At 53.0% G+C, this 57,671-nt stretch carries 45 protein-coding genes and 1 tRNA gene (2 of these 46 only partly in view); 23 read left to right on the top strand and 23 right to left on the bottom strand.

Annotated elements, in window-relative coordinates; translation table 11 throughout:
* The 3 genes from MKZ07_RS01175 to MKZ07_RS01165 form a co-directional block, all read left to right on the top strand.
* Positions 1–61 carry the final stretch of a hypothetical protein gene (locus tag MKZ07_RS01175; protein ID WP_036695947.1) on the top strand. It extends 1,337 nt beyond the left edge of the window, so the window shows 61 of its 1,398 coding nt (coding positions 1,338–1,398); its start codon lies off the left edge, out of view; it ends in the stop codon at positions 59–61.
* A 459-nt stretch (positions 62–520) separates the two neighbouring features.
* Complete coding sequence (locus tag MKZ07_RS01170; protein WP_036695944.1) at positions 521–1,087, top strand: stalk domain-containing protein; 567 nt, start codon at positions 521–523, stop codon at positions 1,085–1,087.
* A 182-nt stretch (positions 1,088–1,269) separates the two neighbouring features.
* Complete coding sequence (locus MKZ07_RS01165; RefSeq protein ID WP_036695943.1) at positions 1,270–1,455, top strand: hypothetical protein; 186 nt, start codon at positions 1,270–1,272, stop codon at positions 1,453–1,455.
* Between the two features lie 339 nt (positions 1,456–1,794).
* On the opposite strand, the gene MKZ07_RS01160 is transcribed toward MKZ07_RS01165, so the two are convergent.
* Positions 1,795–3,636, bottom strand: coding sequence for a UbiD family decarboxylase (locus MKZ07_RS01160; RefSeq protein WP_341024044.1), 1,842 nt, complete (start codon positions 3,634–3,636; stop codon positions 1,795–1,797).
* Between the two features lie 192 nt (positions 3,637–3,828).
* Between MKZ07_RS01160 and MKZ07_RS01155 the strand changes: the two genes are divergently transcribed.
* Complete coding sequence (locus MKZ07_RS01155; RefSeq protein WP_341024042.1) at positions 3,829–4,917, top strand: low temperature requirement protein A; 1,089 nt, start codon at positions 3,829–3,831, stop codon at positions 4,915–4,917.
* Positions 4,918–5,024: 107 nt separating this feature from the next.
* Here the strand turns inward: MKZ07_RS01155 and MKZ07_RS01150 are convergent, their stop codons facing one another.
* Positions 5,025–6,428 (bottom strand): NAD(P)-binding domain-containing protein, encoded by a 1,404-nt coding sequence (locus MKZ07_RS01150; RefSeq protein ID WP_036695983.1) that lies wholly within the window; start codon positions 6,426–6,428, stop codon positions 5,025–5,027.
* Positions 6,429–6,868: 440 nt separating this feature from the next.
* Entirely contained in the window at positions 6,869–7,231 is a 363-nt protein-coding gene (locus tag MKZ07_RS01145; protein ID WP_051493645.1) for a hypothetical protein, read from the bottom strand.
* A gap of 165 nt (positions 7,232–7,396) precedes the next feature.
* On the opposite strand from MKZ07_RS01145, the gene MKZ07_RS01140 reads away from it, so the two are divergent.
* Entirely contained in the window at positions 7,397–8,686 is a 1,290-nt protein-coding gene (locus MKZ07_RS01140) for a S8 family peptidase (RefSeq protein ID WP_076154833.1), read from the top strand.
* Positions 8,687–8,741: 55 nt separating this feature from the next.
* Here the strand turns inward: MKZ07_RS01140 and MKZ07_RS01135 are convergent, their stop codons facing one another.
* From MKZ07_RS01135 to MKZ07_RS01120, 4 genes are all read right to left on the bottom strand, one after another.
* Positions 8,742–10,049 carry an amidase gene (locus MKZ07_RS01135; protein ID WP_076154835.1) on the bottom strand — a complete coding sequence of 436 codons (1,308 nt, stop codon included), beginning with the start codon at positions 10,047–10,049 and terminating at the stop codon, positions 8,742–8,744.
* A gap of 157 nt (positions 10,050–10,206) precedes the next feature.
* Positions 10,207–10,662 (bottom strand): DUF3021 family protein, encoded by a 456-nt coding sequence (locus MKZ07_RS01130; RefSeq protein ID WP_036695932.1) that lies wholly within the window; start codon positions 10,660–10,662, stop codon positions 10,207–10,209.
* Positions 10,663–10,696: 34 nt separating this feature from the next.
* On the bottom strand, positions 10,697–11,134 hold the full coding sequence (locus tag MKZ07_RS01125) for a LytTR family DNA-binding domain-containing protein (protein WP_036695977.1): 438 nt from the start codon (positions 11,132–11,134) through the stop codon (positions 10,697–10,699).
* Between the two features lie 208 nt (positions 11,135–11,342).
* Positions 11,343–11,618, bottom strand: a complete 276-nt coding sequence (locus MKZ07_RS01120; RefSeq protein WP_036695930.1) for a CD3324 family protein — start codon at positions 11,616–11,618, stop codon at positions 11,343–11,345.
* 380 nt (positions 11,619–11,998) lie between these two features.
* Here MKZ07_RS01120 and MKZ07_RS01115 point away from each other — a divergent pair, with 380 nt between their 5' ends.
* Positions 11,999–13,690, top strand: coding sequence for a M3 family oligoendopeptidase (locus MKZ07_RS01115; RefSeq protein WP_036695929.1), 1,692 nt, complete (start codon positions 11,999–12,001; stop codon positions 13,688–13,690).
* A gap of 143 nt (positions 13,691–13,833) precedes the next feature.
* On the opposite strand, the gene MKZ07_RS01110 is transcribed toward MKZ07_RS01115, so the two are convergent.
* Genes MKZ07_RS01110 through MKZ07_RS01100 form a run of 3 tightly spaced genes read right to left on the bottom strand, consistent with a single transcriptional unit; the run spans position 13,834 to position 16,198 of the window.
* Positions 13,834–14,220: an iron chaperone gene (locus tag MKZ07_RS01110; protein ID WP_036695975.1), complete on the bottom strand. Its 387-nt coding sequence runs from the start codon at positions 14,218–14,220 to the stop codon at positions 13,834–13,836.
* A gap of 26 nt (positions 14,221–14,246) precedes the next feature.
* Entirely contained in the window at positions 14,247–15,269 is a 1,023-nt protein-coding gene (locus MKZ07_RS01105; RefSeq protein ID WP_036695926.1) for an aminoglycoside phosphotransferase family protein, read from the bottom strand.
* Positions 15,266–16,198, bottom strand: a complete 933-nt coding sequence (locus tag MKZ07_RS01100) for an alpha/beta hydrolase (protein WP_341024037.1) — start codon at positions 16,196–16,198, stop codon at positions 15,266–15,268. Before MKZ07_RS01100 ends, MKZ07_RS01105 begins: the two co-directional genes overlap by 4 nt.
* 268 nt (positions 16,199–16,466) lie before the next feature.
* Between MKZ07_RS01100 and MKZ07_RS01095 the strand changes: the two genes are divergently transcribed.
* Both MKZ07_RS01095 and MKZ07_RS01090 read left to right on the top strand, forming a co-directional pair.
* Positions 16,467–16,958 (top strand): sigma-70 family RNA polymerase sigma factor, encoded by a 492-nt coding sequence (locus MKZ07_RS01095; RefSeq protein WP_051493639.1) that lies wholly within the window; start codon positions 16,467–16,469, stop codon positions 16,956–16,958.
* A 20-nt stretch (positions 16,959–16,978) separates the two neighbouring features.
* Positions 16,979–18,499 carry a DUF4179 domain-containing protein gene (locus MKZ07_RS01090; protein WP_341024034.1) on the top strand — a complete coding sequence of 507 codons (1,521 nt, stop codon included), beginning with the start codon at positions 16,979–16,981 and terminating at the stop codon, positions 18,497–18,499.
* A gap of 80 nt (positions 18,500–18,579) precedes the next feature.
* Here the strand turns inward: MKZ07_RS01090 and MKZ07_RS01085 are convergent, their stop codons facing one another.
* Positions 18,580–19,818 carry an RICIN domain-containing protein gene (locus MKZ07_RS01085; RefSeq protein WP_341024033.1) on the bottom strand — a complete coding sequence of 413 codons (1,239 nt, stop codon included), beginning with the start codon at positions 19,816–19,818 and terminating at the stop codon, positions 18,580–18,582.
* A gap of 299 nt (positions 19,819–20,117) precedes the next feature.
* The gene (locus MKZ07_RS01080; RefSeq protein WP_036695922.1) at positions 20,118–20,765 is read right to left on the bottom strand and encodes a hypothetical protein; all 648 of its coding nucleotides are present in this window, start codon (positions 20,763–20,765) and stop codon (positions 20,118–20,120) included.
* 175 nt (positions 20,766–20,940) lie between these two features.
* On the opposite strand from MKZ07_RS01080, the gene MKZ07_RS01075 reads away from it, so the two are divergent.
* Complete coding sequence (locus MKZ07_RS01075; protein ID WP_076154862.1) at positions 20,941–21,828, top strand: fructose bisphosphate aldolase; 888 nt, start codon at positions 20,941–20,943, stop codon at positions 21,826–21,828.
* A gap of 372 nt (positions 21,829–22,200) precedes the next feature.
* On the opposite strand, the gene MKZ07_RS01070 is transcribed toward MKZ07_RS01075, so the two are convergent.
* From MKZ07_RS01070 to MKZ07_RS01055, 4 genes are all read right to left on the bottom strand, one after another.
* Positions 22,201–23,250, bottom strand: coding sequence for an Atu2307/SP_0267 family LLM class monooxygenase (locus tag MKZ07_RS01070; RefSeq protein ID WP_036695918.1), 1,050 nt, complete (start codon positions 23,248–23,250; stop codon positions 22,201–22,203).
* 166 nt (positions 23,251–23,416) lie between these two features.
* On the bottom strand, positions 23,417–30,319 hold the full coding sequence (locus MKZ07_RS01065) for a choice-of-anchor I family protein (RefSeq protein WP_341024031.1): 6,903 nt from the start codon (positions 30,317–30,319) through the stop codon (positions 23,417–23,419).
* A 123-nt stretch (positions 30,320–30,442) separates the two neighbouring features.
* Positions 30,443–33,373 carry an insulinase family protein gene (locus MKZ07_RS01060; protein ID WP_341024030.1) on the bottom strand — a complete coding sequence of 977 codons (2,931 nt, stop codon included), beginning with the start codon at positions 33,371–33,373 and terminating at the stop codon, positions 30,443–30,445.
* A gap of 132 nt (positions 33,374–33,505) precedes the next feature.
* Complete coding sequence (locus MKZ07_RS01055; protein WP_036695915.1) at positions 33,506–33,871, bottom strand: DUF4180 domain-containing protein; 366 nt, start codon at positions 33,869–33,871, stop codon at positions 33,506–33,508.
* Positions 33,872–33,970: 99 nt separating this feature from the next.
* On the opposite strand from MKZ07_RS01055, the gene MKZ07_RS01050 reads away from it, so the two are divergent.
* Complete coding sequence (locus tag MKZ07_RS01050; protein ID WP_235218455.1) at positions 33,971–34,324, top strand: VOC family protein; 354 nt, start codon at positions 33,971–33,973, stop codon at positions 34,322–34,324.
* Between the two features lie 169 nt (positions 34,325–34,493).
* Here MKZ07_RS01050 and MKZ07_RS01045 read toward each other — a convergent pair.
* Positions 34,494–34,566: transfer RNA gene (locus MKZ07_RS01045), tRNA-Lys, on the bottom strand.
* A gap of 145 nt (positions 34,567–34,711) precedes the next feature.
* The gene (locus MKZ07_RS01040) at positions 34,712–36,019 is read right to left on the bottom strand and encodes an APC family permease (protein WP_036695911.1); all 1,308 of its coding nucleotides are present in this window, start codon (positions 36,017–36,019) and stop codon (positions 34,712–34,714) included.
* Positions 36,020–36,221: 202 nt separating this feature from the next.
* Here MKZ07_RS01040 and MKZ07_RS01035 point away from each other — a divergent pair, with 202 nt between their 5' ends.
* The 4 genes from MKZ07_RS01035 to MKZ07_RS01020 are packed head-to-tail and all read left to right on the top strand — an operon-like array spanning position 36,222 to position 40,061.
* A complete protein-coding gene (locus MKZ07_RS01035; RefSeq protein ID WP_036695909.1) occupies positions 36,222–37,415 on the top strand; it encodes a serine hydrolase domain-containing protein in 1,194 nt (397 codons plus the stop codon).
* Positions 37,415–38,233, top strand: a complete 819-nt coding sequence (locus tag MKZ07_RS01030) for an ABC transporter permease (protein WP_051493635.1) — start codon at positions 37,415–37,417, stop codon at positions 38,231–38,233. Before MKZ07_RS01035 ends, MKZ07_RS01030 begins: the two co-directional genes overlap by 1 nt.
* A 29-nt stretch (positions 38,234–38,262) precedes the next feature.
* On the top strand, positions 38,263–39,045 hold the full coding sequence (locus MKZ07_RS01025) for an ABC transporter permease (protein ID WP_341024027.1): 783 nt from the start codon (positions 38,263–38,265) through the stop codon (positions 39,043–39,045).
* Entirely contained in the window at positions 39,045–40,061 is a 1,017-nt protein-coding gene (locus tag MKZ07_RS01020) for an ABC transporter ATP-binding protein (protein ID WP_341024024.1), read from the top strand. The genes MKZ07_RS01025 and MKZ07_RS01020 overlap by 1 nt, the downstream gene beginning before the upstream one ends.
* Positions 40,062–40,103: 42 nt before the next feature.
* Here MKZ07_RS01020 and MKZ07_RS01015 read toward each other — a convergent pair whose 3' ends face one another.
* Positions 40,104–41,171, bottom strand: a complete 1,068-nt coding sequence (locus tag MKZ07_RS01015; RefSeq protein ID WP_076154876.1) for an ABC transporter substrate-binding protein — start codon at positions 41,169–41,171, stop codon at positions 40,104–40,106.
* Positions 41,172–41,419: 248 nt separating this feature from the next.
* Here MKZ07_RS01015 and MKZ07_RS01010 point away from each other — a divergent pair, with 248 nt between their 5' ends.
* The 4 genes from MKZ07_RS01010 to MKZ07_RS00995 all read left to right on the top strand — a co-directional run bounded on the left by MKZ07_RS01010 (position 41,420) and on the right by MKZ07_RS00995 (position 44,799).
* Positions 41,420–42,526 (top strand): FecCD family ABC transporter permease, encoded by a 1,107-nt coding sequence (locus tag MKZ07_RS01010; protein WP_341024022.1) that lies wholly within the window; start codon positions 41,420–41,422, stop codon positions 42,524–42,526.
* The gene (locus MKZ07_RS01005; RefSeq protein WP_076154880.1) at positions 42,526–43,293 is read left to right on the top strand and encodes an ABC transporter ATP-binding protein; all 768 of its coding nucleotides are present in this window, start codon (positions 42,526–42,528) and stop codon (positions 43,291–43,293) included. Before MKZ07_RS01010 ends, MKZ07_RS01005 begins: the two co-directional genes overlap by 1 nt.
* A gap of 139 nt (positions 43,294–43,432) precedes the next feature.
* Positions 43,433–43,951: a sigma-70 family RNA polymerase sigma factor gene (locus MKZ07_RS01000; protein ID WP_076155143.1), complete on the top strand. Its 519-nt coding sequence runs from the start codon at positions 43,433–43,435 to the stop codon at positions 43,949–43,951.
* Positions 43,948–44,799, top strand: a complete 852-nt coding sequence (locus tag MKZ07_RS00995) for a hypothetical protein (RefSeq protein ID WP_036695896.1) — start codon at positions 43,948–43,950, stop codon at positions 44,797–44,799. The genes MKZ07_RS01000 and MKZ07_RS00995 overlap by 4 nt, the downstream gene beginning before the upstream one ends.
* Before the next feature lie 300 nt (positions 44,800–45,099).
* Here MKZ07_RS00995 and MKZ07_RS00990 read toward each other — a convergent pair whose 3' ends face one another.
* Genes MKZ07_RS00990 through MKZ07_RS00980 form a run of 3 tightly spaced genes read right to left on the bottom strand, consistent with a single transcriptional unit; the run spans position 45,100 to position 47,503 of the window.
* The gene (locus MKZ07_RS00990; protein ID WP_036695894.1) at positions 45,100–45,825 is read right to left on the bottom strand and encodes an ABC transporter permease; all 726 of its coding nucleotides are present in this window, start codon (positions 45,823–45,825) and stop codon (positions 45,100–45,102) included.
* A gap of 11 nt (positions 45,826–45,836) precedes the next feature.
* Positions 45,837–46,589, bottom strand: coding sequence for an ABC transporter permease (locus MKZ07_RS00985; protein ID WP_036695893.1), 753 nt, complete (start codon positions 46,587–46,589; stop codon positions 45,837–45,839).
* The gene (locus MKZ07_RS00980; RefSeq protein WP_036695962.1) at positions 46,586–47,503 is read right to left on the bottom strand and encodes an ABC transporter ATP-binding protein; all 918 of its coding nucleotides are present in this window, start codon (positions 47,501–47,503) and stop codon (positions 46,586–46,588) included. The genes MKZ07_RS00985 and MKZ07_RS00980 overlap by 4 nt, the downstream gene beginning before the upstream one ends.
* A gap of 172 nt (positions 47,504–47,675) precedes the next feature.
* Here MKZ07_RS00980 and MKZ07_RS00975 point away from each other — a divergent pair, with 172 nt between their 5' ends.
* From MKZ07_RS00975 to MKZ07_RS00960, 4 genes are all read left to right on the top strand, one after another.
* Positions 47,676–48,380 (top strand): response regulator transcription factor, encoded by a 705-nt coding sequence (locus tag MKZ07_RS00975; protein WP_036695960.1) that lies wholly within the window; start codon positions 47,676–47,678, stop codon positions 48,378–48,380.
* A complete protein-coding gene (locus MKZ07_RS00970; RefSeq protein ID WP_036695891.1) occupies positions 48,380–49,771 on the top strand; it encodes a sensor histidine kinase in 1,392 nt (463 codons plus the stop codon). The genes MKZ07_RS00975 and MKZ07_RS00970 overlap by 1 nt, the downstream gene beginning before the upstream one ends.
* Before the next feature lie 139 nt (positions 49,772–49,910).
* Positions 49,911–50,474 (top strand): hypothetical protein, encoded by a 564-nt coding sequence (locus MKZ07_RS00965; protein WP_036695889.1) that lies wholly within the window; start codon positions 49,911–49,913, stop codon positions 50,472–50,474.
* Between the two features lie 54 nt (positions 50,475–50,528).
* Positions 50,529–51,833 (top strand): TerD family protein, encoded by a 1,305-nt coding sequence (locus MKZ07_RS00960; RefSeq protein ID WP_036695886.1) that lies wholly within the window; start codon positions 50,529–50,531, stop codon positions 51,831–51,833.
* 160 nt (positions 51,834–51,993) lie between these two features.
* Here MKZ07_RS00960 and MKZ07_RS00955 read toward each other — a convergent pair whose 3' ends face one another.
* Complete coding sequence (locus tag MKZ07_RS00955; protein WP_341024019.1) at positions 51,994–56,766, bottom strand: Ig-like domain-containing protein; 4,773 nt, start codon at positions 56,764–56,766, stop codon at positions 51,994–51,996.
* Between the two features lie 536 nt (positions 56,767–57,302).
* Between MKZ07_RS00955 and MKZ07_RS00950 the strand changes: the two genes are divergently transcribed.
* Positions 57,303–57,671 carry the beginning of an FAD-dependent oxidoreductase gene (locus tag MKZ07_RS00950; protein WP_051493628.1) on the top strand. 1,671 nt of this gene lie beyond the right edge of the window, so 369 of the gene's 2,040 nt are visible here — the first part of the coding sequence; it begins with the start codon at positions 57,303–57,305; its stop codon lies beyond the right edge, outside the window.

The following is a 57,671-nucleotide window of genomic DNA, read 5'->3' as shown; positions in this document are numbered from 1 at the left end:
GATTGGAGAGGTGCAAGAATCCAATGATAAGAAAAATGATTATGCTTCTAGTTTCGTGTAGCTTGGCAGTTATAGTTTTTCACCCCTTGGGGGGTTATGAATCTGTAACAGAAGCTACTTTACAATCCGTGGTTCAGCCTATGGGTCACGGGACGGGGGACGGCTGATCCAGCAGTGGCCACACCCGAAGAAAGGATGAGAAACATGAAGATCAACCGGAGGATGTTAGTCCTCGCCGCACTCGCACTGGCTCTGGCCGGCTTCGGCCAAGCCTGCCCCGGGCGTGCAGCTCCAATTAACCTACAGTAACGGAAGCGGGTTATCAGGCATGGCCGGAGGCACTGCACAGATCAAGAACGGGGTCTCTTATATGCCGGCTAACCTGGTCACAATCATGGGACTTGAGGGCAAGTGCAATCATGCCAAGTAGAAACGGCTTTGCCGTCCTTTTAAAGGATGGTATCGTTTCAGCGAGAAATAGAAGGATAAGTTATCGTGTGCAACCTATACATTCTTAGATTTGGACAAAACTGCTGCCTTCAGCGGGTGGAACAAAAGCTTCAGTGTGAAGCTTGGTCAATCCACCGGCGTACTGGACGGGAAGAAGGTCTCCCTTGGAGGCACACCTTATATGGCTGATAAGCAGCTGTATGTGCCTGTCAAATTTGTAGTAGCGGCCCTTGAAGCCGGACCCGTAAGATGGGATGCCGCCATGAATACGATACGGGCCAATGGTCTGCATATGTACCGCGGTTATTCAGAAGTGTTCGACGGCGGAGTGTACTCCCAGTCGCTGGACAGCGGCGAGCTGTATCTGACAACGGTGCAGAACATTAAGCATAAGCTTGCTGTTCTCGGTAGAGGACTGGATGTAGTGGACTTTACTTTCGAGCGCACACCTGCCGGTCTGACACTGCTTCAAGTTGTCAACTCCTATGGCGAACCACATGTGCATGCGGAGTATTATACCTACCTGGTGAAGAACAACAATGTAATCCGCCAGGGCATACGAATATCCACACCTCCTTCGGCACAGCCCCGGTCTGGGCCGGCGATAAGCTGGTACTCAATGATGGCCGCACGCTAAGGCTCATTGAGGATGGAACCGGAGCAGTCCGCGAGACGGTAGATATACCGAAACTGCTGGGTGCCACTGTAGCCAAAGATGTCTATTATAATGTCGAAGCCGTCTACCCGGATGTTCTGCTGGTCCGCCCTACAGACACCGCATTCCTGACCCTTGTTGATCGTACTACCGGTAAGCAGACTGTGTTATACAAGCAACTGCTCAGTGCGGAGCGCCAGCGCGAGGTAGAGCAGCCCGACTCCATGTTCCCGGGGGACTATATCTACTTCACCGGACGCACAGACAATGTCTTCACCTTCAACCTTCATAGAATAGACGGCAGCCCAGACATCATCAAGACCTACACATGGCCAGGCAGCCAGAACTGAGCCGCTACACTTTACATTCGAATGAGCTCGGTTTTTCGCATACATTTTTTCGGCCACGACAAAAAACATATAAACGTCATCACAACAAACAATGACGTTTATACGCCTAACCTTTAACAACCACCAAATGAAAGACAGGGCGTCTACAAACGCCCCTGCTTTTTCATTCTCCGCTCTATTCTTCTCTGTCTTCTTCGTTCTCTTCTCCGTTTACGGTCCTTTCGGTAGAGCAGGAGATCCAGCATAACTTCGAAAAGCACCCCGAATAGCTCAGCCATACAACCCCTCTTTTCAGCGGTTTCAGCGGTTTCAGCAGTTATAGAAGTGCTGCTTCACTCCCTACGGCCGCCGCAGTCCACCCAAGCTTGCTCCTTCACTAAATACCCGCTCAATCCTCCGCTGCACCTCGGGGTCAGGAATTAACGGCGGCGCCTGATGCGGCTTCACCCGGGCGTCGATAATCACATTATCACAGGCCCAGTGCTTATGCTCTACCGTGCTGTTCACCCCATGGATGTCATGGGAAGGATTGCTGCGCGTGAAGGTCGCCCACAGGAAGTTGTTCAGCGATTCCGACATGAAGCTGCTGTCATCGCACAGAATAATCATCGGGCAGGAATCAAGCGCCCCCTGCGCTGCAATGGCAGCACTCAGAGCGGAGATTTCCTCTGCCGCCGAGGAGTAATCCCGGAACGGCTTCCCCTGCATGGCAACGATGCCCGGCATAATCATGGCCGCCGGACCCCAGCCCCGGTCTACCCGCTGAAGAACCTCAGGCACCTCCGTACACAAGCTCCGCTTCTTTTCCCCTACGGCTGCGAAGACCACCTTGCTTCCGCTGTTGATCCCGGTGCCGGAATAATCCAGCGTATCGATCGTTGTGTTCGTCTGGAAGTGAATATCGCGGCGCAGATTGATCCGCTCCAGGATGTAAGTCAGGAACCCGGCGATATCATGCGTGCTGACCGGCTTGTCCTCTTCTGCCGTGATGAACAGATATTTCGCCAGACTGAGCTGGCCGGTTCCGAGAATCCGGTTGCTGATCGTCAGCAGCTCTGCAGGCTGCTTAAGCTGCTGATACGGGGTATACCGTTCACTGCCGATCGCGAACAGCAGCGGGTGCACGCCCGCAGCATCTATCGCATGTACCTCCTTCACGCCGGGAATCTCCGAGCGGATCGCCCCGCCGGTCAGCTCATGGATGAGCTCTCCAAAGGCAGTGTCCTCCTGCGGTGGACGGCCGACCACCGTGAAGGGGAAGATGGCCCTTTTTTTGGCATAAACCTTGTGTACTCTCATCACCGGAAACGGGTGAGTCAGGCTATAATAGCCCAGATGATCGCCGAACGGCCCCTCCGGCTTCGTCTCCCCGGGATGAATCTCTCCGGTAATCACGAAGTCGGCATCGCTGCTGACGCAGAAGCCGTCTACATAGCTGTAGCGGAAATGACGCCCCGAGAGCAGCCCGGCAAAGGTCATTTCACTTAAGCCCTCCGGCAGCGGCATCACCGCCGAGAGCGTATGCGCAGGGGGACCGCCGATGAAGCAGCTGACCTTAAGCGGCTCGCCGCGTCTGTTCGCGTGGGCCTGATGAATGCCGATGCCGCGGTGAATCTGGTAATGGACGCCCACTTCCTTATTCAGCTCATATTCATTGCCGCTAAGCTGGATACGGTACATCCCCAGATTGGAGTTCATAATGCCCGGCTTATCGGGATCTTCGGAGTACACCTGCGGAAGCGTGACGAACGCCCCTCCGTCGCCCTGCCAGTGCTTAATCTGCGGAAGATCGGAGATTTGAATCTCCTCGAACCCGGCAGGCACGCCGCTGCCCTTCTTGATCGGCAGCGCTTTGCGGGCGGCAAGGCCTGTACCGATATACCTTAAAGGCTGTTTGAGCGCCTTCATGGGATTGCTGCGCAGGGCGATGACCGCCTGCGACGATTCCCACGTGTCGCGGAAGATGAACTTGCTGCGCTCGATCGTTCCGAACAGATTCGAGACCGCCCGGTACTTCGAGCCCCGGACCTTCTCGAACAGCAGAGCGGGACCGCCCGCCTCATAGACCTTCATATGTATCGCCGCCATCTCCAGATGCGGGTCCACCTCTTCATGTATGCGAATTAAATGCCCGTGCTTCTCCAGGTCAATAATACATTCTTCCATATTGCGATATGACATGCTTCTACTCCCATTCTCTCAAGAATATGAACCTCTTTATTATCAATGAGTGTGTCCGTCAGGTCAATTGCCGCCAGGGCAACCTCTCCAGTTGTCACAGATATTCTTGCCTTCTTCTGTGGAGAGCCATTATTATACTTGTAAACCGGACGGCTCCGGGCAAACATTAGGCAAGCAAAGGAGACTAACGCAATGATCATCAAAAAGGTAACCTGGCTGGAGCTCTTCTACGATCTGCTGTTTGTCGCTGCGGTCTCCAAAGCCAGCCATGTGCTGCTGCATGTAGAACACGAGACCCTGTCCCTTGAGACACTGGGCAAATTCGTACTGATCTTCATCCCGATCTGGTGGGCCTGGGTCGGCCAGACGCTCTTCGTTAACCGCTATGGTCAGGATACGGTGATGCACCGGATTTTTCTGATTATCCAGTTGTTCTTCGTATTGATTATGACAGCCAGCCTGTCCGTAGATTTCGATGCCAACTATCTGCCGTTTCTGATTGGCTACCTCGGACTCCGGATCATGACCGCGGTTCAGTATCATTACAGCCATTCCAGAGAAAGCGGGCATCTGCGGAGCACCGCCCGCTATCTGGGATCACGCTTCTGGATTGGACTTACGATTTCGGCCTGCTCCCTGTTCTTCGATTCTTGGCTCCGTTATGCGGTGCTGTATGCCGGGATTGTGCTGGATGTGCTTCTCCCGTTGACCGGACGGCGGATTCTTGTGAAGACCCCTGCCAATACCCATCATCTGCTGGAGCGCTTCTCCCTGTTCGCGTTGATCCTGCTCGGCGAATCCGTGGTCAGCATTCTCGCCGTGCTGCAATCCAGCAGCTGGACCGGAACATCTGTCGGCTTCGCTGCGCTCACCTTTGTGCTAATCATCGCTATATGGTGGCAGTATTATGACAACCTGGAGAAGAAGGTCGATATGCATATCCAGACTGCCGGGCAGACGATTATCTACGGGCATCTGTTCATTTATCTGTCGCTGTGTATGCTTGCTGCGTCAATCCAGCTATTGTTCCTGGATCAGCTTCATTATGGGCAGATGCTGAACCTGTTGTTCGGCTCCGTGCTGCTCTATTTCGCTTCCACGGCACTGGTCTTTCAGGTCTACAGGCATAAGCAGCACCAGCTGGGAATGAAGCCGCTGGCACTACTGACCCTCATTCTGGCCTGCTTCTATGTGCTTGATCTTCTAGTCCATGTACCGAATGTACTGATCATGGGCGAGCTGGCGCTGTTCTTCGCACTGTACGCCAGGATTACTGCCTGACCCGTCAGCCAGTCAGCTCTCAGGCAAGGCCAATCTATTCGCTCTGCACGCCAAGAGGCTGCACCAGAGGTCATTGCCCGCCTCAGGTACAGCCTCTTCCGGCCGTCTTACTGGCCTGTAAATTCAATCTCATCGTAATCATAATAAGCCTGGAGGATCTGCTGCCGGTCATCCTGGAAGAGCTGGTCGGCCACACCGCTGACCAGTCTCGGAATCGCATTTCGTAGGCCCGAGATGGCCGATGCCGATAACCCGCAGCTGGCCAGAGCGGAATAGTTGAACACGAATACGCCATGCAGCAGCTTGCGGCCTGCTTCATCCCGGCTCTGAAGTTCAAAGCCGGGGCTAAGATACGGGTGCGCATCCAGCAGCGGATTCGCCGATCCCACAGGCGCTGTGTACCGGTCGCTCCAGCGGGCAATATGAGTCTCCACCTGCCGCAGCTCCGGCCGCAGGGCAGGATCGCTGAGCAGGCCCGTGCTGACGATCAGATAGTCGAAGCTGAACTCTCCGGCGGGCGTAGTCACCACCGCCTGCTCCCCTGAAGCCTCCACCTTCAGCCACGGCGAGCCGAGGTGCAGCTGGAAGCCGGGCCATGCCGCTGCGCGGCGGAAGGTATCGCTCGTCGGCGGCTGATTATACTGGAAGAAATGCGAGATGACCGCATATTTGTCCGCATCCGCCAGGGTATGGAACCGCTCAATCATGCCCGAGCCCTCCATCTGGCGGATCGGGTTCACCCCCGGAAGCTGCGTCCGGCGGACGAAGACCTGGGCCTCAGCCGCTCCCTCCTGAAGCGCGTAATTGGCATTGTCGAAGGCGGACGCCCCGCCGCCGAGAATCCCCACCCGCTTGCCGCGAAGGGCAGCGAAGTCAATCTGCCGGGAGGTATGGGCGTACAGGTGCTCCGGCAGATGATCTGCAATCATCGGCGGAACATGCCACTGCCCTCCGCCTTGAATGCCGGTAGCCAGCACCACCTTACGGGCCAGCAGTGTTTCGGCCTGCGCACCCGCTCTTGTAACCTGAAGGCGGTAGATTCCATCGTCACCAGGCTCGACCAGCATTAGCCGCACCTCGTTACGTACCGGCAGCTTCAGAATCTGCCGGTACCAGCGCAGATACTCCATCCACTGCCCGCGCGGGATTTTATCCACCTCACTCCAGGCCTCCGCCCCATGCTGAGCCACCCACCAGGAACGGAAGGTCAGCGACGGGATGCCGAGATCAATCGAGGTCAGAGCTTTGGGCGTACGCAGCGTCACCATCCGGGCATAGGTCTCCCAAGGCCCCTCCAGCCCGTCACGATTCTCGTCGATAATCAGCAGATTCGAGATCCGTTCACGCAGTAATCCAAAAGCCGCACCAAGCCCGCTCTGGCCCCCGCCCACAATCACGACATCATAGACATGGCCTTCATCATGCTCCACAGGGCGAACCCAGTCCGCGCCGCCATAGGCGAGGTAAGAGAGATCCGTGTTCACACGTTCATTCAAGGCTTCCAGGCTCATCATTCCTCAGACCTTTCCGGGGCATCTTCAGCTCATAGCTGCTGCTCACTTTGCATTCTATTCCATAATCCCTGATATACATCTATGGCGATATTATATAGGGTATGCCCCCGCTTTTGAATATCGATGGAAGGTTTATTGTCATAAGAGCTGAATTCAGTGGACGGGATTGTACATTAAGCCAACATTTCAACGTCAGCTCCCCTTAACGCTTGACAAATGGAATATTATCTTACGCGTATCAGCAAAAAAGAGCCGTCCCCATCAGCTCAAGCTCCGTGCTCTCAATGATAAGCTGCGTCAGCAAACTGCTCGATTTCCTGCTCTATATCCAGCCCGCCAACTTCCTGATCATTCCGGTGATCCTCTATAGTATCTATTATTTCAGACACACTAAGACAACAGCGCGCCCTCAATGAATCCGGGCGCGCTGTTGTTAGTTAGAAGCGTGCTACAAAAAACTCGCGGTTCGACGGGACGAACTTCTGTGTGCGCTGCACATTATCCGCATCGATAATCCGGAGCGTGTAGCTGACCGTTGTCAGCGTACTGATCGTATTGAACTGGGCGACGCCGAATTCATCGAATTGAGCCGTGATCACAGTGCCGGAGCTCCGGGTCAGTGTAGCCTTCCAGTCCTGCGTTTCATATGGGACATTGTTATTGTTCACGGCAAGCACGATGAAATTATTAAGCACCTGTCTGATCCGCCGTCTCTTGGGTCTTACTACCGCCGCTGCTCTTGCTTTTTTAGCCATCAGTTGACGTTTTGCCAGCAATGCCTTCTTCTCTGATTCTTTCATTTGCTTCACCACTTTCTATTGGAATACAGTAGTAAATGCAAGAGAAGAATCAGCCGAAACGCGTTATTGCCTGTTATTTGCATAAATGTATCGCTGTACTCATTCCTGGTTTCGTACCCACGAGGCAGCTGGCCGCATACACTGCTTCATAGAGGTGATTACATTATGAAGAGTAAACCATCATGGGCCAGGCGTCACGCCGCCAAGCTCAATCGGCCCCTAAAGCATAAGATCCGCAGAGCTTATTCCACTGTTGCTACAAAAGCAGCTATACCGGTGATCATACAGTTCAGACAACCGCTTACTCCGGCGCGGCTCCGCGAACTAAGGAAGCATCTGGGACGGCATGTCCTCCCGGTCAAGCATCATCTGCGGCTTCATCAGGCCGTGGCTTCACAGGTATCCCTGAAATGTCTGGAGTATGTATGCCGCTGGAACGGAGTCCATAAAGTCTATCTGGACGGCATTAAGAAAGCTACGCTCAACATTGCAACTCCATCCATAGGCGCTACAGCAGTTAGACGTTCAAGAGGGCTTACCGGCAAAGGCATCAACATCGCTGTGCTCGATACCGGAGTCTATCCGCATCCCGACCTGACCCGGCCGGTGAACCGCATTCTGGCGTTCAAGGATTATATCAATCACCGGAAATGCCCGTATGATGACAACGGACACGGCACGCATATCACCGGGGATGCCGCCGGTAACGGCTGGTCCAGCCGGGGCAAGTACCGGGGACCCGCGCCGGAAGCGGGAATTGTCGGAATCAAGGTGCTCGATAAGTATGGGGACGGCTATGACTCCACCATTATCAAGGCCATTGAATACTGCATTACCCACCGCAAAAAGCTGAGGCTGCGCATCCTCTCCATGTCCTTCGGCGGACCGGTGGCTCCGCATATCAAGGATGACCTTCTCGTTCAGGCCGTTGAAAAAGCCGTCAAAGCCGGCCTCACCGTAGTCATCGCCGCCGGCAATGCCGGCCCTAGGCGCCGGACCATTGAGTCCCCAGGGATCAGCCCCTCCGCGATCACCGTCGGTGCTGTCAATGACCGCCGGACGCTGACGCAGAAGGATGACCGGATCGCTGTCTATTCCAGCCGCGGGCCCGCCCCCGGCGGCAGAGTGAAGCCGGATCTGGTCGCCCCCGGCGATTCAGTGATCTCGCTGCGCGCCCCCGGCTCCCAGCTGGTCCGTGAATTGCCGCGCAATAAGGTCGGCAAGCGGTATTTCAAGCTGTCCGGCACCAGCATCTCCACGCCCATCGTGTCCGGTGCCGCCGCACAGCTGCTCCAGCTTGCGCCTTGTCTTACGCCGCGCCAGGTGAAGCTCTTGCTGAAGCGTAACGCCTTCCCTCTCCGCCTGAAGCCTAATACCGGCGGAAGCGGGGAGATCGACGTACGATTCCTGAAACGGCGCTGCTCCCCCAAGAAACCCCACAAAGTGAGACTTTAGCTCCCCAAAACAAAATAACCGGTACAGTAACCGCTCCTTATTCTTCGGGGAGCGGTTACTCCTCAGACAGCTGCGGCCATAGCTGGCGCGCCCAGGCTAACAGTATCTCGTCTTCTCCATATCTCCCTATACACTGGAAGCCGAGCGGCATCCCTTCAAGCGTTGCCGCAGGCAGAGTGACCGTGGGCACTCCCGCGAAGCCCCAGACCGCAGGCATCCCTGCCCAGCCCGTATTCCGCTCCTCGATCTTCGGTGCAGTCCCCCCTTGGGCCGGAGAGACCCACAGGTCGATTCCCTCTTGGTCCATAAGCTCCATCAAGTCGCGCCGCAGCTCCCGTTGCCGGGTGCGGTACTGCTCCAGCTCCTCCTCCGGAATCTGCTGTCCTCTAAGGATCGCTTCCTGCACGGGGACACCGTATTCTACTCTATGCTCCGCGAATCTATCTTCATGCTCCCGTGCCAGCTCACCCTCAATGAAGCGCAGCATGGCATTGCCGTAGATGAGTTCATCCTCCCACGGCATTTGGACATAACGGACTTCATATCCAAGCTGTTCAAGCCCTGTAATCTGAGCCTGGAACACCCCTTTGACTTCCGCACTCATCAGCTCCATATAGACTCCCTTAGGGATACCCAGAACCGGCTTACGGGAGATTGGGGCAGCAGGAGCTTCCCAGTCCGGGACAAGCAAGGCTGCCGCAGCCTCCATATCAGGCAAATCTTGCGTGAAGAACCCTACCGTGTCAAAAGACGGCGAGAACAGCAGCACACCATCCAGCGGAACCCGGCCATAGCTGGGCTTGAACCCGACCACTCCGCAAAAGGACGCCGGGGCGATCACCGAACGCAGCGTCTGTGTGCCCACTGCCAGCGGACAGAGCCCCGCAGCCACCGCTGCGGCGGAGCCTGCACTGGACCCGCCGGGAGTATGCGCGGTGTTATGCGGATTACGCGTAGCAATGGGTCCGTTGTAGGCAAATTCCTCGGTCACCGTCTTGCCTGCAATCACGGCCCCGAGAGCACGCAGCTTAGTGACCAGAGACCCCTGGGCACCGGCTAACAGCTCAGCGGATAGCTGCGATCCCGCCCGGGTCGGCAGACCGTCCACATGGAGCAGGTCCTTAATGGCTACAGGAATGCCGAATAAGGCCGGGTTACGCTCATCTCCGCTGTACATACTTTGCAGCAGAGCTTGTTCCGAATCCAGCCGCACTTCAACCTCATCCTCAGGGACAAACGCATGGATATGCGGCTCAAGCTGTCTGTAACGCTCCAAGTACTGGTTAAGTACAGTTCCGGGTGAATATCCGGGTTCATCCATCCGGCTCATCATTTCTGTCAGGGATACCTTGTGAAGCAACATTAGATCATCTCCATGGAATATTATGTATAGCATTTGGCTTATTACGTTTCAGACTGCATAAGGTAACAGAAATTCCCAAGCTTTCTCAGCGCCAAAAAAGCCACCCGGGCCGCCTCCCCTCCAAGATGGCTTTCATGTTCCCTATCACAAGAGCTTCCTAAAGCTCTTTGTCTCCTTGATCTCCGCTCTGCTTATACTCATTCAGCTTCTGATTAAGCTGCTTGGCTTCCCGTTTCCCGTCGATGTGCATCATTGCGTACACCATAGTTTTGACCACCAGAATGACAATGACGAACGGTACCAGCACTCCCTTATCCATTAGCGGGCCGTCCGCGAACTGCCACAGCCAGAGAATTACCAGCACATCCGCAAGGATGAAGCAGAGATAGAAGCTGATGGTCTGCACTTTGGGATCTACCTCATACGTATTCACCAGCGCATACCGGAAGCAGGTAAAAGCAGCCGCCCCCAGGAACAGCTGCACCAGCAGCGAGCCCCGGATCATCTCCGTAGCATTCAGAGCCAGCACAACCGCCGCAAGCACCATCAGCCCCCCGCAAGCCACCAGCAGATCCTTCACGAACAAAGATACATACTTTCTGGTTGTAATCATGAGTTTCCCTCCTATTCAAGTCTTGACAGCACAGCTATAACCCTAACTTCCGTTTGAGCACCGGGACATATTGTCTGGAGATGTGGACTTTCTCACCGTTGTGCAGCAGCGCCTCGTATCTTCCGTAGAGCACCGGGCGGAGCGACTCGATCTTGGCCACATTCAGGATGCTGGATTTGGAGGCCCTGAAAAAATCACCAGACTCATACTCCGTCTCCAGCTCATACAGCTTCAGCCTCGACTCATACACCTTCTCCTGGCAGTAGATGAACACCTTATGGTCCACCGCCTCGAAGTAATAGACATCACACGGATGGATGATGTGCATCTGTAGCCCGGTCATACCAATCAGCTTCCTGGGGCCTGTGTTCACCGAGTGGATCAGCGCCAGCAAGTCTTCATCCGGGTCATTGCACCTCAGAATAATTTCAGGCTCACCGCCCTCCGGAACCTGCTCAATCGTGATTTTCACCGCCACCGCCTCCTGCATTCTCTCCCTACAACTACAGTATATTTTTGTCAAAAGACTTATACAATGGCCTTTGCGCAAGCTGCACTCTGGCGGGTTCAAGCTGCAGGTTTGGTTGGTTCAATTCCTTGGTTGGCTCTCTAACTGGTCCGCCTAATTGCAGGCTTCAGCCGACGACGCCGTGTTATATAAGCAGCAAAAAACCCGCAGATCAGCTCTGCGGGTTCTTGGAATATACAATTTTACGGATGCTATCGATAGATAAGCCGTATTGCTCACACAATTGGTCCAACTCTGCACCTTTTTGGAAGCGGCTACGGATCTCAGCATTGCGGACTTTATAGTAATCGGCTGCCCCTGAGCTTTCGCCCCATTTTCTGCGTTTACTCTTGCAGGTTGGGATATACAGGGCTTCCCCTTGAATATATTGCTGAATCTCCTTCAGCAGGTGGTCTGGCAACAGCTTTGCTGCATTTACACATTGCATATCTGGCTCGCTCCTTAAAATTTATTAATCTTTTAAGGGCAAAGCCTGTGTAAATAACTGTATTACTTAAAACATACTTCAGGCGAATAAATCCGCTCCATGCCAAGCTTTCGCCTTAGTTATTTCACAGGCTTTGCATGGAGCGTGCCGTTCACATACTGACTCATCCGAAACATGGCCATCACCTCCCGGGATTCTGGAATTGGTGCAGATTAACTCTATTCTAGAATAATTTCCATATTGGTTCAACAACGGATGTGCACTGTGCCAGAAGTATAGCATTTAGCTATAATCAAATATTACCGGAAGAACATTAGTTTTTTGCGGGCGCCGATTATATAATAGAAACTATATGGTAAAGAAAGGATGCGATACAGCAAATGAAATTCTCAGAATATGTATACGAACGGCCGGATGTGGAGCAATTCAAGCAGGAGTTCACCACTCTGCTAAAGGACCTGGAGACAGGCAATCTGGAGGAGCAAAAGGCTGCCGTGGCAGCAATCAATAAGCTGCGCAGCCGCTTCGATACGATGGAGACCCTCGTGAGTGTCCGCCACTCCATCGATACGGAGGATGCATTCTACAAGGCAGAGCAGGATTATATGGACGAGACCGGACCGGTGATCCAGGAATACATCACGGATTACTACAGAGCCCTTGTCAATTCCAAGTACAGAGCCGAGTTCGAGCAGGTATGGGGAACACAGCTCCTAAGCTTGGCCGAGATCTCACTACGCACCTTCAGTCCTGAAGTAATTGAAGATCTGCAACTGGAGAATAAGCTGTCCTCCGAATACTCCCAATTGATCGCGTCCGCCAAAATCATGTTCCAGGGCGAAGAACGCACGCTGGCACAGCTGATTCCGTTCGATTCTTCCACGGACCGTGAAGTTCGCAAAGGCGTATTCGAGGCCCGTAATGCCTTCATGGCAGAGCATGAACCCGAATTCGACCGGATCTATGACGAGCTGGTGAAGGTCCGGGCAGGAATCGCTGCCAAGCTGGGATACAAGAGCTTCGTGGAGCTCGGGTATGACCGGATGGGACGTACCGATTATAATGCTGAGATGGTGGCGGGCTTCCGCAAGCAGGTGCATGAGCATATCGTGCCGGTTGCGGGGAAGCTGAAGCAGCGCCAGCGCGAACGCCTTCAGCTGGACGGACTGAAATTTTACGATGAGGGTATTAAGTTCAATTCCGGCAACGCTACCCCTAAGGGCGACCCGGACTGGATCGTGGCGAATGGTGCGAAGATGTACCAGGAGATGTCCCCGCAGACCGGTGAATTCTTCAGCTTCATGCAGGAGAACGGGCTGATGGATCTGGTCAGCAAAAAAGGCAAGGAATTCGGCGGCTACTGCACCTTCTTCAGCGACTACCGTGCTCCGTTTATTTTCTCCAACTTCAATGGTACCTCCGGGGATATCGATGTGCTGACCCATGAGGTCGGGCATGCGTTCCAGGCGTATTCCAGCCGGAATATGGAGGTTCCTGAATATACGTTCCCGACCTCCGAAGCCGCTGAGATTCATTCGATGAGTATGGAGTTCTTCGCCTGGCCATGGATGGACCTGTTCTTCAAGGAGGAGGCGGACAAGTACCGTTTCAACCACCTGGCGGACAGTCTGGAGTTCATTCCTTACGGCGTATCTGTGGATGAATTCCAGCATTTTGTGTACGAGCATCCCGAAGCTACACCGCAGGAACGCAAACAGGCTTGGCGGGACATTGAGCGAAAATATCTGCCCCACCGTGATTATGACGGCAATGCTTATCTGGAGCAAGGCGGCTTCTGGCACAAGCAGGCCCATATCTTCCGTCTTCCGTTCTACTATATTGACTATACCCTGGCCCAGCTCTGCGCCTTCCAGTTCTGGAAACGCTCGAATGAGGACTTCACCTCGGCCTGGCCGGATTATCTGAAGCTCTGCCAGGCCGGAGGCAGCCGCTCCTTCACGGAGCTGGTGAAGCTTGCCGGTTTAACCTCCCCGTTCGAGGATGGCTGTATCGGCTCTGTCATCGGTGAGATTGAGGGCTGGCTGAACAGCATAGACGATAAGGCGCTGTAGGGGCGAGGATTCATACACCGAATACAATTAAGTTACATTCACCATCAAGCACAGCGTCAACTATTAGGGGCTGTCCCAAGTAGCCGGTTCATGGCTTCGGGACAGCCCCTAATTTTAAGTTGGATCGATATGAGCACGCTCTCTTATTTCTTCTTCCCCTTCTCTGCGGCCTGCTGCTGATTCTCCTCTACTCTGAATTTGACGATTCTGGCAATGAGATCATAGGGGAGCGGCTCCTTGAGGGGGAACTGTACCGAACCCTTGGCTCCTTTGTACTGCGCTAGCTCCTCCTTGAAGGCTTCAATTCCCCGGGGTGCAGGATAGAACCCAATATGATTCTTGAAGGCGGCAAAATGCACCAGATTCTTATGCAGGAACCAGGTCGGCATCTGGTAGCTGATCTTCTCCACTGCCTCCGGTGCAGCTTCCGAAATGACCTTACGCAAGGTCTGCAGAAGCTCCTGGACCTCCGGCGCAAAGTCCGCAATATACTGGTCAACCGATTCATAGGTAACTTTATTCTTGTCCACTTCGGCTTCATCTCCCTTGGGTTGGTTCATAGATCTTCAAGCCATTGCAGGCATACCGGAATGAAACCGGCATAGTCATTCAGCGCTTGCAGGGTAGGCAGTACCTGGCTCGTTCCAAGCTCCCGCTCGGAAATATCCGGCCCTTCCAGTCCCAGAGACCGCCGAATGCTATACTCCAGCCAGCCTATTTTACCGTGGAAGCCGCTGCTCAGCACTTCTGGCCAGGGATCAGTAATCTCTCCCCCTTGATTACGGTAAGCATGAATCACTGCACAGAAATCTGCCATACGGATGTGACCACTCTCAAAGTCTGACCAATAGAGCGCTACTTCCATCAGCTCCTGCGCCGGGTTAACCCAGCCTGCGGCCTCCCAGTCAATGATCACGGGCTGACCTTCAGAGCTCCACAATACATTCTTCGGGTCCAGATCCCGGTGGCTGATGACTCTGTTCCCGCCAAGGACCGTCATAGCGGCGTTGACCTGCTTGCCATAACAGCTTAGCTTGTCCAGATTAGCCTTAAGGGGTACAGCCCACGAGAGGCCCATTGCTTCACCCTGCAAGGCATACCCCAGCCAATCTGTCCGCAATTCCTCCGCTGTGCTGTCCCTTTGGAGCTCGTTATGGAGGGGGGTGAAATCCGCCGCATGGATGTCAGCCAGAGCTTGTCCGATCAGAATGCAGTGCTCCAGCCCCGCTTCAGCCGCAGAGACGGAACGGCCTTCTATCCAAGGGAACAGCAGATAATATTGCCCGTCCGCTTCATGTATACAGCTTCCCTCATGGAGAAGTGCAGGAAGTGCGCTCACTCCCTGCCTGCGGGCCTGCACGGCTACCTTCTCGGCTGCTATCATGTTGTTCATCACAGCTTCCTTCCGCATGAGCTGCGGGTTGAGCGCCTTCACTGCATACTCTGCCTGATTCGTGGTCACACGATACATCCGGTGGAGGAAACCGCCGGAGATTTGCTCCGGCACCCCACTCAGTAAGCCCAACTTATATGTAGCACACAGCTTTTCAAAATTCAAATTGTAATTCGTTAGCGTCATGATCCCTTCGTCCTCCCGGCATAGAACTTCAAATATTCGTCCATATGGCTCTTCCAATAGTCCCCGTCATGCTGGCCTGCTCTGAGGTGATATTCCACCGGCACGCCCTTTCCTTTAAGCAGGGTATACAGCTGCTCTGTGCCTTCATAGAACCGGTAGCTGTCCTCCGCCCCGCAGTCCAGGTAGATACTCAACTTCGATAAGTCCCTGTTCTGCGCCAAAAGAAGCGGATCACGCTCCTGCCGCAGCGCTTCCGTCGGATAGAGAAGCTGGACCAGGCCGTTCTCGCCTCCGGCAAGAGACCAGTCATCCAGGAACAGCGCCGGGCTATGCCCGCCAACCTTACTATAGATATCGCTATGCAAAAACGCCGAATGCAGGCTGATAAAACCGCCCATCGATATGCCGCCAATATAGCGGGAACCGCTCTCAGGCAGAGTATTGAAATGCGTATCCGTATACTCCACAACATCCTTGACCAAATAATCCTCATAGCGTTCACCGCCCAGCGCTGCGGGATTACCTGGATTAGCTACAGCATTCAGCCCATAGCTGTTGTCCATCTGTGGAGCGACGATTATGAGCGGCTCGATTTGACCGGCCTCTATCAGTCGGTCTGCATTCTGCTGAAGCTCCAGCCCACCCCACATATCCGTCTCCCGGCTGCCGTAGCCATGGATGAAATAGAGGACCGGATAACGCTGAGAGGCATTATAACCTGTAGGAAGATAGACACTGAGCCGCATCTCCCGGTCCAGGGCCTCACTTTGAAAAACCAGATTCTGAACGCCAGGGCTTTGCAAGGGTGCCATCTCAACCTTGTCTGCCGCCTCTTCAGACGCTTCGCCTGAGTTCCGTGAACAACCTCCCAGCATTATACACAGTATGATCAGAAACAGATACAGCCTGAAGCCTCGAGAACCTTTCATATCGGCCGCCTCCCGTTCTCCGCTACAATCGTAGCGCTTACATTAAACAATATCATGGATTTGGATATTAATGGTAGACAATTATGTTGTCTATGTATTATCAGGTCAGCCAGAAACTACTGGTTGGCCTATCTTCTATGTGTTTTAATAAAAATCAATCGTTTTTCCGGTCAGCTCCGTCTTACTTATAAAAACATATTTCGAGGACGACTTCTTCCATAGACCAACACAATAAGGAAGAGGGGATGGTGAATGGGGGGGGAAGACAATGAACAAAACCAATACAGCAGATCTGTCGCTGATGGATGAAGAGGTGTTCTATGAGCGGCTAGCAAGTGAGCACCGTAAACTGTATGCGCTCGCTTACAGCTATCTGCGCTCAGAAGCAGATGCCCTGGAAGCGGTGCAAGAAGCCTCATGCCGGGCCTGGATGAAGCGCAAACAGCTTAAGAACGAGCAGGCCTTCACACCTTGGCTACTCCGTATTACCATCAACTGCTGCATGGATGAGCTAAGGCGTAAAAAACGCGTTGTGCTGACGGAAAGGCCGGAGGAGGAGACCCAGGAGATGAAGAGCAGCGATCGTCTCGATCTGGAGCGCGCCATGAGCCGGCTAAAGCCGAAATACCGGCATGCCGTGATGCTTAAATATTACCAGGATATGACAACCACCGAAATTGCCAAGGTACTGAATAAGCCCGAAGGCACGATCAAAACCTGGATGCGTCAAGGACTCATGCAGCTGCGGAAATATCTATGAGTAAATAGGAGGTGAAGGAAATGTTAGCAAAAGAAGAGCGTGTCCTAAAACAGGATGCACAAGAGGTCCATCTTCATGCAAAGGAGATTAAGGAATTGAAAATATATAATGCAATGCGCAGTGGAATGGCACAAGGGAAAAAACGCAGCAAACGGCGTTTCTATTCCTATGGGGCCGGCGCTGTATTAGCCGCGGCCGCAGCCATTTTTGTGATTGTCTCATCCATCGGCTTACCGGCCGGAGGTACAGACGATTCCGTCCTCGGCGGTTCAGTGCAGGCGGTCAGCACCACAAGCTGGAATGATTTTGCAGACTATCGCAGACAGCCATTAACGAACCGGCTGGTTGGCGGCATCCTGGAACGAAATCTGGTAAAGCCGGTCCGTCAAAGCGCATCAAACAAAGGATACCGTATGGATGTGGATGGCGCCGTCACGGATGGCCGTAAAGTGTATATCCTATTCAATGTGCACAACGGTACGGATCAAGAAGTTATTCCTGCGGATACGAAAATTCAATTCGGTGATTTCGAGGTTCCATATCCACATCGGGGCGCAGCCCTGGAATTAGCGAACAGTGGCGAATCCAGAATTCAGCCTGGCGAAAACAAGAATTTTATTTATTCCACCAACTATCCTGCTTCCATCACTGATTCCAAGGATCTGAAGTTCACTCTAATTATCACCGGAACGTCCGAACAGGCGCTCGCTTCCAGCAGCAGCAAGTATCGGACCAGCCTGGAGGTATCGTTTCAGCTTGATCCAGACGATTTCAAAGACCAGGTGCGCACGCTGCCTGTGAATCGCACGCTTACAGTGGACGGTCAACAGATTATAGTGCACCAAGTACAGTATACTCCGTTCAATACTTATGTCGATCTGGAGTATGACAAGGCGAACACCAAACAGATTTTCAGCCTGCTGAATCCTGTTCTGATCGCAACAACCGGGAGCCAAACCGAGAAATTGGTGTATCCGGGTAGAATCACGTCCAATAATTCCGAGGTGTACAAAGACTCCTCGCAGGCAACACTGGTGTTCAGGTATACCGGGCTCAACCAGCCGGACTCCATCGCGCTGAAAATTGCCGGTATCTCGGCGCTGGAGCCGGAGCATATGAAATTTGTGGTCGATCTGAACAAGCAGCAAGTGATTGAAGCACCGGCAAACGGTTTTGAAATAGTCACATCCAAGAAAGAACATTCTGCAACAGCGGCAGAGATTCTGCTCCGGCGCAAGGTGACCGGCCTGTCTTATTATACCGATTCGCAAGGGGCAGTACAGGCAGAGTACATCGGTGCAGGGCTGGACGACAAATTCACCGATGCGAACGGCCAGGTGCATGATAGAGCCAATCGGGAAACGCCACTAATCAACTTCGGCGGCACCATGATCTCTGGAAACGGTACGGGAATTGATGAGATGAGTTTATCTTTTGACAGTCAAGCTGCAGATTACCCGCAGCCGCTTACCCTATCGGTATCGAGCATTTGGAATCCAATTATGGAGACGCAGAGCATCGAGCTGTTCTCAAAGAAATAGACTACAGCAAGAAGTCCCGCCCAGCCGACAGGCTTGCGGGGCTTCTTGCTTATTTATCTGGACTTTGGAACTTCCACTCCCTAATTAATTTTGGTAAGCTGCCACTTCTGAGCGTCGGTTCCGTTGTCCGTCCATTGCTGCACGGCCGCTCCGTCTGCGGTAGAGGAGTTCGAGACATCCATGGCCAGCCCGCTGGCTTTGGAGATCAGCTTGTAATATCCGCCGCCCACATCGACGATGCTCCACCGCTGGGCGTTACTGCCGTTGTCATTCGCCTGCTGGAGCTGGACTCCGCTTGCCGTGGAAGCGTTCGGCACATCGAGCAATTTTCCGCTATGCATCGCTGTAAGCTTGTAGAAGCCGTCTCCCGTGCTCTCCACTCTGAATTGCTGATTGGCGGCGGTGTAATTAGTCCACTGATGCATTTTGGCTCCGTCTGCTGTAGAGACATCCGTCACATCCAGCACCTTACCGCTGGCTTTGTTCATCAAGGTGTAGACTCCGCCGCTGACAATACCGCTCGAAGGAGCGCCCGCCTGATACACCCGCACATAATCCACCAGCATCTGCGCCGGGAAGCTGGTTGCTCCATTCGGAGCGCCAGGCCAGTTGCCGCCTACCGCAAGATTCAGCAGCAGGAAGAACTGTTTCTGGAATTCCTCTGTATTGCCGGTTCCATTCTCAATATAGAATTCATTGAACTGGTTGCCGTCCACGAACCATCTGATGTACTTGGAATCCCATTCCACGCTGTACACATGATATTGAGAGAAGTCCAGATTACCGGACACCCTGCCGAATTCGGCATGGCCTCCTGCATCCCAGTGCACCGTGCCGTTAACGGCTGCGTTATTATTTACCCGCTCCATAATATCGATCTCACCGCAGGCCGGCCAATAGGCCGTATTAATATTGGAGCCGAGCATCCAGAACGCAGGCCATAAGCCTTGGCCGGACGGCAGCTTGATTCTGGCTTCGATCTTGCCGTATGTGAAATTCTTAAGCTCCTGCGTCTTGATCCGCGCCGAGGTATAGTTCATGCCTTCATAGGATTCTTTCTGCGCAGTGATGACCAGATTGCCGCCTGTCACCTTCAGATTCTGTGAACGGTTAGTATAGTATTGCAATTCATTATTGCCCCAGCCCCCGGTGCCTGTGCCAATCTCGGCTGTCCAGTTCCCGGTATTGAGTGAAGAACCGTCGAACTCGTCGCTCCAGGCCAGATTCCAGGTTGCTGCGCTTGCGCTCCCTGCAGGCACCAGTGCGATTAATAACGCGAACAGCATGAACAAGCTTAAGACTTTACCTCTTCTAAACATCTTCGTCCTCCTCTTTTGGCGTTTCAAAGTTGCCAGCCTTATTTCAATGCACGCGTACGTTCGCGCAGTTGAAACCTTTCCCAACCGGTTTCGGACATGAATATGGTAGCGCCTTCTTCTGCTACATCCCATATATATCGCTTTTGGTTCCCGGAAGAACCAGAAATTTGACAATTTAACGAACCCGGCGGAACGGAGCAGCTGGCCTTCGGACGACACTGCCTCATCAGCCCCAAACACAGCAAAAAACCGCTCCCGAGCGGAGGCGGTTCCTGCTTTTGCAAAGAGCTGTTGCCGTACTACTCGAGTCCGTGCTCTTCGCGGATCTTATACATCCCTTGTACGAGCAGCTCCGAAGGATCACGGTTAAGCTGCATATGCGTCAGTAACAGATGGAGCGGGATAGCGCATACGTTATTCCCGTCCGTGATTGCAGGGAAGCCTGCTTCAAAGACCGGTCCATGCTCCTCGTTCCAGGCCAGTCCGGCATGCACCTGCTCCGGTGCGAACTCCTCCGTTACAGCGGCGATACACATCGGAACCAGCACATTGTCGACAGCGGCCTTGGCTTCCTCTTCACTGGCGAGCGGCTTAGGCATGGAGTTGCCTCCCTTGGTCTTCATCAGCTCGTGGAAGAAGGACGCCATCCAGATCTCCGGACTGTTGCCGGACTGGAACCGGCCAGCCAGCTCACGAAGGAAGAAGCCGCAGTAATAATCAGCGTTATCGTTATCCTTTACACGGAATACAAATACCGGGCCGTAGTTGTCCAGGTTCAGCACCTGTCCTTCCACATCGCTGAAGCTCATTTTGAGCGCTACAATGCCGTTATGAAAAACAGCCTTGAGCAGCTCATTCCAGTTCTCTTCGGTCATGGCCTTCTCGGCAGCTTCCGCTTCACCGTTCACCGGCTCATTCGTGGTGTCATTGGTTGTTTCGTTTGTCATTGTTAAATTCACCCCACTTTCTATCATACCATCCTATTGAACAAGGTAACATACCCTATCTCTCAGGCACAAATGGAAAGCTCTGCCGGACCCGGATGTATGTCCTTATGCGCAAGTGCTATACTAGACAGGGTACAGTAACCATCTCATCTTGTAGAAGGGAATGACCCTAACCATGAATACCGAACAATTAGACCGAATTCACACTGGCCAAGGCTTTATAGCTGCTCTGGACCAGAGCGGAGGAAGCACCCCCAAAGCGCTGCTGCAATACGGTATTAAGGAAGACCGTTATTCAGGGGACGAAGAGATGTACACCATGGTTCATAGCATGAGAACACGCATTATTCAGAGTCCCGCCTTTACAAGCGAGCATATTCTCGGTGCAATTCTGTTCGAGAACACGATGGACCGCCTTATAGACGGGCAATATACCGCCGATTATCTGTGGGAGCAGAAGGGCGTCGTGCCTTTTCTCAAAATTGACCAGGGACTGGCCGCTCCTCAGCATGGAGTCCAGCTCATGAAGCCTATTCCCGCCCTCGATGCCCTGCTGAAGCGGGCAGTCAGCAAGCATATCTTCGGCACCAAGATGCGCTCCGTGATCCATGAGGCGAACCCGGAGGGTATCCGGCAGGCCGTTCAGCAGCAGTTCGGGCTGGCCCGGCAGATCGCCGCCTTCGGACTGGTTCCGATTATTGAACCGGAAGTAGATATCCTCAGCAAGGACAAGCAGGAATCAGAGCAATTGCTGAAGCGGGAACTGGCCGCACGCTTGTCTGAGCTGCCAGATGACGTGAAGGTCATGCTTAAGCTGTCGATCCCGACAGAGGATAATTTATACAGCGAGCTCGCCGCAGATCCCCATGTGGTTCGGATCGTAGCCCTCTCAGGAGGGTATACCCAGGCTGAAGCCAACGAGAAGCTGGCCCGCCAGCATGGAGTGATTGCCAGCTTCTCCCGCGCCTTATCCCAGGGTCTCAGCGATCAGCAGACAGAGGACGAATTTGGCCGCACCCTCGCTGCGTCGATCCAGGCCATCTATGAGGCTTCGATTACTTGATCAGATCCATGCTCATTTAAGCTCATAGCTTCATATACAGAAGAGGACCCCAGGCCTAGTGCCGCAGGGTCCTCTTCTGTATATTCCGAATAGAAGTTCAGAACTCAAAACTACTCCTGATAATCACCGGCTGATCGCTACTGTCACCGCAACAAATCTAAAGTGTTGCAGAATCTGCAACTTTCAGCTCTGTATACCTGGGTATGCAGGAGAGATGTTGCATGATATACAGGATTTCTCGAGCTAATCCGCACAAAAGAGAGGGAAATGCTGCCTTTCCTGCAACAATCTTGGATCAAGTCCTGGTTAGTGGAGAGAATGTTGTATTTCAGGCAGAATTTCATAGCAGTAATGCTCTTGCCCTAGCAGGAGCTATGCTTGCGTAAGCCGTTTAATGCCCTCCCGCACCCTAGGCGCTACCTCTGTCCCGAAGAGACGGATGGCCTGCATCACCTGGGCATGCGGCATGGAGCCGTGCGGGACATGCAGCAAGAAGCGGGTGATCCCTACATGCTCGTAGAGGTGAATGATTTTGCGGGCAACTGTGTCCGGGTCCCCCACATATAGAGCACCGTCAAAGCTGCGGGCGTCATCGTAATCCGTACGTTGATAAGAAGGGAGTCCCTTCTCCACCGCCCGGACATTCGTCCGTGCATGTGTAGACGGGAAGAAGCCCTCTACCGCAAGCTCGTCCGTCTCCGCAACATAACCATGAGAGTGTGAGGCAATCGGAAGCTTGGACACATCATGACCAGCCTTGGCTGCTGCCTCCTTGTAGAGCCGTACATGCATGGCATAATCGGAAGGGTTCACATTGCCGATAATCGCCAGGGCAAAGGGCAGACCCAGAGTACCCGCACGGACCGCAGACTCCGGAGTTCCCGCACTCGCAATCCATACGGGCAGCGGATTCTGCTCCGGACGCGGATAGATCTCCAGATTCGTTATGGCTGGACGGTGCTTGCCGCTCCAGCTCACCTTGCCGGGCTCCCGCAGCTTGAGCAGCAGGTCCAGCTTCTCGTCAAACAGCTCTTCGTAGTCCTTCAGATCATAGCCGAACAGAGGAAACGACTCGGTGAACGAGCCCCGGCCCACCATAATCTCGGCACGGCCACCCGATATTCCGTCCAGTGTAGCGAAATCCTGAAATACCCGCACCGGATCGGCTGAGGACAGAATCATGACCGCACTGGTCAGGCGGATTCGGGTCGTCAGCGGTACAGCCGCCGCCATCAGCACAGCAGGCGATGAAGCTGCAAAATCAGGCCGGTGATGCTCACCCACGCCGTATACATCCAGTCCTACCTGATCCGCAAGCACGATCTCCTCCACCACTTCACGCAGCCGCTCCGCATGGCTTAGAGTCACTCCGGTATTCACGTCAGGCGTTGTCTCGACAAAGGTGCTTATTCCAAGTTCCACGTATTGTTCCTCCTAGAAGTCAGTAATCTTTATATTCTAAAACTAAATAGTCAAATATTCAAAGAAAACTTTAACCTGCAGCAGGGCAGGGTGCCCCGGCTGTGTCAACAGCCCGTGAGGCACCCTGCCCTGGCAAAACCGTTACATTCTTATAGCAGCAAGTGAATTAATCAGCAAAGCTGCTGTCATTGAGCCTTTTCAGTACTGCAGTAACCTCTGCTCTTGTCGCTGTTCCTTTAGGATCGAACTGGTTACCCGGTTTACCGCTAATGAATCCGAACGACTGGATATCAGTAACCGCAGAAGCTGCCCAAGAGGAAATGCTCTTGTCATCTGTGAACTTGACAGCTCCAGCGGTCTGTTCCGGCTTCAGCTTCATATAATTCAGATAATTACGGATCAATACCGCCAGTTCTTCTCTGGACACCGCCTGATCCGGCGCAAACCTCTTATTGCCTGTGCCCTGTACGATACCATTGGCTGCTGCCCAGGCGATATAAGGCGAGTAATATTTATTTCCCGCCACATCGGTGAAGGAAGCTGCTCCAGAGGGTTCAGCACCTGCCATTTTGCCCAGAACCGTTGCGATCATTCCGCGTGTCAAGGTCTGATCCGGTGCGAACTTATGATTGCTAAGACCTGTGAACCAGCCTCTGGCCGCTGCAAAATCAATACTGTCTTTGGCCCAGTGGTTCACGATATCGCTAAAGCCGGCGCTATAATAGCCTACGGCAAATTTAGAGAAATGACTTGTCTTGAATTCTACCGTTTTCGCCGCTGTGTTGTAGCGGCTGGTTACTGGAATGGCAACACCGTTGTTGTCAATATAGTATGCAGCAAGCCCGTTCGCATTCTCTCCAGCAGCCTGAGTATATGGAATTTGCACATGGACCCTCTCACCGCCGAAGCTGGTAATCGCCGAGGTACCATCCCCAATTGTGAAATCGTACACGGGTCTGCCGCCCACCCGTGCTTGAACACTGCTGCCTGCTATATTAACCGAGGACAGCTCTACACTAATACGGAGCGTTTCCCCCTTGGCAGCCTTACTGATGGCATCCAGCACAGAATGGCTTAGTGTAATAATAGCGAATCCGGTATTAATCTTCAGCTCCGCTTGAGTGCCGGAAGATAATCTGCTGACAAATTCGCTCCCAAGCTCTACTGTCAGCTTCCTGGCTTCCTTGACTGCCTCCCCGCGGAGTTCAACGACCGTCCGCTTGCCGGCCTTATCACTCATTGCTGCGTTGTCCAGCAGCTTCGCGGCAGCCTCAGCCGTAAGCTTAAAGCTTGCTTCTTGAGTCTGGGCATTCTGAGACGGTGCTAATACAGCAACGGTATCAGTGATGATTGTCTGCACAGCTAACGGTGTAGCCGTTGGAGCAGAAGTTGGAGTAATTGTTTTGACGGGCACAAACACCTGATCCGGTGTTTGTGTAGCTGCCGGGGTTGCTGTTGGGGTCTCCGGCTTAATCGTTGGCGTCACTGCCGGTATATCCGGTTTTGTCGTCGGTGTTGGTGTTGGCTTCGTAGTTGGCGTCGCTGTCGGTGTCGGTTCAACAACCGGCGGTGTATAATAGCCTCTAGGAATTTCTATCACGGATACCGTACCAGACACCTCATTAGCCACAAGCAGCAGCGGATAGCGTGTCGGACTCTGATCGGCTGCGATGAACGTCTGTCCTTCCGGAGATACATCTCCGGCCACCCGGTAAGCCGGCTTGGAACCCGACTGATCCACTGAATGTTCAAAGTCTCTTGTATTCAGATAGTCATAGAACACCGGGGCGTTCACATCCGAAATATCGTACATCATATTGCCGCTGACCCGCTCCAGGCCGATAAAAGCATACGGCTTACCGTCCACGATGCCGACTTTAACGTCCTCAGGTTCGGGACCTTTTTTTGCGCTTCTTTTCTCGAATACGAAATCATCATTGGACCAGTTGAAATATTGCGGCAGCAGTCTGGCGGTAATCTGCTCAAAGTCTGCTCCGCTGTCATACAATAGGGACATGTTGTCTGCATCCCAGATGGAGAAGGAACGCGCACCGAACAGATAGGTTTTGCCGCTGACAAATCCGGTTCCGCCCGCACCCACTTCATAATCTGAAGGATCGAAGGTTGTCAGTTTGATGTCCTTATCAGCATTTCCGTCCTGCCCTTTGCCCAGCTTGATATCCTTCTCGTTAGTGTATCCGTTCCAGTCCCTGGAATCCCCTTCATTGGCAGTAAGGATATATGTCTTTCCCCCGGCAGTGTAGGTGGTAATCCCGTCCGGATTATACATTCCATATACATTCGGCTCCGGCTGAATCTGAATTTTGCCGTCTCTGCGCATGTCCAGCCCATTCCCGGACACACTGTGGTCTTTGAAGCCCAGTCCCTTGATGCTGGTGAATACACCCTGCTCAATATCAAGTGCAGCAATGGCATTAGCCTCCTGCAAGGAGATGAAGGCACGTTTGCTATCCGCCGATACCGCTGCATATTCAGGCTCCAAATCTACGGACGGTGCAGTTTGTTTTTTGAGAATAACATTGTCCGCCAGCAGTGCATTTCTAGCCTCCGTGCTATCGAAGCTGGTGAAATCAACAATCTTGACGGTATGCTCCTGCAGATGAATCACAGTAACCGAACCCTTGGGATCAACCGCAGGCTCTTTGTAGCCTTGTCTTGGCTCACCTTCATCAGCCGTCAATAAATACTTGTTATCCGGCGTGAAGGTCACCATATCCGGCTGAACCCCTGTCATATAGTGGGTCTGGTATTTCCCGTTATAATCCAGCAGCAGCACAGCACCTGGCTTGCTGTAATCCGCCTCCTGTACTGCTATAGCAACAGTATCCAGTGTTGTGCTGATATCTACACTCGTAATATCCCCGAAGCTGAAGCCGTCAATCATCTTGCTTACGTCAATCCGTTTCTCCAGTGTAAGCAGATTATCCTGGCCCGGGACCAGCGTCTTCAAGCTGACAATATCAATGCTCTTCTCCTTGCCGTTCACCAGATAGAACTTCTGATTGTCACTGTTGTATTTCACAATTTCTGCAACTCCGCCTTCCAGATCCGAGAAGCCCGTGGAATAGCTGCCGATTTTGTGCATCACCGATCCGCTAAGCCGTTTGATCTCATTTCTGTCCCGCACACGGATTCGCTTACCGACCGTATCCACTGAAGACAGGCCGATGGCAGAGATTCGCTCTCCCGGCTGAATCGTTTCAAGCTGTACGTCAGGGGTAATGTATCCGTCTATAAATACTCTTACGTCCCCGGAGCCGTCATTCACGATGATTGCCCCTACTTTTCCACTGTCGAGATTTACAGCCTTCACAGTACCCTCTACCTGTACAAGACTGCCCCGGGTAGAATCCGCTATTGCTGCCGCTGTAGAGACCCGGGCCGGGACAAGCTCATGAATGCTGCTGTCAATGATCTGTATTTCTGTTACTGTAAGCTGCTTCTCTCCCTGATATCCGCCTACGGTTCCGGTAACCTCCACCTTCTGTCCTGCGCGGAAATTACCCGAGACCGGGAACAGGTTAATACCGGCTGTAGCATCCTGTACATAGATCGAATCAAAGAATGCCGTGCTCTGATCATATCCGCTTGCGCTCGAAGTCACCGTGCCTTGAATGGTGAACTTCGTCCCTGTGGCTGCCGCCTGGACTTCAGCAATAGGTGTTACTGTTCGGGGTGCGATCTCCTTCAGAATATTCTGAGAGATATTGTAGTTGCTATAGCCAAGATCCGCAGCATTATCCAGCGTTGCCTGCACTTCGAAATTGGACATGAACACGGAACCAGCCACAAATAGCTTGGCTCCCTTGTCCAGTGTTTCTACCGTCAGAGCCGGAATATTGCCCTTAACCACCGGATTCCCTTCACCGCCCAGACCGTCCTGATCTGAATCCAGGCTCTCTGAAGTGGCATGAGAAATCACGATAGGACTCACCGCCGCCTTATCCGCTTCAGGTACAAAGATCGAGGAACCGCTGTAGAAGCTATATTCCTGCGCCGGATTAACGCCATACGTATATGGGCTGTCCATGTTGTAATTCTTGAACCGGAGCCGGAAATTCTGGCTAGGCACGAAATTCGTATTGTCGATCAATTCATCATCTACAAGCCGGGCCTTCCCGCCGAGTGCCTCCAGAATCAGATTCTGCTGGTACGCCGCGTGATGAGCCGGATCACCTTTGGCGTCGTTATAATCAGCCAGTCCAGTGACAATAACAGTATGACCGTTATCTGCAAAAGCCTTTACCGCCGCAATTTCATCCTGCGTATATTCACCAAGCGCACCCACGGAAGCTCTGCGGTTCGGCGGAGTCAGAATCAACGCCTTCAGATCATTCAGGTTCTCCGGCTTAAGGCCGCCCTTAATGTCTACTAGACGGATATCATAGGTCTCTGCCAGCTTGGCGAAATTAGTCATGCTGTTCGCATAGTTCCCGGCCACATAATCATTAAGATGCGATGCGTCCACTCCAATATTGACGAGCTTCGCAGCATCTCTGACATTCAATTCCAGGGAGCCGGTAAACGTCCGGCTAATTCCATTCACGACTGCATTTGCCGTAACTACCACAACCGCGCTGCCCGGTAATGATGGCGTGTACGTGATACTGTCTTTTAATGTACCCAGTGATGCGATTGGCGCATTAAGGGTTTTGGCCGCAATACTAACACCATCCATGCTGTAATCAATCGATTGAATGGTTGCCGCAGAAGCCTCATTGTTAAACAGCTCGGTGGATAGCTCCAGCGATTCACCGGTTACCGGCATGCTGACCGAAGAGGTCACCGCAGTAATTCCGGCCTTCTCTACCTCGCCGACCCATACAGGTGCTGTTACAGCGATGTTGCCATCTGCTTGTACCACACGAATATAATAGTAGCCGCTAGACGGATTATCGATTGTCACAGCGTAATTTGCCTGGTTAGCCGTGATATTCTGGATATTCGATTCTTCACCGCCCCTGCTGATCACCGATACCTGACCAATCTGATCAGTGACATCCGGGTCCAGCAGATCTACATTGATATCCAGCTTAGAGATACCTGCCGGCAGACTTGATCCCAGCGGTTCCCCGTTAGCCGTGTATTTAATCTCCAGATTCTCATCTTCAGTGGCATACACACGCAGCTCACGGAGAGCGGAATATACGCCTTCCTTGCTGAGATCATCGGTCACAATAGCCGTTCTGGCAGTATTGGAGTTACCCCAGCGCCCCTTGTGATTATCCTGATTGTTGGTCGGTGCGAGATGCCAGCCTTTATCCAGCGCATTATTGTAATATTCGTAGGAGCGGAAATATCCGCCGGAGTTCACAGCCCCTTCGCCATTACCTACTTCTATTAGCGTCATATGCCGGTTCAGTTCAGGATCGTAATTGGAGAAGGTATTGAAATCTCCAAAGGTTGGTCCCGGGTGGTTGAACTGTCCAATGGAGCCGGGAATATTCTTAAGCAGTTTGTAGTAGTTGGTCATGCCTGAGACACCAGAAGCGTAGGTTTTATTATTTCTGCTGACGAAGCCCTCTGTATTAAAAGTATTGATATGCCCGGGGCCGCCGGCCCAGGTCATCTCATACCCGTAAAACGGAACAAAATCCGGCGTTGCCGCCGCAGCCGCTGCTGATTGTCCCTGCTGCCATTTAGTATTGGCAACACTTGCCTCATACTCAACAGGACTACTTGAGGTATCGAAATAATTGGAGTGGTCAGTGAGCGCAAAGAAATCCAGCTTGGCCACATCTCTAGCATAAGCATAAGCCTCTTCCATCGTGCCAGAGCCGTCTGACTGCACGGTATGTCCATGGAGCTGTCCAAAATACACCTTGGCCGCCGTACCGCCATCCTTAAGTGTATAGTTGTACGTTGCTGGAACACTATCCTTATATCCTTCCATTACTGCCGAGGCTTCAATCTTGGCTGGAAGCATGTCCGCTGTTAACGTAACTGGAGCGCTGTAAGCTGCCTTTGCATCTATAATCTCTTCCGGCATGCCTGCTTTCCGGGTCAAAATATAGCTGATGGCCGCTCCTTCCGTTGGTGTGGTCAGTTCAATAGTACTGCCGGAGGGAATGGCTCCCGTTCTGCTGGCAGACACCGGTCTGGTCTGTGCCTGAGTGTAGGTGAACGTTCTTTCAACACTGCTATTCGTATTCTTCAAGGCTCTAGCCTTCAGGACTGCCGTATTGCCCGGCTGGTTAAAAGCATCGATCACCACTGAACCGGTTGAAGCGTCTATTGTCTGCAAGGCTCCGCCGTTCAGGCTGTATTCCAGACTTGCCCCTGCAGTAAGAGTGGATAACTCCACCTTGCTTCCCGCGGGAACCTCTGAATCTTGACCCGGAGCAGCCGTAACTGCCGCTACAATATCGGAATCGGCTTTTTGCTCCCCTGTGATGAAGATGTTGAACAAGCGGGAAGTTCCTCCAGCTGCCACTTCCTCGGCAGCGGAATAACTTGCCGTGCCAGCACGGATCGACAGATTGCTTGTCTGCAGAAAGCGCAAGGTTACTGCCGCGTTGTCGTCAATAGCTGCAGGCAGCGGCAGATTGGACTTGGTCGGGGTTGCCGAATAGGAGGAAGCATTGGAATAAGCCCCCTCCTGAATATCTGTGAAATGAATGTTGTCCATGCTGTATTGCAGCTTGAAATCTCTCGGGCCGGTGCCCGAGCCGTAAGAATTGAAGGATAGCTTTAGATTCTCATATCCGGCAGCAGAAAAAGCCAGCGTCCAATACTTAGTATCGGCGCCAGCATTCCAGCCGGTTATTGAAATGGATCTGTTGGAATTAGTATAACTTGATATTTCCCCGCCAATTCCATTCTCGCCCATATAAGTCGAGAGCGTCACTGTGGAGGCAGCAGCCAGTCCGCCAGTCGCCGGGAAGCGGGTCAAGGTCTTCGTCGCATCCGGATGATCAGCGAAATCCCATTCCGCAACAGATACAGGAGTTGCCGCAGCATTCACAAATGTAGATACAGGCAACGTCATTAGCAGCATGATTGCTGCCATAATTGCACTAAGTATCCGCTTTGAACTATTAATATTCATATATGCCTCCCTAGTCTTTGATACCTTAACTTTAAGAGGCATATGTAAATTCTCTGCTGCTATATTGTTAAAATTATAAGTTATTCACGTTGATCTTCCGGTTCCGCTCCATGAAGCTCCCGCTTATTTCACCAGCTCCTCCAGACTGCCAAAGGCACCCGCGGCCGATTTCAGCTTGGATTCGCCTCCGACCACACAGAAGTAATTCTGCTGCGTTACCGACTCAAGCAGACTGGCATAGCTCCTGATATCCCCGGCAGTGGCCGACAGAATTTCATTACGCTCCTGCTGAAGATCCTCCGCAGTAATCTGCTCGAAATAATGCCGGTCCGCCTGACGGCCTGTAGCGCCGGGACTCAGCGGCTGGTCCAGCATGGCCAGGGTCCCGATAATCGCCCTCTCCATCTCCGCTTCATCTGCTGTATGTTCACCTGCAAACTGAGAAGCCCGGTCATAGATCTCCAGCGTCTCCAGCAGGTTCGGATCGCGGTAGGAAGTGAACAGAATCACACCGTCGCGGCGCAGGAGCAGATTGCCGCCATACGCACCGCCCTTGACCCGGACCGTATTCCACAGGTAGGTCAGGCTGAGGATCTTCTTGAGCACCTGCAGCTTGCCGGAATAGGCGAAGCCCAGCTTCTTGTAGTCATAGCCTTTGACTACATACTGTACCTGGCTCGCGGACATGAAGCCTTCGTTGACCGCCTGCCCCTGTGCGGACAAGAGCGGCTGGGAATGCACCGCCCGGCTGCTTAGGTCCAGCTCCTGCACATGTGCGGCGAATTCCGCATACGAATCCGCCGTACCGGTGACGGAGAGCGTCAGATTCTCCGTATTGAATAACAACCCGCAGATTTCCTTCAAGGTATCTGCAAGTCCTTCAGCCTGCTGGTCAATGCTGCGGGCAAGCTCCTTGATGAAGCGGTAATACGCCACGCCGCCAAGCTGCTCCTCATACATCCCCCGATCCGAGAAATAGGACAGCACCCGGCTGGCTGCAATCTCATTGCCTTTCTGGATCAGCATCGCCTCCATCCCGGAGGCTTCGCGGCGGACAATCTCCTGCAGCTTGGACAGGTTATCCAGATTGCTGCCGTAGAGCAGCTCATGCAGCAGCTTCAGGGAACCGCCGATGTTACCCTGCATGACCTTGATGCGAGCGCTGAATTTGGCCTGATAACTTCCTTCCGCAGATTTCCCGGCTCCGAACACCTCATTCTGAAAACGGATGCCCCCGGTCGAAATCCCGATCTCACTGGTCAGTTCCTCAATACTGTAGGCTTCCGTCTCCAGCTGTCCAAGCACTCTCGCCAGCAGCTCCAGATAAGGAATCTGCTGCGCTGTAAGCACGCTGGTGTCCCAGTACAGCTTGATATAGGCAATTGCACCGGCAGCCACTTCATGATGCAGCACCTTCATCCCATCCAGCGCGTACTCCACTGTGGGTACCCCGGCCGGGGCGATAGGGTTAATATCCTGGAGAGTCAGCTTCGGCAGCTTCTCTAGCTCCTCTGCGGGGTCAGGTGTGTTCTGACGGGCCAGCAGCTTATGCGTGCTAAGCACCAGCTCATCCAGCTGGGCCGGGGCCAAAGACGCTTTGTATGACGCCAGACGGCTGCGGACCGCCGCATCCTTTTCCCCCGCAAGAGTCTGAGAGGGCTGGAGGACAACGACACTACAGTGGTTACTGTTCAGCAGGTAGGTCTCAATCAGCCGCTCGAAATAGCGGCCCGAACTTTGTTCACGGATCGCCGTAATCGCCGCTTCATACTCCAGATATGTGGACGGCAAGCCGTCATACAGCCAGGCCTTCATCACTTCCATGTTGTAGGTGAGACCCTTCGGATATTGGGTGAAATCGGCTTCACGCAGTTCAAATTCCTTACTGTTCACCGCAGCGAGCACCAGCTTCTCATCCAGTCCGTCTGCTGCAAGACGGCTTAAGGTGGTTCTGACGAGATTCACGAATTCTTCTTTGGCCTCAGGGTTCGAATGCGTCAAGGCAATGCCCAGCATAGGCTGAACCATGCTATCTGAATAAAAAGCAACCACATCCTTGCCAAGGCCGCTCTCCAGCAGGGCTTGCTTCAGCGGGGCTGCGTTGCTGTCCATCAGCATGCTTTTCAGAATGGCAAAGGCCAGATTCAGCTCCCGGTCCAAAGAGGTCCCTATTACATAATTCAAGCTCAAGTATGTCTTGTCGGCTGCGGTTTCCGTCTCCAGAATGGGATACTCCGCGGTAAGCTGGGTAACGCCGGCCGGTGCCTGTAGAGCAATCGAAGTATCCATAGCCTTGCGGGTATAGCGGCTGAGGTATTCCTCATGGATAAACTGCAGCCGTGCTTCGATATTCAAATCGCCATAGAGATAGAAATAACTGTTCGACGGATGATAATAATTCCGGTGCGCCTCCAGAAACTGTTCATACGTCAAGGAAGGGATATTCTGCGGATCACCGCCGGAGGAGTGACGGTAGATCGTACCCGGGTAGAGCGATTTTTTGATCCGGTCAATCAGCACCGTCACCGGCGAGGAATACGAGCCCTTCATCTCATTGTAGACAACACCCTTGTAGATTAGCTCATCCCCGGAATCCGGCAGCTCATAATGCCAGCCCTCCTGCTCGAAGATCTCCGGCTGACTGTAAATATTCGGCTGAAAGACGCTGTCCAGATAAACCTCCATCAGATTGGCAAAATCCTGGTCATTCTGGCTGGCTACCGGATACATTGTTTTATCGCCAAAGGTAAAGGCGTTCAGGAACGTCTTCATCGAGCCCTTCAGCAGCTCCACGAACGGTTCCTTCACCGGGAATTTGTCCGAGCCGCACAGAACCGAGTGCTCCAGAATGTGAAACACGCCCGTGCTGTCCGCAGGCGGAGTCCGGAACGTAACACTGAACACCTTATTGTCATCCTGATTCTGTACATAGAGCAGCCGTGCGCCGCTCTGCTGATGCTCAAGCGTGTATACGGAGGATTCGATTTCCCGTATGTACTCCTTGCGTATCACTTGAAACCCGGAATAGACCTCACCTGCTTTTAAGCTGCTCATAACTTTTCCCTCCTTAGTTCAGGGCTGCCCTGATTCCATGAGCTTATCATATCCGGGGTTTCCGGTTCCAGTATGAGCTGCATAGAGGCTTGGACTACGGGATGCAGCACCCTGCTCTGACGCTGCGAGAATCTAGACCCGGCTCAACCGCTCAACTGCCTGCTGCTCATCCGCTACGAAAAATATATCCTTCCCCTGGTTGCATTCATAGATGAAATCACGCAGACTGCGGCTGGTATAGCTGCTGAAATCACCAACCACGGCTGCCTTTACCTGATAGTTAATGAACTTCTGCAGAATCTCACCGGCCAGCCTTGTCTTGAGGTCGAAGAACTCCTCGCTCAGCAGCGCCTTATGGATCACTATCCGGTCGCAATCCGTCTCATAGCGTACCGTTGCCATCAGATCCAGCGCACTCCGGACATCACACACCACGGCTTCGTTGCCGCTCACTACAGCAATGATTGTACCGCCAGCTTCTATAGTTGTTATGTTCATTACTATAACCTCCTTATCGAATATGTTAAAATATGCGGATAGCTAATATTAGCAACGATTGAATTGTACAGTAAAGGATGGATCATGATGGAGCTCACGATGAATTGGATTACACTCAGGGTACGCAATCTGGAGGCTTCCCTTGATTTCTATCACAGAATTCTAGGGCTTCCGGTGGAGCGCAGATTCGAGAGCAGAGGGAAGCAGATCGTCATGTTGGGGGTAGAGGGGCAGCCGAAGCTTGAGTTGATAGAGGGTAGTGACCCGCCGTTGAAGCCGGAATGCGGAGTGTCTGTAGGCTTCGAGGTCGGATCGCTGGACAAGGCTATGGCGGAGCTTAGTAAGGAAGGAATTCCGGTAGCCCGCGGTCCCATCGCGCCGAATCCCAGCCTGCGCTTCTTCTATATCCTGGACCCCGACGGCTTCGAGGTGCAGCTTGCCGAGCATATATAGAGGTAAGCCTACTTGCGGAATTAGCGCCACGCGCCTACACACGGCTCAATGTAATCGGTTTTTCGATTACATTGGCGCCTCGCGCCTACACACGACCCAGTGTATTCGGTTTACCGCACATCTCTCTCAAAACAGCAAAAAAACGGCATTTCTGCCGTTTCTTAAGGGATGGACTCTCAGGGGCTCGAACCCTGGACAAATAGATTAAGAGTCTACTGCTCTACCAACTGAGCTAAGAGTCCGTATGGTGTCTATGTATGATTCTCTAGACGATAATCTCTAAGCTGACTGCGTCCGCTCAAAAGTACTTTCATAGTATACTTTTTTGAACGGGCGCTTGTCAACTGTTTTATTAAAACTTTCTCACACTCAGCTATGAACTGCTGTTTACACGCGATTCTTCCGCATCATCACCACATACACCGGGAGTCCGGCAAGCGTGATGCCAATCCCTATAAGCGAGCGCATCGGATCACTGATGATCGTGCTTGCCAGAATATAGAGGCCTCCTGCTACGCCAAGAATCGGGGTAAACGGATAGAGCGGCACGCGATAGCGGCCTTGTACGGGCGGCAGCTTCCTGCGCAGGAGGAACAGACCGAACACGCCCATGGTGAAGAAGATCCAGAGCACGAACACCAGCAGATCCGTCAGCGTATTGAAGGTTCCCGAGAAGATGTAGACCACCGCCAGCACACTCTGAAAAACAAGCGCATTCGCCGGTGTACGAAACTTCGGATGAATGCTGCTCAGCACCCGGGAGAACGGAAGCTGTCCCCGCTCCCCCATCGCCTGCGGAACCCGCGCTGCGGTCATGAGGTAACCATTCAGCGCCCCCAGCACGGAGACGATAATGCCTGCCGTAATAAAGGCTCCTCCTCCGCTCCCGAACAAAGCCTCAGCCGCATCGGCTCCCGGAGTCTGGGATGACACAATCTGGTCATAGGGCAGCGCCTGAAACACCGCAATATTGAACAACACATACACGGCGATGACAAAAACAACACCGATCGAAATGACTTTGGGCAGCGTCCTGGCCGGGTCCTTGATCTCACCCGCCATATTGGTCACGCTGATCCAGCCGTCATAAGCCCAGAGTGTACCGAGCACCGCAGCCCCGAAGCCTGCACCCGCAGCCGCTGTACCGATGCCGCCGAAGCCGGGAGCCAGATCCGAGAACAGCCCGACGCCCACAATACCCGCTACCGGAATCAGCTTCCCGACCGTGGCCACCGTCTGAATGATCCCGCCGAACTTCGTCGCGATGACATTCATCAGCAGAATGAAGGCCAGAATCCCCACCGCAAGCAGCTTCTGCTGCCATGCATTCAGCGGCAGGAAGTAACCGGAATAGGTTGCAAAAGCAATAGCCAGCGCCGCCACAGAAGCCGGATAGGAGATTACCGCCTGCACCCAGCCGAGCAGATACCCGAACACTCCGCCGTACAATTCACTTAAATAAGTATATAGACCTCCCGACTTCGGAATGGCGGCCGCAATCTCCGCCACACTCAGCGCCGACGCCAGGGTAATGATCCCGCCAACACCCCAAGCCAGAATACTCATCCACGGGCTACCCGCATTATTCAATACAATTCCGGGCTTCAAAAAAATCCCCGAACCGATAATCATCCCGACCACCAGGGCCAGGGCTTGCAGGAAAGTAATACTTTTGGTTACCGTTTTCGTTGTCATCGCTTCATTCCTTGTCCTTCCATTCTATGAGTATGTATATGCTTGTATTTCTTCTCTACAGCGCCTCTACTCCCCTGCTTTTGGCCGGATAAATTGACTATAAAATAAACTTCCCATTGAACGATCCACTATATGGAATATATACTAATAAGTGAGGACGCTTTCAATTAGCTACTAACCTTAAAGGAGGAATCATCTACTTATGCTGCACACTCCTGGCATTACCGACTGCTCACCGGCAGAGGTTCATTATGACGCTTCAAGAATCGGAGTACTCCATACCCTTTTTCAGAAATTGATCGACGAGAACAAAATCCAGGCAGCCGCTTACAGCGTCTCCCGGTACGGCAAGACGTTCATGAATGGTGCCATCGGCCCCCTCTCCTACCGCAAAGACAAGACGGACCCGCTGTTGCCGACAACCGTTCATCGCATCGCATCCATCACCAAGGCGGTTACCTCTGTGGCGATAGCCAAGCTTGTAGAGGATGGTATTCTCCGGTTTGACCTTCCCGTGGGTGCCTTTCTGGAACCGTTTAACATAGAGCCGTTCAATAAAATCGACATCTACAGCCTGCTGACCCATACCTCCGGCCTGTTCCCTGACTGTGCGGGCAGCATGATTCCTTATCATAAGTCTTACTGGGAGCTGATTGGCGAATATTTCGACAAGTATAAGCCGGAGGACGGCGAGCTGGACTGGATCACAGCTGCACTGAGCTGCGGGATTGACAAGCCGGTCGGTAAAGAATGGCAATACTGCTCCTTCGGCTTCTGTATTCTTGGTGAGATTATTAAGAAGGTCACAGGTATTTCCGCTGAACAGTACATAGAGGAGCAGATCCTGCAGCCGCTCGGCATGAAGGACACGATGTGGGAGCCGACTCCCGAATTAGCGGGGCGCTTCATTATAAGAAATGAACACAAAGAAAAGCAGCTCCAAGACCTGATCCATGGCGTGCAGCCGGAAGAACCTCCAGCAGAGAAGCTGTGGAAGAACGTATCCAGCACAGGCGGGGGACTGGTCTCTACTACTGCGGACCTCACCCGCTTCGCCAATATGCTCCTGGGCATGGGCACCTTGGGGGATACGCGGATTATCGGCCGCAAAGCCGTAGAGAAGCTCACCACCCGCACGCTCTATGACACGCCTGATTACTGCTGGGGCAACAATGTCAAAGACCGGAGCTATGGCATTGGACTGGATATGCGGAGAGGCCCAGCATTCCTCTATTCCGAGGGCAGTTATTTTCATGAAGGAGCCGGCGCCTGCTGTATGGTAATCGATCCGGTGGAACAGCTCACAGCGGTATGGTTCGTGCCCTTCACGGACGATAGCTGGCATGCGGAAGCCCTGTTCAATGTAACCAATGTAATCTGGTCAGGACTGATGTAATGAACCGTCTTAAGCATAACTGGCTCATCTGCCGGGCCGTTGCAGAGGTTACCTACAAGGAATGGAGTGCCTACCGCACCCATTCCTTGGTCTCTGTTATTGTCGGCCCGGTCTATTTCATGGTGCAATATTTCATCTGGACCGCAGTCTATGGCGGGCAGACTACGCTCGGCGGGCTTGATCTCCAGCAAATGATCCGCTATTTCGGGGCAACGGCGCTAATCGGGTATCTGATTATGGATTTTGCCGACTGGAATCTGTCGATGCTGGTGCGCACCGGCAAATTCCTCACCTTCCATCTGCGCCCGGTGCATCACCGTTCCTTCGCCTTGTTCCAGAAGCTGGGGCACCGGATGCTCGGCTTCTTATTTGAGTTCCTGCCCTGCCTGCTGATCTTCATCTATATTTTCGGGATCGACATGCGGCCGGCAAGCCTCCCATGGACACTGGTATCTGTGCTGCTTGCCTTTCTTATGAACTTCTATGTCAATTATACGATTGGCCTGACCTCCTTCTGGCTGGTGCAATCCGGCGGGATTCGCAGCGCCTTCATGCTGGTGTCGGGTATTTTCTCTGGAGCGCTGATTCCGCTTGATTTCTTCCCGCACTGGCTTCAGGTCACCCAGCTGTTCCTGCCTTTCCAGTACATTGCTTATATGCCTGCCATGGTCTTCACCGGGCATTATTCACTGGGCGGTCTTGAGTTATCCCTTCCCGAAGCTGTAGGCATGCAGGCGGCCGCTGTGCTGGTGATGTTCGGCTGTAATGAGCTGGTCCGCCGCCGGGCAATGAAGCAGTTCACGGCGGTTGGCGCATGAATACGCGGAGGGAAAGGAACGTTCCTGTTATGAAAAAATATGTAGATGTATACAAGCAGTGTATGTACTCTGCTATCCAGACCGCTTCGGCCTACCGGATGAACTTCATCGTCAGCAGTCTGATTACACTCGTCGGCAACATTCTGTTTCCGCTGGTGACGCTGTTAATCTACCGGGCGGGCACCAGCTTTCCCGGCTGGAGCTTATATGAGGTGTTGTTGATTCAGTCTATATTCACTATGTCCAGCGGTCTCTCCAGTCTGGTCTTCGGAGGATTGCTGTGGACAACGATGTCGCATGTGAGGGAGGGCAGCTTCGAGGTCATTCTGCTCAAGCCGCTGAATCCGCTCTTCTACATTGTAGCAACTACCTTCTCTGTAGAGAGTGTCGGATTATTCCTGGGCGGGGCTGCCTTATTCATCTTCTCCGCTATGCATATCGGCGCTATCTCCGCCCTCGCCTGGCTGCAATTCACCGGAATGTTCCTGGCCGGGACGGCTGTATTGGCCGGATTATCGCTGATGATGGCGGCGATGTCCTTCAAGTGGGTCGGCAATTCGCGGATTTCCGAGCTGGCGGACAGTGTGCTGCATGTCGGCAAATATCCGCTGCCGATCTTCCCGAAGGCGGTGCAGGCAGCAGCTACGCTGATCATTCCCGTGGGGATGGTTGGCTACCTCCCGGCCTCCGCACTGCTTGGCCGGGTACAGGCCGGTGATTTTATCGCGATTCTGCCTTGCTTTGTCTTTCTCTGGGCAGGCATTTGGGTATACCGGCACATGATCAGATTATATGAGGGGGTTGGCGGCTGATGCCGGTGATTGATGTCAAGCATTTAACGAAGTCCTACACCACCTATAAGCGGGGCGCAGGCATGAAGCAGACCTTTACGAGCTTTTTCCGGCGTGAAGCGGTCTCTGTCCAGGCCGTGAACGATATCAGCTTCGCCATTAAGCAGGGCGAAATCTGCGGGATGCTGGGTCCGAACGGGGCAGGCAAATCCACTGCGATCAAAATGCTCTGCGGCGCACTCTACCCGACCAGCGGGGAGATCGAAGTACTCGGTTACTCCCCGGCCCGGGACCGGAAGCATTATGTCCGCACCATCGGGGCCGTCTTCGGCCAGAAATCCCAGCTCATCTGGGATATTCCGCCCATCGACAGCTTCAAGATGAACAAAGCGATCTATGGCATCTCGGCTACGGATTTCAGCAACCGGCTGGAAGAGCTGGCAACGCTCCTGGATATCGCCGGAGTGATGGAGAAACCCACCCGCGTGCTGTCGCTTGGCGAACGCATGAAATGCGAGTTCGTCATGGCGATGCTGCACCAGCCGGATATCCTGTTCCTGGATGAGCCGACCATCGGGCTGGATGTGATCGCTAAGCTCAAAATCCGCGAATTCATCCGCCAGATGAACAAGCAGCAGAACATGACCTGCATTCTCACCACCCATGATCTGGAGGATGTGGAGGAGTTAGCCCACCGGGTGATTGTCATTAATCACGGCGAGAAGGTGTTTGATGACTCGCTGCAGCGGCTGAAGTTGTTCCTCGGGGAGAAGAAGCGCGTGAGCTTTACCTTTAACGAGTCTGTGCGGGACACCCTTTTCGACAATGACTGGACCAAGGTCATGGAACGCCCCTCCGACCTCCAGATTACGCTTGAGGTAGACACCGCCCGGATCTCAATCAGCGATTTTCTGGAGAGCATCTCCCGCAAGCATGTCTTCTCGGATATATCCGTCAAGGAACTCCCGATCCAGCAAGTCGTAATGAATATCTATGAGAATACCAAAAGCAGCCTGAACCGTCACCCGTTAGAGTGACAGCTCAGGCTGTTTTTTTATCAGACTAATATTAGCTTCGGCTTACTTCGCAGCAGCCAGCTCAGACGCAAGCTTCTCCGCCCCGTCAAAGATGGAATAGCTGTAGCCCCAGAATTGGTTGAAGTCAATCTTATAGATCGCTTTGTTCTGGATAGCCTTCAGACTCTGTAGTGACGGATCGGCATAGAACGCCTTTATCGACTGGTCAGCATCAATACCGCCTGTATACACAGAGATCAGCATGACATCGGGGTTGGTGGCGATCAATTGCTCCTTGCTGATCTCACCGGTCACATCGGCGTAACTGTTGGTCAGTCCTAGCAATCCCAGCACATCTCCCGCAAAAGTATCCACGTTCCCGCTATAGACAGCGATTGCGCCGTTGCCTCCGTCAGATACATAGGCGAAGGTCTTGGCGCCTGTGGCTGCCGCTCCCTCCTTCAGCTTCGCTGCACGCTCCTTCAGCTCTGCGATGTATGCCGTGGCCTTCTCCTGCACATCAAAGATCTGGCCTAGCTGTTCAATATCCTTATACAGGCTGTCTAGCGTTGCCCCTTGCAGACTGGTGCTCTGCACGAAGGTCTTGATGCCCAGCTCGTTGAGTCCGCCTACCGTCCCTACTCCCCAATCCGCATCTGCGAACAGGCCGCCGCGGCCCATCACCAGATCCGGGCCTCTGCCTACAACCAGCTCTTTGCTGGCATAGTCTTGGGAGATGACAGGAATCTTTTTGAACTCTTCCTGAACTGCCGGATCGCCTGCACCGTAGAGAGCCGCAACCCCGACCATTTTGTCGGTAAGCCCCAGCTTAATCAGCAGTTCCGCCGCACCTTGGGTATTCGCTACTACCTTCTCGGGAGCTTTATCGAAGGTCTGCGATTTAGCCGTCCATTCGGTGCCTTCACCGTTATTCGTGTGGTTCTCAATTGTAAGCGGATATACCGTCTTGGCCGGCTGTGCAGTCTCCGCCGGTGCTGGACTGGCTGATGCAGGTGCAGCCGTTGCCGCCGCTTCCTTCTCATTACCTGCGTTGGAAGAACAAGCCGCCAGCATAACCGCCATCACCAGAACCGCCAGCAGCGGTACATATCTTTTGAATATTTTCTTCATTCTCTTAGGTCCCCTTTTCTGTATGTACGTTAGTTCCCCTGCGGGAATGGCATTAAGCCTATGGCCTTGCAAGGAATACCTCCGTAGAATATAGAAAGTTGGACAACATGTCAATGAGAATTATTATCATTGACAATCGTTCTCAGTATACCTTATATTTAAGAACATGCTAAGATATCCTGCTCACAGTGTCATCTGATGAGTCAGTCCATACTAATCCTCTAATGTAAAGGAGCCTTCCCATTGTCATGCATACTGATCTAGCCGTACCTTCACAGCCTAAGCAATCTCTCATTCATTCCCGTTATGGCTTCATGGCTGCTATAGGCGTCCTGTTCATTATTACCCTGCTGTCTGCCGGAGCTGCAGTCTCCTTCGGCCAGGTGGACATTCCTGTCTCACAATCCTACCGGATTCTGCTGCATCACATCACAGGCATCCAGATTGGAGATATGCAGGATCTGACCTCCGGTTCGTTCGTCGATATTATCTGGAAAATCCGCTTCCCGCGTGTCCTGATGGCGATGTTCATCGGCGCCGGACTTACGCTGTGCGGGACGATCATGCAGGCAGCGGTGCAGAACCCTCTGGCTGATCCATACATACTCGGTATTTCCTCCGGCGCTTCGCTGGGCGCAACCTTCGCCATCCTGATCGGCTTCGGCTCGATGGGGCTGCTCGGCCAGTCGGGAGTCGCCTTTTGGGCTTTTGCAGGGGCGGTTGGCGCTTCTCTGCTGGTCCTCACACTCGCCAGTGCAGGCGGCAAAATGACCTCCGTCAAGCTGGTGCTGGCCGGGATGGTCATTAACGCTCTATGTACCGCCTTCGCCAACTTCATTGTCTATTTCGCGAACAATGCCGAAGGCATCAAGACAGTTACCTTCTGGACGATGGGCAGCCTGGCCGCCTCCAGCTGGGACAAGCTGCCGCTGATCTCGGTTACCGTCCTGCTCGCCGTTATCCTGTTCCTCTCGCAGTTCCGTGTGCTGAATGCCATGCTGCTCGGAGATGAAGCGGCGGTTACGCTGGGCATTCATCTGGGTGCCTACCGCAGAGTCTACATGATTCTCACCGCGCTGATTACCGGAGTTATGGTAGCCAGCTGCGGGATGATCGGCTTCGTGGGACTGATTATCCCCCATCTGGTGCGGGGACTGGTGGGCTCGGACCACCGCAGGCTGCTGCCGGCGTCGATTCTGTTCGGAGCGATCTTCCTGATCTGGACGGATGTCATTGCCCGGACCATCGTACCGAATGTGGAGCTGCCGATCGGGATCATTACCGCCTTGATTGGCGCACCGATGTTCATGTACATGCTGATTAGAAAAGGCTATGCCTTCGGAGGGAAAAGCTGATGAATCTGAATGTTGAACGGCTAAGTGTCTCTTTCGGTGAGGCGAGGATTGTGCAGGAGGTCTCGCTGAGGGTGCAAAACAAGCAATTCGTTGGCCTGATCGGCCCGAACGGCTGCGGCAAATCGACGCTGCTCAAAAGCATCTACAAGGTCATCAAGCCCCGTCAGGGAGAGGTCTTCCTTTCTGAGCTTAATGTGATCAAGGCCAGCCCGAAGCTTGTTGCCCAGAAGCTGGGCGTAGTCGGCCAGTTCAACGAGCTGAGCTTCGACTTCACCGTCCGTGAGATGGTGGCGATGGGCCGGACGCCCCACAAAGGGATGCTGGAAACCGATACCCAACAGGATGCTGACATTATCTCTGCAGCACTCCGCAAGGTCAATCTGGAGGGGCATACAAGCCGCAGCTATAACTCCTTATCCGGCGGCGAGAAGCAGCGTGTCATTCTGGCGCGTGTGCTGGCCCAGCAGCCGGAATTCATGATTCTGGACGAACCGACCAACCATCTCGATATCAAATACCAGCTGCAGATTCTGAATATTGTCAAAAAGCTGGACATCGGCATTCTCGCCGCCCTCCATGATCTCACCCTGGCCGCCGAATACTGTGACTATCTCTATGTCATGAAGGAAGGCCGGGTCGCCGCCAGCGGAGTCCCTGAGGATATTCTGACTAAGGAATTAATCGGCGAGGTCTTCGATGTGGCCTGCGAGACCTACCGCAACCCCGTCACCGGCGCGCTGGGCATCGCCTATCTGGAGACAAGGTAACTCTTAGGCAGAAACAATAGATCTTCTACAACCTGCGGCTCCTTGCCCGCAGGTTTATTCTTTTTGCAGGATGTTGAAACTATTCTCACCCCTTAACGGTCTAATGTTCAATCAAGTGCTTCAAGAAGCCCATAAAGGAGTGAACGAACTGAAAGCCCAGCCGCAAGTACCCCAACGATTCGCTGAACAACTTCAAGACTGCCGGAACAACCTGTTCCGCAAGGCCTACTGTTATGTCAAAAACGAGCATGAAGCGCTCGAAATCGTCTCGGAGGCTACCTACAAAGGGTATCTTGCCTTCGGAAGGATGAAGACACCGCAGTATTTCGAGACCTGGATGACCCGGATTGTCATCAACACCGCTATTGACCATCTTAACCGGAACAAACGGGTTACTTACATGGAGGATCACTCGCAGAGCTATGCCGGGGATGAGCATGCTGTTCCACTGGAGGAGAAGCTGGATCTGTACCAGGCTCTGGACAGACTATTGCCCGAGGAGAAGGCGTATATTATCCTGAAATTTTTTGAGGATCTGCGCTTCAAGGACATGGCGGATATTCTGGAGCTGCCGGAGAACACCGTCAAGACCAGGTTCTACCGGATCATCGGCAAACTGAAAGCTCACTTAAAGGATGGGGAGGTCGAGGGAATATGACAGGAAAAGACCGTTATACACAGATCGAAATTCCCGCACAGCTCGGAGACGTTCTGGTGGAAGCGCAGAATAAAGCAGCGGCCCGCAGTAAAAGAACCGTACGCTTGCGATGGTTAGGCTCGGCGGCCGCAGCCCTCATAGCCTGTCTGCTAGTGTTGAATATCCCGGATGTGGCAAGCGCCCTCTCCAAGGTTCCTGTAGTGGGAAGCATCGTGAAAGTGCTGCAATTCGGGTCTGGAGGCGAGCGTACTGACGGCGCTGCCGTAAGCACGGTGACCGCTGAGGATACGATTCGCATCGTATTCAATCAGGAAGGTAATACAGCCGCAAGTGTACCTTCCTATACTGTCGACCAGCGGGAGGCTCCGAACCGTCTGATCTTCACTTTTGGCGGCGTCCGCAGCTTTGATTATGACGCACTGGAGCAGGATATGATCGCCTCTCCGCTGGTCAGCGATGTCTACAGAAATATCATCCTGGACGACTCCGCCATGCGGTTCGTGGTTGAACTGAAGGAAGGCACCCGCCATACCCTGACCGAGTTCAGTAATCCGGGTACGCTTGAGCTTAAGCTGACAGCAGAGGGCAAGGCCGCTGCACCTAAAGAAGTCTATTATGTACGCAGCGAAGGAATGCCGCAGGGAGAATCACTGGCTATCCTGGAAGAGGTCTATCTGGAGGATGATGTCACCTTCCTGAAGACTGCCTCCGGTGATTTCGCCGCTGTCATCGGGGGGTTTGCCACCCGTGAAGAAGCTGAGCAGAAGCTCGCGGAAATAACCGCGCGTGAGAACTATGCCGGGGACCTGCACGTGGACAGCTGGATGAGCAACGGGCATCCGGAGTAATTCTCGTATATAAAAGTCTAAGCCGCTTGTCATGCCAATTCCGTCCGGTATTAGCCGGTAGAATTAGGGGCTGTCCCAAAATTGACAGCCCCTTTTATTGCGGGAACGAAAAACAGCATACATTTGCTGACGTGCAGGCGTGTGGCCTGAATGTATGCGGAAAACAGCATACATTGGCGAGGTGTCCCCCTCCCCCAAGTGCTCACGCTAAATCTTCTCCATCATAAAGAGCTATCCCAAGCAGCCGTTTCACGGCTTCCGAGACAGCTCCTTCATTATGTTCTGCATTTGGGGCGGAACTTACGCCGCTGCACTATATTTCATCCGGCGGATAGACCAGGCCGACAGGATGACCAGATACACTCCGCTCATGGAGAAAAACAGCAGATTCTCCATAGCTGTCAGCCCGCGCTGGGTAAGCACGCCCATACCAATGGTCAGCAGTGAATAAGGAAACAGCAGCCCCAGCTTCAGCACATACAGCCCCAGCCCGACAAAAACCGCACACAGGCTGATTCCGACCGGCGTGGCAAAGCTGCGGATACGGATGGACAAGCCGAGCTGCAGAGCGGCAATGCTGAGCGAAGCCACCCAGCCGCGAAAGGTCCACAGGATGATGTCCAGCGGAAAAGCCCCCGTCAAAGACAGCATCTGTCCTGCCGCCCAATACATTAGAAGGAATAGCGCCTGCGCTCCGGCAATCAGCGCGCCTACAATAACAAGCTTGGCTATAAAGATGCCGGTTACGGATACTGGAGCAGCCAAAATCATATTCCAGTTCCGGTTCACATGCTCCAGCCGGCAGACAAAGGCGCAGCAAATGGCAATCAGAATTGGCAGGAAGAACTCCCCGTAAAATAAGCTGACCTGCGTCCACAGGCTAAACCAGCCGCCTTCGAGCGCCTCACGATTCATAACAAAGTTGGCACAGCCGATCATCAGGCTGACCACAGGCAGGCTGACCAGCACCAGTCCCATCCGCGAGTGGCGCAGCTTAGGCCATTCGGCAGCAACACTTCTGAGCATAAGTTCCCTCCTTATATCGCTTGTCTTGAGATATGGGCATTTCCGCCCACATACAGCAGCAGTGTAATAACTAAAGCTGTAATGCATTGAAGGACAGGTATTGTCCCTGTAATATATGACCCGGCAGAAGCTTGATAGAGATAAGTCACCGGACTGAGATCCAAATAATAAGACCAGACGATCATCTGCCGGACAGCGGCTGGGAATAGGCTTGCGGTCGTCCCCAGGAATCCGCCCAGCATGCCAAGACATAGGGCAAACGCCTGATTCTTCACCACCAGCGATATCCATTGCTGCATGGCAATAATCAGCAGACTGGCAATCAGAGTACCCGCAGTGAACTGAAGCAGCAGGCCTGCCGGAAGCGGTTCTGCGAGTCTATGGAACATGCCAAGGCCGGCAATAAAAACAACCTGGGCCAGAATGCCGTAGAGAATCAGACTTCCGGCACAGACGAATTTGGCGGCATAGACCGCCTGGCGTCCGACAGAGGTGGTCATCAGCATTTTCCAGGTATCCCCTTTATGCTCCATGTCGCAAATCCTTGACACCACAATCGCCGACAGAATCGGCAGGAACAGCCCGTTCATGGACGAGAGGCTGAAAATCAGCGCTTCCCAGGCGGCATTGTCTGCACTCCGCGAGATCGAGATGCTTATGGACATGGCCGCCCAGCCCAGCTCGGCGGCCAGAAAGAGCGTCAGCATCGCCCACACCTTTCTCCGCCGGATTTTGTAATATTCGAGGAACAAGGCTCTCGTCACAGGCTCCGCTCCTTTCCGGTAAGATCCAGGAAGATATCCTCCAGGCTCTTCCTCGACTCCACGATCCGGCTCACAGCAAGCTGGCCTGACACCAGGATCTCATTGATCCGCGCCACCTCAGAGTCCGGCATGGCACTGAACACCAGCTGCCCCTCTTGCATTCTGGGCCGGTACCCGTGCTCCGACAGTATCCTTACTGCCCTGGCTGGATCATCAATCCGAAAGTGAACCGCCGCCCGGTTCTGCGCCTGAAGCGCAGCCATCGTCCCCTGGAACAGCAGCTTGCCGTCACTGATAATTCCAACAGAGGTAGCAGTCTGCTCGATCTCGGACAACAGATGGCTGGATACCACAATCGTCATGTCATACTGGGCAGGCAAGGATTTAATCAGCTCCCGGATCTCTCCGATCCCCGCAGGATCAAGACCATTGGTGGGCTCGTCCAGTATGAGCAGACTGGGGAAAGCCAGCAGGGCTATCGCCAGACCCAGGCGCTGCTTCATTCCGAGTGAATATTGCCTGGCAGGCTTATGGCGGTGATTATCCAGCCGCACAATCTGCAGCACCTTATCGATATTCTTGGCGGGCAGGCTGCGCAGCCGCTGCATCACTCTCAGATTCTCAAGACCTGTCAGATGTCCGTAATAGGAAGGCGACTCGATCAGGGAACCCGTCCGGTTCAGAATCTCCAGCCGGTGGTTCCGCAGCTCTTGGCCGAACAGCTTAACTGTTCCCTGGGTGGGCTGCACCAGTCCCAACAGCATCTTGAGCGTAGTCGTCTTCCCTGCTCCATTCGGACCGAGGAAGCCAAAGATCTCTCCCTGCTGCACCTTCAGATTCACCTGATCGACCCGTGGTGTTCCCCCATAGGTCTTGGTCAATTGCTGTGTCTCTATCATTGGATGAGTGTTCATAGGCTCCAGTTCAGCTCCATTTCTGTCAAGTTGACTCTTGCTTCCAAGCATAGAGGCCTTCCCTTGCTACAGACTGAAGATAACCTTACGCCTACCTTAAATACTCCGGCCCCTCCCATTCTTCAACGCCTGATCGTGTATACTAATTCATGGGTGATGACGATTGAATACGATGAAGAACCGCAAAATAATGATCGTTGAGGACGAACCGAAGATACGTGAGATGATCGAGCTCTTTTTACGAAAAGAAGGGTATTACCGCATCTATACGGCTGGAGATTATAGCTGTGCCCTCGCCATGTGCCGCCAGGAGAAACCGGATATCGCCATTCTCGATGTGATGCTGCCGGACGGGGACGGGTTCTCGCTTCTCTCTGCCATACGCACCTTCTCCGGGATGCCGGTACTCTTCCTGTCGGCGCGCGGTGAAGATGAGGACAGGCTGCTGGGGCTGGGACTGGGGGCCGATGATTATATCGTTAAGCCATTCCTGCCGCGTGAGTTAATGCTGCGTCTGAGCGCTGTGCTGAAGCGGGTATATGCGCCTTCCATACCAGAGCGGCTGCCTGCCTTCAGAGTGGGTGAACAGGTGGTAGATCTGGACAGCGCTGTGGTACTGAGAGAAGGGCAGGAGCTGCCGCTGACGGCGAAAGAACACGCCATTCTGGTCAAACTCTATGAGAACCACGGCCGGATTGTGACCAGTGATGCCCTTTGCCAGGCGGTATGGGGGGATGACAGCTACGGGTACGAGAACACATTAATGGTACATATCCGGCGTATTCGCGAGAAGATCGAAACAGACCCCTCGAAGCCAGAGCAACTGCTAACGGTCAGAGGGCTTGGGTATAAGCTCTTGGCGCAGGAGGCGCTCTAATGGACAGTGCGGTCCGGATTTTACGCAAATTCGTAGGCTCTACCCTGCTGGTCTCTACGCTGCTGCTCCTGTTCAATCTGATTCTGCTCGGTTCGCTGATCTTCAAGGAGACCCATCAGGAGGCTTCACCGGAAAAGGTTGTGCAGGAGATATCCTCAGCTCTGCAAGGTTCTGACGGCGAGTATTCCCTTGATCCCAAGGCGGCAGCGCTGCTTCAGCTGAACCGGGCCTGGGCCATGCTGCTGGATGCAAACGGCAAGGTGACATGGAGTGAGCAGTTGCCGCCGGAGATTCCGCGCGCTTACAACATCGTAGAGGTGGCGAAATTCTCACGCTACTACTTGCTGGAGTATCCTGTGTACATCTGGGAGCACCCGGAAGAAGGACTTCTCGTCGTGGGCTATCCCAAATATTCATATGAAAAATATCAGCTCGAATACTTGACCGACTGGCTGCGTTCCCTTCCCTTAAGGGTGCTGCTGCTACTGGTCTGCAACGTGGTACTAGCTGTAGCCCTCTCCTTGTTCATCGGCACCCGGCTGATCCGCAGTATCCGGCCCCTGATCAACAGCATTCATGCCCTGGCCAAAGACAAACCGGTTAACCTGGAGACCGCTGGGATCTTCAGCGATTTGTCCGAGAGCATTAATTCGGCTTCCGCTACCCTGCAGACCAGGAACACGCAGCTGAAATCACGGGATGAAGCCCGCTCGAACTGGATCGCCGGGATCTCCCATGACATCCGTACTCCGCTCTCGATGATCCTGGGCTACGCGAGCAATCTGGAGGAGCAGGATAATTTGACCAGAGAGCAACGCCAGCAGGCTGCCATCATCCGCCGCCAAGGAGAGCAGCTAAGATCGCTGGTCAGCGACTTGAACCTCGTCTCTATGCTGGAGTATGATATGCAGCCGTTGCAGCTTAAGCCGGTCCGCTTATCCGCACTGGCCCGGACCGTGGTATCTGACACCATCAATAACGGCCTGGAGGAGCGTTATTCACTGGACCTGTGCATTATGGACGAACGTCTGCAAGTGATGGGCGACGAGAAACTGCTGTACCGTGCGGTAAGCAATCTGGTCCAGAACAGCATCCGCCATAATCCGTACGGCAGGCGGATTACGGTAACGGTCTCCCGCAGTCCGAACCCGAAGGAGCCGGAATGCTGTCTATCCGTATCCGATGACGGGCCTGGGGTTCCGTCAGAGCTTTTGCCGGAGCTGATCCTGCTGCCTTACTCCGGGAAGCGGACCCGCCCCGTCCGTCAGGGCCACGGGCTTGGCCTCCCGATGGTCGCCCGCATCGCTGAAGCTCATATGGGTAAGCTTGTTCTGGAGAGTAACACCGGCCACGGCCTGCGGGCCACCCTGCAAATCCCCCCTTTAGCGTGAAGAAGAATAGACAGCGAATGTACGAGCCTCTTGTGCGGAAAGAGGTTCTTTCATTTAGGCTAAAATCCTCTCTCCAAGATTCCCCATTTTCTGCTATGCTAATAGAAATTCATAGTAGATACAGGAGGCGTAACCCGGAATGGATGCATTTCAATATGAGCTTACCTCAGAGAGTTCGATTAACCTGAAATATGAGTACGGCGGTGAGTACTTCACGTTCAGCCTGTACCGGGATGACAGAGGGTGGGTGCTTCATCCGTTTGACGGGATGCTGCTGCGGAATCAGGCGATGTGTACGCTGGTTGCGCAGGAGCTGTTCAAGCACAAGCCTTTTCAGGTGATGCTGGCCAAGGAAGGGATTCTGTTCACCGATATACGCTCCACCGTCAATCTGGATAATGTCAACGCGCCGGTTGCCGCACGCAATGAACGCGAGCCGCGCGGTAATCCTGCAGACGACCTGATGGAATTCGTTCAGCAGCACTCGATTGAAGAGGTCATTGACTACGAAGGCAAACTGGTGGGGAGCCGTATCTCCTTTTACAAAGAAATTCTGCAGCGCATGTTCATGGACAACCTGGGCCCCTCAGACCCCGAGTTCCAGAAGATACAGGATATTGTACGGATCTACGAGCAATGCCTGGAGCGGCTGACGGATCTGAACGGTCCGAACCTGGATGCCGGAAGCCGGGGCAGATTCTGATTCTGCCCGTGCACTTATACAAGCTTGAACTACTCATAGGAAAGGCTGGTTCTCATGACACTTGAGCTTATCAAGGGGCAAAAATACAGCTTAACCAAAGACAACCCCCGCCTCACGCATCTCATCATTGGCCTGGGCTGGCAGGCTGCGGGAGCCGGAATTGAGATTGATAGCTCTGCTGTTCTGCTTACAGAGACACAGCGGGTCTCTTCTGCGGCGGATCTCATATTCTATGGGCATCCCGCTGCCGATGATCAGTCTGTAGCTCTATTGCCGCCTGAGCAACAGAGCAGCACAGGCATGGCGGAACACGCACAAATCGCTGTCCGGCTGGACCAGATTCCTGCGGAGTACGAGCGCATTACGTTTGCGCTGACGATTCATGAAGCCGTGAAGCGGCAGCAGAGCTTCTCTTCCTTGGACGGCGCCTATCTGCGGATCATGAGCGCTGCGGACGGAACGGAGCTGCTCCGTTATCCGCTGGGTAACGGTTATACGGTGGAAACTGCCATCGTTGCCGGGGAGCTCTACCGGTATCGGAGCGAATGGAAATTCAGCGCGGTCGGCTCTGGTTATGCCGGCGGCCTGCCCGCCCTATTCCATAGCTACGGGATATCGGCGGATGAGGCTCAGGCATTGGTTCAGACAGCGAGACCGGAGGCTCCGCCCCGGGAGTCTCCTTTTGTTCTGCCGGAGCTGCGGCCACGCCCTAAGCAGAGGCCAGCAGACCTGTTGCCTCCGGCTTCGCCGCCGGGTTCTCCGGGTAATTCGGGAGACCGGCTGCTGAAGAACCACGGGGAGGCGGTCCGGCTTCAGAGCGGGCCGGGAGCTGCGGGCGAGATCGTAATCAATCTCAACTGGGTTCAGACCGAATCCTCCAGCTGGTTTGGCAGAAAAGGAATAGATCTCGATCTGGGCTGTCTGTTTGAACTGAGCAATGGTCTCAAAGGCGCGGTCCAGGCGCTCGGAGAATCCTTCGGCAGCCTGAACCGGCCTCCTTACATCCTCCTGGACGGAGATGACCGTACCGGCTCGATTGCCACAGGCGAGAATCTGCGGATTAACAGCCGCCATCTCTCCGAGATCAAACGGGTTGTTATCTTTGCCCTCATCTATGAGGGAGTGGCAAACTGGTCGCAAGCTGGTGCCGTTGTAACCATAAGCCAACAGGGTGGGCCTGAGATCAAGATCCAGCTGGACGAGCACAACAACGATAAGGGAATGTGCGCCATCGCCATGCTTCACAGCCAGCCGGATGGAACCATCCTCGTGGAACGGCTTGTAGAGTATTTCAGCGGTCATGAGGAGCTGGACCAGCGTTACCAGTGGAATCTGCGGTGGGAGGCCGGGAGCAAGTAGGGAGCAGTCATAATCATGTGCGGCATCACCTTAACGGGGGACGCCGCTTATTGTGTGTGTTCGGTTTTTCGATTTCATTGAGCTCACTCGCGCCCACACTGCAAAAACAGCCCTTCCCCGTCAAAGACGGATGGAAGGGCTGTTTTGTGCTGTAATTATTTTATTCTGCAGTATGATCTACAGAAGCTGCCTGGATGCTGCCGAATGCCCAGAAGCCCGCCGGGACATCTGTCCATTTCTGGGCCGCACTGGTCAGCGGAGCGATGCCAAGGGCACGGTTAACGATGGTTACGGCTTCTGCACGCGTTAACGTCTGGTCTGGACGGAAAGAGCCGTCTTCGTAACCGCTGATGATGCCTGCCTGAGACATCCGTTCAATGGCTGCCTGAGCCCAGTGTCCGGCAATATCACTGAAGCCTGCCGCTTGGTCTTGAGCGCTTGTAATCAAACGGGACAGGAGGGTCGCCATTTCAGCTCTTGTAATCGTCTGGTTAGGCTTGAAGCTGCCGCCCCCATAACCTTTCATGATGCCGCTTCGGGTCACTTGACCGATTGCGTCTGCCGCCCAGTGTCCGGCAGGAACATCAGAATACACTACGCCAGCAGTAGCAGCGGACTGGCCGAAGGTGCGGGCAATGATGCTGGCCGCTTCTGCCCGGGTGATGCTGTTCCCTGGCTTGAAGGTGCCATCGGCATAACCTGTCATATACGCCTTCACCTGTACCTCAGGATCTTGTGCAAGTACAACGGTAAAGGTACTAAATTTGCTGATGCTAAATTGAATGCCTGACTTTCCGGTCTGGCCAAAAGGTACGATCTCTCCCTTGACCAATTCTTTGGTACCGTCGCTGTGCTGGGTGAAGACCGCAAGTGCCTTCAGTTGCTCCGCCGTTAACGAAGAGTTGTTAAGCGGTAATACCAGCGTAACCGGACGGCTCTGCAGATTGGTCTCAATCGTTACCGGACGGCTTACGAGCGTGACCGATGCACCGCGGGATACACTCTGCACCTGGGTTTTCGCAAGGGCTTCTACCTCTGCGCTCTGCTGTGATGTCTTCAGCGGAACGAGGTTGAAGTAAATATCTGTACCGAACCCAGCCATCGAGCTGCCCGGAACCTTCACCTCAGCATTCACTGTGAATAGATCCAGCGTGATCTGATTATCAGCAAATTGCTTGCTGGAAGTTGCCGGAATGGTCAATCTGGTCCCAGCCACCTCATCATTCTTATCAGGCACGTTGATTCTGGCAATACTGGACCCAGCGGCCTTAAGCTCATGAACTGCCCGGATAGCTTGCTCCAATGTGAACGTAAGCGTATCACTCTTCACTCCGTTTGCATCCTTAGTGCGGGTAATGACAACGGAGGATACCATGGAGCCTTGAGCGGCGCCGTTCTCAACGTTCGCATTAATGCTTTCTGTCTGCGGAGAAGGTGTCGGTACCGGAGCCGGCGCTCCCCCTCCTGATCCTGAACCACCGCCGCCCGGTGCCGGTGCAGGAGGATCAGTTGGCGTGACCGGAACAGGAACTGTCGAGAAGCTCCAGACCTTACTATCCGTAATTCCTGCATAGCTGTTACCTGATTCATCTGTAAAAGCACCCGGGTGAATCAGCACATAATAGCTGCCGCCCTGCTTGAGCAGACCGCTTGTATTGATGCTGACGGTAGAGTCCGTGACAGCGACAAGTGCTTTATTTCCCGCTTGAATTCTCGTTACAACCTCATTATTCGCTGCATTCACAAGCTCAATAGCGGCATCTCCAGCTAACACATTCTCGTTAAAAGTCAATGTGAGTGTAGCAGATACAGGTACATGCGTTGTATTGCCTGCCGGACTGTAAGATGTTACTACAGGCGGTGCCGTATCTGGTGCACTGGTGGTCACAAACCGCCAAGCGTTAATGCCTGAGATGCCGCTATAGCTGTTGCCAGCGAGATCTGTAAATGCTCCTTCCGAGATACGTACAAAGTAGCTTGTCCCATGCTCCAGATTATCCGCCGGATTGATGGTTACGACATTGTTCAGAATGGTTACCCTGTCCGAAAGAGCAGGAATCGCCGCTAACGGATGAATATCATCGGTGCTGCGGAATATCTCAATGGTACCCACTGCCGCCCGTACATTTTCGCTGAAGGTAAGGACCAGATTCGCGTTCACTGCCAATTCGGTGGCCCATGGCTCCGGCGAATACGTGATCACCGTTGGCGAGATCCGATCCGGTGCATCTGTGGTTGTGAACTGCCAGAGTGTATTCTCCGCATTACCATCATAGCCGTTACCTGCGAGATCAGTAAATGCCCCGGCTCCAATCTGTACATAGTAGCTCACACCATACTTCAGATCATTCGTAGGATTAATCGTAACTACATTGCTATGAATAATTACATTCCCGGAAGCTGCAGGAATCGTCGCTACTGGTGCATGATTCGCACTATTGTAGATGACGATATCGCCTTCCCCTGCTCTTACTTTCTCGCTGAAGGTAAGCTCCAGATTAGCTCCAATAGCTACACCTGTTGCACCATTCGCAGGTGAGTACGTGTTCAACACAGGTGCAGTTGTATCTGGCGCAGCCGGGGTGGTGAACTGCCAAATGGTGTCGTCTGCGATACCAGCATAGTAATTGCCGGATGAATCTGCAAATGCATTATTGCTAATCCGCACATGGTAGCTTGTGCCATACTGCAGATTGTGGACCGGATTAATCGTTACTACATTGTTCAGGATGCTTACATCCTTGGCAGCAATGATAGCTTCCAATTTGTCAGTTGTGCTGTTGTAAATCACAATACTGCCTTCCCCTGCTCTAACATTTTCGCTAAAAGCAAGCTCCAGGTTAGCTCCGATAGCTACCTCTGTTGCCCCATTCTCAGGCGAGTAAGTGCTTACGATTGGCGCTGTCGTATCCGGTTCGCTGGTGGTACTAAAGCGCCAGGTTGTATCGTTAGTGATACCGGCATAAGGGTTGCCCGCTTTATCCATGAATGCATTATTTGCAATCAACACATGGTATTTCCTGCCATAATCCAGATTCTCTTCTGGATTAATCGTTACTACGTTGCCGTCAATGGTTACCACATCCGAAGTGACAGGAATGCTCATCATTGGGGCATTTAGAATCTCGCTGTAGATCTCAATTTGGCCCGCACCCTTCATTACATCCTCATTAAAAGTAAGCGTCAGGTTGTTGCCAATCTCTACATCCTTCGCTCCATCTGCAGGATAATAACTGCTCACCACCGGCGGTGTAGTATCAGGCGCTTCGGCGGTTGTGAACTGCCAGGTGTCCTTGTCCGAGATACCTGTATAGGAGTTAGAGTTTTCTGCTAGATCTTTGAATGCTCCGTCATCGATGTTTACAAAGTACGTAGAACTGTATTTAAAATCTTCATACGGAACAATGGTTACCACTTTATCCTTAACCGTAACATTCTCTGAGTTAACCGGAATTACCATTAGATTACCTTCGTCTGTACTGTCATAAATCAGAATGTTACCGCTATCCGTTGTTACATTCTCATCGAAAGTTAGTGTCAGTTGGGCATCAGTCGCTACTCCCGCTTCGCCCTGGTCAGGAGAGTAGCCGGTAACAGTCGGAGCTTTCGTATCTCCTGATCCAGCAACAGTCGTGAAGCTCCACTCACCCGCTGCGATCGCTACATTGCCACTGTCACCGTTAGTAAAAGCATTCGCGTCAACTGTAACGGCATATTTCGTCCCTGGATCAAAATTGATGCCCGGATTAATCGTTACCGCATTAGTGTCCGGATCTAATGTTACTCTGCTGGCGTCATCAGCCGGGATGGTTTCAACCGGAGAGGACAGATCTGCAGCTTTAAAAATATGGATATTTTCAGTTCCTGCCTCTACCAGCTGATTAAACATGATCTCGAGATTTGCATCTATTTCTACATCTGTCTCATCATTCCCTGGATTCTGACTGAGAACCCGCGGAATGTTGGGAATGACATAAGACATAATGATCACACCGGAATCACCCGCTGCAATAAATTGATTAAGACCTCGGAAAAATACGATGCCGTTAAGCTTAGTAGTCGCGTTTGTAGTCTCAGGCTTCCATGTCCGCCACAGATCGGTAGTGGAGAACACTTTCCCCCCATCTCCTGCAGCTATAAACACGCTGTTTCCGAAAGCTACACCGTTTAGATTTATATTAGCTTCAAGAATCTTCTCTGCGCCTTTAGTACCCTCCGGAGAGGTAACAATAAGTCCAGAATCACCGACAGCTACGAAGATCCCGCCGCCAAAGGTAATTCCGTTCAAGTTAAGGTTTGAGTAATCGGTTGTTTTGCGCGTTACCTTTACCCATGTCGTTCCATTTCCTGAAGTTAAAACTGTACCGTTATCACCCACTGCAACAAACTTGTTGTTGCCATAGGCAATACCATTCAGATTAACATTAACGCCTGCAACGGATGATGCAGTCCAATTGCTACCGCCGTCGATCGATGTAATTATCTTTCCAGCATCGCCGACTGCGACTAATTTATCTTTGCCGTCGTAGGCGATGGCATTCAAGTTGTTAATGATGCCTGTATTCCGGGAAGTCCAATCCTCATTATCTGTAGACACTAAAACTGTTCCAGCATTGCCTGCAGCAACATATTTGCCATCCGTCCCTGTATGAACAATACCGTTCAAATCTACAGTTACACCAGAATTACGAACTGCCCATGTCGAAGGGTCGCTTGCGGCAACAATTCTTCCTCCTTCCCCGACTGTAACTAAAATATTTGAGCCTACAGCCACTCCGTTTACTTTGCTGCTGTCTGGCAGCGGACCAACATTCTCCCAGCTTGCCTCACCGTTGTCTGTTGAACCTGCATATACCGGAAAGGCCCCGGTCCAAACTAAGCTGATCACGAGTAGCAACGAGAAATATTTTTTCAATCCCTTACCCTTAAACAATGTATCGCTCCCCCTTGTTCATTCATCACTTTTCATCCGCTGCAGAGCAGTAGAAATTTTCATATATGCGCCCATTCTAGCAGACAGCTCTAAACAAACTCTTAACAATTCTCGACAAAAACCGATTCATCAGGACCTAATTGGGGATAGCTCTAAAAAAAATGAAAAAACAGTGATTTTCTAACCTCTTATCAATAAAAATGTCTAAACCTAAAAAAAGCGCACGGAGCTTTTGCTCACATGCGCAATTGTGTTCACATTTCCCCGAAAAATCCCTTGGCAACCAGGATCGCCGATGCGGAACGCGGCCAGCCTGTATAAAAAGCGAGGTGAGTCATTGCCTCGATCAATTCTTCTTCGGAGTAGGCCTTCCACGCACCGCACCATTCCCTCTGTATTGAATTCAATCGGCACTCAAGCCTAACCCTTCTAAATCAGACTGAAATCGGTCTGAGTCAGACCTCCATGTGAAATGTGTTACATGGTACCTTCAAGCAGAGGACTTTTTCCTCGTAGATCATTAGGGAGGTAACTGCATGATGCAAAAAAAACACTGGGGATACAAAGGGATTCTGCTGGTTGTGATCACGATTCTGCTGATCTCGATGGTAGGCTGCAACAACGCGTCGAACAAGGCAGCCGAAGGAGCGGTAGAGAACGATCAGAAGCCAGCGGCGGCAAGCCCAAGCCAGACCACGGGGACAGGCACTTCCGATAAAAGCGCTGCACTCTCCTTCAAGCCGGGGAAATACACAGCCAAGGGGAACGGGAAGAACGGCCCGATCGAGGTTGAGACAGAATTCACTGATAACGCTATTAAAGACGTAAAGGTGTTAAGTCAGAATGAAACAGAAGGCATTGCCCAAGGGCCGCTAAAGATTGTTCCTGAAAAAATCATCAGTGAG

Origin of the sequence: Paenibacillus sp. FSL P4-0338, from assembly GCF_038002365.1 — a bacterium.
Classification (GTDB): domain Bacteria; phylum Bacillota; class Bacilli; order Paenibacillales; family Paenibacillaceae; genus Paenibacillus_AQ.
This window is presented reverse-complemented; position numbering and strand designations above follow the sequence as displayed.

Bases quoted from the DNA above. Each gene is read 5' to 3' on its own strand.
- MKZ07_RS01160 (WP_341024044.1), bottom strand. From the start codon at position 3,636: ATGTCATATCGCAATATGGAAGAATGTATTATTGACCTGGAGAAGCAC.
- MKZ07_RS01155 (WP_341024042.1), top strand. From the start codon at position 3,829: ATGATCATCAAAAAGGTAACCTGGCTGGAGCTCTTCTACGATCTGCTG.
- MKZ07_RS01150 (WP_036695983.1), bottom strand. From the start codon at position 6,428: ATGAGCCTGGAAGCCTTGAATGAACGTGTGAACACGGATCTCTCTTAC.
- MKZ07_RS01145 (WP_051493645.1), bottom strand. From the start codon at position 7,231: ATGAAAGAATCAGAGAAGAAGGCATTGCTGGCAAAACGTCAACTGATG.
- MKZ07_RS01140 (WP_076154833.1), top strand. From the start codon at position 7,397: ATGAAGAGTAAACCATCATGGGCCAGGCGTCACGCCGCCAAGCTCAAT.
- MKZ07_RS01135 (WP_076154835.1), bottom strand. From the start codon at position 10,049: ATGTTGCTTCACAAGGTATCCCTGACAGAAATGATGAGCCGGATGGAT.
- MKZ07_RS01130 (WP_036695932.1), bottom strand. From the start codon at position 10,662: ATGATTACAACCAGAAAGTATGTATCTTTGTTCGTGAAGGATCTGCTG.
- MKZ07_RS01120 (WP_036695930.1), bottom strand. From the start codon at position 11,618: ATGCAATGTGTAAATGCAGCAAAGCTGTTGCCAGACCACCTGCTGAAG.
- MKZ07_RS01115 (WP_036695929.1), top strand. From the start codon at position 11,999: ATGAAATTCTCAGAATATGTATACGAACGGCCGGATGTGGAGCAATTC.
- MKZ07_RS01105 (WP_036695926.1), bottom strand. From the start codon at position 15,269: ATGACGCTAACGAATTACAATTTGAATTTTGAAAAGCTGTGTGCTACA.
- MKZ07_RS01100 (WP_341024037.1), bottom strand. From the start codon at position 16,198: ATGAAAGGTTCTCGAGGCTTCAGGCTGTATCTGTTTCTGATCATACTG.
- MKZ07_RS01095 (WP_051493639.1), top strand. From the start codon at position 16,467: ATGAACAAAACCAATACAGCAGATCTGTCGCTGATGGATGAAGAGGTG.
- MKZ07_RS01090 (WP_341024034.1), top strand. From the start codon at position 16,979: ATGTTAGCAAAAGAAGAGCGTGTCCTAAAACAGGATGCACAAGAGGTC.
- MKZ07_RS01085 (WP_341024033.1), bottom strand. From the start codon at position 19,818: ATGTTTAGAAGAGGTAAAGTCTTAAGCTTGTTCATGCTGTTCGCGTTA.
- MKZ07_RS01080 (WP_036695922.1), bottom strand. From the start codon at position 20,765: ATGACAAACGAAACAACCAATGACACCACGAATGAGCCGGTGAACGGT.
- MKZ07_RS01075 (WP_076154862.1), top strand. From the start codon at position 20,941: ATGAATACCGAACAATTAGACCGAATTCACACTGGCCAAGGCTTTATA.
- MKZ07_RS01065 (WP_341024031.1), bottom strand. From the start codon at position 30,319: ATGAATATTAATAGTTCAAAGCGGATACTTAGTGCAATTATGGCAGCA.
- MKZ07_RS01060 (WP_341024030.1), bottom strand. From the start codon at position 33,373: ATGAGCAGCTTAAAAGCAGGTGAGGTCTATTCCGGGTTTCAAGTGATA.
- MKZ07_RS01055 (WP_036695915.1), bottom strand. From the start codon at position 33,871: ATGAACATAACAACTATAGAAGCTGGCGGTACAATCATTGCTGTAGTG.
- MKZ07_RS01050 (WP_235218455.1), top strand. From the start codon at position 33,971: ATGAATTGGATTACACTCAGGGTACGCAATCTGGAGGCTTCCCTTGAT.
- MKZ07_RS01040 (WP_036695911.1), bottom strand. From the start codon at position 36,019: ATGACAACGAAAACGGTAACCAAAAGTATTACTTTCCTGCAAGCCCTG.
- MKZ07_RS01035 (WP_036695909.1), top strand. From the start codon at position 36,222: ATGCTGCACACTCCTGGCATTACCGACTGCTCACCGGCAGAGGTTCAT.
- MKZ07_RS01030 (WP_051493635.1), top strand. From the start codon at position 37,415: ATGAACCGTCTTAAGCATAACTGGCTCATCTGCCGGGCCGTTGCAGAG.
- MKZ07_RS01025 (WP_341024027.1), top strand. From the start codon at position 38,263: ATGAAAAAATATGTAGATGTATACAAGCAGTGTATGTACTCTGCTATC.
- MKZ07_RS01020 (WP_341024024.1), top strand. From the start codon at position 39,045: ATGCCGGTGATTGATGTCAAGCATTTAACGAAGTCCTACACCACCTAT.
- MKZ07_RS01015 (WP_076154876.1), bottom strand. From the start codon at position 41,171: ATGAAGAAAATATTCAAAAGATATGTACCGCTGCTGGCGGTTCTGGTG.
- MKZ07_RS01010 (WP_341024022.1), top strand. From the start codon at position 41,420: ATGCATACTGATCTAGCCGTACCTTCACAGCCTAAGCAATCTCTCATT.
- MKZ07_RS01005 (WP_076154880.1), top strand. From the start codon at position 42,526: ATGAATCTGAATGTTGAACGGCTAAGTGTCTCTTTCGGTGAGGCGAGG.
- MKZ07_RS00995 (WP_036695896.1), top strand. From the start codon at position 43,948: ATGACAGGAAAAGACCGTTATACACAGATCGAAATTCCCGCACAGCTC.
- MKZ07_RS00990 (WP_036695894.1), bottom strand. From the start codon at position 45,825: ATGCTCAGAAGTGTTGCTGCCGAATGGCCTAAGCTGCGCCACTCGCGG.
- MKZ07_RS00980 (WP_036695962.1), bottom strand. From the start codon at position 47,503: ATGAACACTCATCCAATGATAGAGACACAGCAATTGACCAAGACCTAT.
- MKZ07_RS00975 (WP_036695960.1), top strand. From the start codon at position 47,676: ATGAAGAACCGCAAAATAATGATCGTTGAGGACGAACCGAAGATACGT.
- MKZ07_RS00970 (WP_036695891.1), top strand. From the start codon at position 48,380: ATGGACAGTGCGGTCCGGATTTTACGCAAATTCGTAGGCTCTACCCTG.
- MKZ07_RS00965 (WP_036695889.1), top strand. From the start codon at position 49,911: ATGGATGCATTTCAATATGAGCTTACCTCAGAGAGTTCGATTAACCTG.
- MKZ07_RS00960 (WP_036695886.1), top strand. From the start codon at position 50,529: ATGACACTTGAGCTTATCAAGGGGCAAAAATACAGCTTAACCAAAGAC.